Raw genomic sequence first — 57,671 nt, 5'->3', positions numbered from 1 at the left:
GGTTGAAATTCTCCACGAGGGGGAAGATCCGGTATGGCTGTCGGAACAGCATCAGTTTGTTTGGGATAAGGTGATTCCTTTACATTTTGAGGCGGGGAGAGCGGTGTACGAGGTACATCATGCTCCGAAAGTGTTTCGTTTGGCCACGGAGACAGGATATTCGTCATGGTTTTTTGTCGGGGATAAAGATCGTGTTACGGTGACCGTGTTGAATACAGATCCTTTGAATATTAAAGTAGAAGGCGATGTTTCCGGTACATATTTCTACGAGTTGGAGAATGTTAGTCGGGAATACACGAGGGGCAAATTGGAGATGACGGATGATTACATGAAAGCATGGCTGGAAAAAGATGCGACTTTAATGTATCGGGTAAATCAACAGTTGGAGCGATTAAGGAAGCATCGGGATTCCGCGTATATGGACGTGGTGGATCGGGCTATGGAAAAGGGACGTTTGGAGGAAGTACTGGTGAGGGCGAATATGCCGTTGGCTCTGAAAGGAAAGATCGTGCAGGATTTGAAAAAAGAGGGGAAGGTTACAGGCAGGCTGGTGGAAGAGTTGGATTTATACACGAAGGTGTATACTCCGGATTATGTGTATTATTTTTATTATTACCCGTACGTGTGGCGGGAACAGATTAACTCGTTACATTCGGATGAAGCTAAAGGGGAACGGTTGATGAACGAGGTGTATCGGATTATGAAACAGGAGTTTTATAACACGTTATGTAATCGGTTGGGAGAGGGTATGGCTCGGGAGAAGTTGGTCGATTACGCGGGGAGCGTGTCTGATTTTGATTATTGTATTGGGGTTCACATGGAGCTGGACGAGCAAACGAAGCGGGATACGGCGTTGAATAAATTTTCTGGGCGTATGGAAAGAATGTACATGACGAGGTCGGGAAAGGTGATGGGGGATTTTTCTTCGAAAACTCCGGAGGGGAAGAAGGTGAGTTTGGCGGATTACCGGGGAAAGTACGTGTTGCTTGATTTCTGGGCATCATGGTGCGGGCCTTGCAGGGGATTGATACCGAAGATGAAGAAGTTGTACGAGAAGTATCATGCTGCCGGGAAGTTTGATATTTTGGGTGTTTCCAAGGATGAGGATCGGGGAAAGTGGTTGAAGGCTTTGGAAGAGGAAGGTATGGCATGGAATAATATCTTGGCAAAAGAGGCTAGTTTGGAAGACCCGTCTCAATTTGAATCCGTGACAGGATTACCGCAGATGGTGGTGGTTGATCCGGAGGGAAATATCGTGTTGAGTGTTAGTGGTTCGGATAATATGGACCGGGTGATCGAGACGCTGGAAAGTGTGTTAGGGAAGTAGAAAGGGGCTGTCCAAAAAGTCATTTTTCAAACTCCCTCCCCCCTTCGGGGTACTCCCTCTATAAACAGAGGGAGAGTTGAAATACTCCCTGTCTTCGGGAAGAGTCACCAGCTCCTCCTCTGTTTATAGAGGAGGTGGCACGAAGTGACGGAGGAGTTTTTGGAAATAAAATAGACTTTTTGGCCAGCCCCTTCATTTATTCCACGTACAATACTAATCCTTTTAAATATTCCCCTTCCGGGTGATAGATGCTGATCGGGTGGTCGGCAGGCTGCGTGAGTTGGTGCAGGATTTTGACTTTCCTACCCGTGTTGGCTGCCGCGGTGAAGACCGTTTGACGGAAAAGGTCCTTCGTCATAACCTGCGAACAGGAGAAGGTGAAGATTAACCCACCGGGTTTTACAACCTCGATTCCCTTACGGTTCAGTTTTTTGTATCCTTGAATGGCATTGTCCAGCACGTTTTGGTGTTTGGCAAACGCGGGAGGATCAAGGATGATCAAGTCATATTTGTTGTGTGATTTATCAAGGAATTTAAATGCGTCTTCCACGAATGCCTCGTGGCGGGTGTCGCCGGGAAAGTTGAGTTCCACATTTTGGTTGGTTAACTCGATGGCTCTGGCCGAGGCATCCACCGAATGCACGAGTTTGGCCCCACCTCGCATGGCGTAGAATGAAAACCCACCCGTGTAACAGAACATATTGAGAACATTCTTGTCGTGGGCGTATTGTTCGAGCAAACGTCGATTCTCCCGTTGATCGACAAAGAATCCGGTCTTTTGACCTTCCAGCCAGTCCACGTTGAATTTTAACCCGTTTTCGATGGCCGTGAAGTTGTCGGTGTGACCGTACAGGTAGTCATTCTTGGGGTTAAGTCCTGCCTTAAAAGGAAGGGTTCCTTCCGACTTGTCGTATATGGCAATGAGTTTATCTCCCATGACTTCCAACAGGGCTTTCGTGATCTCTTCCCGAGCTTTATACATTCCCACGGAATGGAATTGCACGACGGCAACCCCCGCGTAATAGTCAATAACAAGTCCGGAAAGATCGTCACCTTCCCCGTGAACGAGGCGGTACACGTTGTTGTTCGGGTTGGTCGCCAAACCGATGGCTACACGTGTCAGATAGGCCTGTCGGATGCGCTCCACCCAGAAGTTATAGTCAATTTCTTCTTCCTTGAACGTGAGTACACGCACGGCGATACTCCCGATCTGGTAGTGGCCCGTGGCGAGATATTCGTCGTCACTGTTATACACTTGAACGACGTCACCTTCCTGCACGTCCCCCTTGATTTTGGCTATTGCTCCCGAGAAGACCCACGGGTGCAGTCTGTATAAAGATCTTTCTTTACCGGCTTTTAGAACTATTTTGCTCATAATTATTCGTGTCGCGATGCGACGTTACTGGTTACAGGTTGACAAGTTACAGGTTTGTCTGTGACTTGACGGGGCAAAAGTAGATAAAAAAGCGGTAAAAAAATACCGGGAATGCTATTTTGCTGTTTCCCGGTGTTAAAATCTTTTTGCTACACGTTCAAAAGTTCCTTTGCCTTGTCCAGAATGGCCGTGTCATCCAGAACGACAAGTCCGCCGTCAGGGCCTTGTTCAACATGTATTCCGGCACTCGATCCCCCGTTGTCATAATTATCGGCTCCGAAGTAGTTACGTACGGTGTCTGTACTGATACCCAAGTCTTCTGCAATTCTCTGCATACTTCCGTGAGGTAGCATGTCTTTGATTTTTCTCAGCTCGTTAAAAGTAATAGTATAAGTCATAACGTAGTAATTTTAGAGGTTTTATGTGCAATAAATTTAGAAATATATTTTGACAAAAGCAAATAGAAAGTTTATCATTCTTGTTTTTGTTACAAAAGTATTCTCGGGTATTATATTGTGTGCTAGTGGTTTATTTTGGGTATTTAGATGCAATTTATTTTATAAATAAATTTATTTCGTGCGAGACACTACTTTTTGTACCTTTGTGACCGTATAGTTTTAAAACGTAACATATATGGGATTTCAGGATTTAAATGTAAGTAAGCAAATTTTGATGGCGTTGGAAGAGGCTGGTTTCGAGAACCCGACTCCTATTCAGGAAGAAGTATTTTCGGTCAGTCGCTCCGGGAGGGATTTGATCGGTATCGCCCAGACCGGTACGGGAAAGACGCTGGCTTACCTGATCCCGATGTTGATGAAATTGCATTACGCACAAGGATTGGTTCCGCGGGCGCTGGTGGTTGTTCCCACGCGGGAACTGGTGGTGCAGGTGTGCGAGAGTGTTGAATTGTTGACGGAGTTCATGGACATTCGTTGCGTGGGTGTGTACGGGGGAACAAATATCCGGACACAACAGGATCGGGTGTTTGAAGGGGTGGACTTGCTCGTGGCTACTCCGGGGCGTTTCATGGATATATATTATAATGGTATTATCCGTACGAAGATGATCAAGACGGTTGTGGTCGACGAGGCCGATCGGTTGATGGACTTGGGTTTCCTTCCGCAACTGAAAGGGATTTTCGAGGTGCTGCCGGAGAAACACCAGACAATGTTGTTTTCCGCTACTTTCTCGGAGGCTGTGGAGAGTCTGTCACGTGATTTTTTGAATAATCCGGTGCGGGTGGAAGTGGCTCGTCAGGCAACCCCCGTGGAGAACGTGAAACAATATCGTTATGACGTGCCGAATATTTCGACGAAGATCAATTTGTTGAAGTTGTTGCTTGCCGACAAGGAGAATTTCAAGAAAGTGATGATCTTTACCGAGACGAAGAAGAATGCGGATCGTATTGTGGAGCGTTTGGCCGATCATTGGAAAGGCGAGTTGAGTGTTATTCACTCGAATAAGGCGCAGAATACCCGTTTGAAAGCTTTGAGGTCATTTAAGGAGGGGGAGACCCGTATTATGGTGGCTTCTGACGTGGCTGCCCGCGGTATTGACGTGCAGGATGTTAGCCACGTGATTAATTTTGATATACCCTCTTTGGCGGAAGAGTACGTGCATCGAATCGGGCGTACGGCTCGTGCGGGAAAAGAAGGAGCCGCGATCAGTTTCGTGTCGGAAATCGAGGAGGATCGTTTCATGGATATAGAACGTCTGATCAATCAAGAAGTTGAAATACTTGATTTGCCTGAAAAGTTGGAGATTTCTCAGTTGTTGCTGGAAGAGGAACAGGTGCAGACCAATAATATTGTTTATCAACGGGGGAAACCGCAAGGAGGCGGGGCCTTCCATGCGAAGAAGGCGAAAAATACATATACTGCCGAGGATAACCGAAGAAACGTGATGAAGAAACGAATGGCAAAGAAAAAGAAGAAGTAATAAAAAAAGATCAAGAATTCCTTGGTCTTTTTTTTTATTTTTCCCAAATTTGCTACGATGAAAGATAAAAGCGTCATATTAGTCAGTAAACTTTTCTTGAATATTAAGAAGCGCGACACCTTTGTTTGTTAAAGGTGGTGGTCTTTTGTATCCCAATTTACATGCTTATGTTATTAATGGCCTTCCGGTCATTTCTTGAGAATTATATTACAATTAATTTATATCATTAACTATTTAAAGTTTAAAGATTATGGAATTACCTTTTGCAGAATCGTGGAAGATTAAAATGGTAGAACCCATTCGTAAAAGTACTCGTGAAGAGAGAGAACAATGGATTAAAGAGGCACATTATAATGTGTTTCAATTACGTGCAGAACACGTGTATATTGACTTGTTGACCGATTCAGGAACCGGTTCAATGAGTGATCGCCAATGGGCAGGAATGATGTTGGGTGATGAAAGTTATGCCGGAGCATCTTCTTTCTTTAACTTGAAAAACATGATTAGCCGTTTGACCGGATTCGATTACGTGATCCCGACTCACCAAGGACGTGCTGCCGAGAATGTACTTTTCTCTTATCTTGTAAAAGAGGGTGATATTGTTCCGGGTAACTCTCACTTCGACACGACGAAAGGTCATATCGAAGGTCGTAAGGCCATCGCTTGGGACGTGACTATTGATGAGGCAAAAGATACCCAGTTGGAAGTTCCTTTTAAAGGAAATCTAGACCCGAAGAAATTGGAAAAAGTATTGGCAGAACACGCTGATAAGATTCCGTTTATCATTGTGACTGTAACCAATAACACGGCTGGAGGACAACCTGTTTCTATGAAGAATATCAAGGAAGTTCGTGCTATCGCTGATAAATATGGTAAACGTGTATTGTTCGACTCGGCTCGTTTCGCTGAGAATGCTTACTTCATTAAAACTCGTGAAGAAGGTTATCAGGACAAAACGATTAAAGAGATCGTGAAAGAAATGTTCGATAACGCAGATGGTATGACGATGAGCGCGAAGAAAGACGCTATCGTGAATATGGGTGGATTCATCGCAACTCGTCACCAAGACTGGTTTGAAGGTGCTAAAGGTTTCTGCGTGCAATTCGAAGGTTACTTGACATACGGAGGTATGAATGGTCGTGATATGAACGCTTTGGCTATCGGTTTGGATGAAAATACGGAATTTGATAACTTGGAAACTCGTATCAAACAAGTAGAGTACTTGGCAAAACGTTTGGATGAGTTCGGAATTCCTTACCAACGTCCTGCAGGTGGTCACGCATTGTTTATCGATGCCCCGAAAGTGTTGACTCATGTTCCGAAAGAAGAGTTCCCGGCTCAAACGTTGACCGTTGAATTGTACTTGGAGGCTGGTATTCGCGGTTGCGAGATCGGTTATATCTTGGCTGACCGTGATCCGGTAACTCGTGAAAATCGTTTCGGAGGTTTGGATCTTCTTCGTTTGGCTATCCCGAGAAGAGTGTACACGAACAACCATATGGACGTGATTGCCGTTGCTTTGAAGAATGTATATGATCGTCGTGAGCAAATTACTCGTGGTTTCCAAATTACTTGGGAAGCACCGTTAATGCGTCACTTTACCGTTCAATTGGAGCGTGCTAAATAAAAAGAAAAGGGGCGAAAGCCCCTTTTTGTTTATAAACGTTATGAACTATTTCTTTAAGCTAGCTAAAGCTGCATCATAGTTAGGTTCTTGGGTAATTTCCGGAACGAGTTCTTCGTAGATGATCTTTCCGTTCTCATCAATAACAACAACAGAACGAGCTAATAATCCGGCTAAAGGTCCGTCTACCATTTCTACCCCGTATTTGTCACCGAACGCATGATCTCTGAATGCAGAAAGAGGAATTACTTTGTCAATTCCTTCTGTGGTACAGAAACGAGCGTGTGCGAAAGGAAGGTCTTTAGAGATAGCTAACACGATCGTGTTGTCCATTTCTGCCGCAAGTTTATTGAATGTGCGTACAGATGTTGCGCATACGCTGGTGTCAAGACTGGGGAAAATGTTTAGAACAACACGTTTACCCTTTTCGCTTGCCAAGGTCAATTCAGATAAATCCGTTTTTACTAATGAGAAATCGGGAGCGACTGAACCAACTGAAGGTAGATTACCTTTCGTGTTTATGCTATTTCCTGCAAGTGTTATTTTTGCCATAGTGTTTTAAATTTTAATGTTTGACTTATTATCGTTTTTCAAATATATAATTTTAATCTTGTTTCGCAAAAAGAAAATTCATAGCTTGTTTTACGGGAGTTTTGAAATAAAGTTTTACGAAAGCGAATGAAATTTTGTCTTTGTTAAGTGTATTGTGGAGAATGATGCGGTAGGAGTTCATTTTAATCTAAAAAAATATGCGCAAATGTTTGTATTTATACGAGAAAGCGCTATCTTTGCACCGTCAAAATTAAATGACACTCGGTTCGGTAGCTCAGCTGGATAGAGCAACGGCCTTCTAAGCCGTAGGTCTTGGGTTCGAATCCCAACCGGATCACAATTTGATGTCATAACCCGCTAAAACATAAAAAGTTATAGCGGGTTTATTTTTATTGTGGTCCAATATTTACTCCCAAATGCTTGTATTTTTGTCCAGCATACCTTCTACAACTCCGTCCCCTCCGACTCTGACACCAAGAATATTGGTATCCGTTTTTAACTCGACAATGATTCTGGAAACACAGGAAAGATTATGTCCTTGTTCAAAGATGTACCTTTGTGGTCTTATTCCAAGATCGTGAAGGTAACAGGCTAAGGCGCAATTGGAGGTTCCTGTTGCGGCCTCTTCGTTGATACCATAAAGTGGGGCGAAGTTCCTGCAAATGGCTGTGGGGGTATTGTCTATATCAGATCCTGTGAGGGCGAAACAGTGAATACCGATACATTTCATTTCTTTGCTCAAAATAGATATTGCTTTGAAATCTGGAACCATGATTTCCAATGCATTCGATGTTGAAATCGGCATAATTATATCTCTCAATCCCGTCGAAACTATACGTGCCGGAAAACGTTCATCCAAGGAAAGAGGATGAAAGCACGAGGTTAGTCGTTCGTTGGGGATGATCTCAAAAAAGGAGGGGCTGTTCTGTTCCATGAAGACAAGGCCATCACCATCTATCCATACTTTCAATAGGCCTGCGGCAGTTTCAATAGTGTACTCTGATTTTTTTAGTCTGCCAAGCTCCCGAAGAACGATAAAAGAAGCGATAGTAGCATGACCGCAAAGAGGAACTTCGCCTTTAGGGGTAAAATACTCTAATTTGAAGTCAGCTTTGCCGGAATCGGACAGAAATACCGTTTCAGAATAGCCGAGACGTGCCGCTAATGCGATTTTTACGTTAGAGTTGGGAATGAACTCATCGAGTACGACACCGGCTTTGTTTCCTCCGGAACCATTCATGCAGAAGGCGCTTACTACATATACTTTCATCGTATAAAAATTACTTGGTATCTGTTGCGAAGTTAAGAAACTTTTAGTATCGATGCAATTGGAAAAGTAATCTCATACATATGTTAAATATTCTTTATAATCTTGTATATTCAAATGTATGTTTATATATTTGTGTATTCAAAAAAGGAGAATATGGAAACAGAATGTTTTACACAAGAAGAATTGGAAAAGTTAGCTTACGTGTTGAAAGCGGTAGCACACCCGAATCGGTTGAAAATTATATGCTTGCTCTCGAAAAACGGAGAGATGAGCGTGTCGGATATATGTGACCGGATGGGATGTAGTCAGGCGTTAATTTCGCATCATCTGACAGATATGCAAGCAAAGGGAATCCTGTTGATTCGGCGGGAGGGGCGTAATGCTTTTTATAGTATGGCGAGTGATCATGTCACGGAGGCCATGCGGTGCATGATGAAATGCACGAAGTAAATCCGTGAACTTTACGGGAGAACGGACGTTATAAGTAATATAAATTAAAACGTGATATTATGGATAAATTCAATGAGTTGATTAATGGAGAAAAGCCGGTATTGGTGGACTTTTTTGCCACGTGGTGCGGGCCGTGTAAGATGATGCATCCGATTTTGGAGGATGTGAAAAAGAGGCTGGGTGATAAGGTAATCATCTTGAAGATAGACGTGGATGTGCCAGCTAACCGGCAACCGGTGTATTTGTATCATATCCAGTCGGTGCCCACGTTGATGTTGTTTAAACAAGGAAAGGTGTTGTGGAATAATAGCGGGGTAGTTCAAGCATCACAGTTACAGGAAATAATTGAAAAGTATATATAACCCTAAAATCTAAGCGTGTATGAAATATTTGATTGTTGGTGGTGTGGCGGGTGGTGCCTCGACGGCAGCCCGTTTGCGTAGGCTCGATGAGAGTGCTGAAATTATTATGTTCGAGAGAGGTGATTATATCTCTTATGCCAATTGCGGTTTACCTTATTATATAGGGGAGGTGATTTACGAACGGGAGAAACTTTTCGTGCAAACACCGGACAGTTTTGCTGCACGATTTAATATCGAGGCTCGGGTGCGTTCGGAAGTGGAACGTGTAAACCCGGAAAAGAAAACAATCACGGTGCATAATTTGGATTCGGGCGGACTTTATGAAGAGACGTATGATAAATTGATCTTGTCACCGGGAGCGGCTCCGGTTCGTCCACCGTTAGAGGGGATTGACACGGAAGGAATTTTTACCTTACGTAACGTGAATGATACGGATCGGGTGAAGGAGTATATCGAGGAGCATGACGTGAAACGGGCACTGATCGTGGGGGCCGGATTTATTGGGTTGGAGATGGCGGAGAACCTGCATGAATATGGGATTCAAGTGTCGGTCGTGGAAATGGCTGATCAGGTGATGACTCCGGTGGATTACGAGATTGCTACTGCAGTACACCAGCATTTTAAGTCGAAAGGTGTCGGGCTGCATTTGCAGGAGGCGGTGACAGCGTTCCGCCCCGTGGAGGACGGTATTGACGTGGTGTTGAAAAGCGGGTTGGTGTTGCAGGTTGATATGGTTGTGCTTTCTATCGGGGTGCGCCCGGATGTGAAACTGGCACGTGAGGCTGGGTTAGAGATCGGGGAGATGGGAGGAATTAAGGTGAACGAGTTCTTACAGACTTCCCAGCCGGATATTTATGCCGTGGGTGATGCAATCGAGTTCCCGAATCCGGTGAGTGGTCGTCCAGCTCTGGCGTTTTTAGCGGGACCGGCCAATAAACAGGGACGTATCTGTGCGGACAACGTGGTGAATGGTAATCATCAAAAATATAAAGGCTCTATCAGTACGGCCATTGCCAAGGTCTTTGACTTGACCGTGGGGGCAACCGGGTTGTCTGCAAAGATGTTGGATCGTCTGCAAATTCCTTATAAAGAGGCCATCGTGCATGGAGCATCTCATGCCGGGTATTATCCGGGTGCGATTATGATGGATATAAAGATTAACTTCTCGCCGGAAGATGGAAAGTTGCTGGGCGCCCAAGCCGTGGGTATTGATGGGGTAGATAAACGGTTGGAAATGATGTCAGCCGTAATTCGGAATGGTGGGACTATTTATGATCTGATGGAATTGGAACAAGCATATGCGCCACCTTACTCGTCGGCGAAAGACCCGGTGAATATGGCCGGATTCGTGGCGGATAACATGCTGAGTGGAAAAGTGAAGATGATTAGTTGGCGGGAATTGAAAGATATGGATCGATCCAAAGTGATGTTGGTGGACGTACGTACGGCCGAGGAGTTTGCGATGGGAAGTATCGAGGGGGCCGTGAATATATCCTTGGATGGTTCACGGGGAGAATATCAGAAACTGCCGAAGGATCGGACAATCGTGGTATTCTGTGCCATCGGGTTGCGGGGGTATATTGCAGCCCGGGTATTGATGCAACACGGTTATGATGTGGTGAACTTGAATGGAGGTTACAAGACGTATTCAACGGCGATGGCGGAACAATGTAACCCGATAAAATATTCGAAACCGGAACCGAAAAAGCCGGTGGAAGTGAAAGTTCCGGAAAAAGTGGTGGAGAAGAAATCCCTCACGATAGATGCTTGCGGCTTACAATGTCCGGGACCCGTGATGAAGTTGAAAGATGGGATGGAGCAATTGAAGGTTGGGGAACGTTTGGAGATTAAAGTGACCGATCAAGGGTTTTCCCGGGATGTGGCATCATGGGCGAAGATGACGGGAAACCAGTTGGTGGATGTGAAGGAAGAAAAGGGTATAATTACGGCCGTGTTGGAGAAAGGGGCAGGTGTTTGTCCCGTGGTGAAGGAAGGGGCGGGGAACAACAAGACTCTGATCGTGTTCAGTGATGATCTGGATAAGGCGTTGGCGTCGTTCGTTATCGCGAACGGGGCGGCATCGACGGGGCGGAAGGTAACGATGTTTTTTACCTTCTGGGGGTTGAACGTGATCCGGAAAGAGCGTACCGATGTTGTGAAGAAAGACACGATGAGCAAGATGTTCGGGATGATGATGCCTGCCGGAAGTCGTAAGTTGTCTTTGTCGAAGATGAATATGATGGGGATGGGAACCCGGATGATGCGGAAGGTGATGCGTAATAAGCAAATTGATTCGTTGGAGAGCTTGATTGAACAGGCCCAGAACAATGGGGTTGAGTTCATTGCCTGCCAGATGTCCATGGACGTGATGGGGATCACGAAAGAGGAGTTGATTGACGGGGTGAATGTTGGCGGTGTGGCGACTTATCTGGAGCGGGCGGAGGATGCAAACGTGAATCTGTTTGTTTGATAGTATTGAATATAACGAAATGACAAGATGGAAAGGCCATTAGTAGATAAGTTGTATTTGCTTGAAAAAACTCCCGGTAAGGGAGGTTGGACTTATACGGTAATTCCCGAAATACCACAGGATAAACATTCCCCTTTTGGTTGGGTGAAAGTGAAAGGAAGTATTGATGGGGTTGAGTTTAAAAAGCATCATTTAATGCCAATGGGGAATGGGATGTTGGGGCTTTCTGTCAAATCTGAGATCCGTAAGAAGATTAAAAAGGAAGCGGGGGATTATGTACACGTCATTTTGTATCTTGATGACGAGAGGTTAGAAGTACCTAAGGACTTGTTGGTGTGCTTGCAGGATGAACCGGAAGCGTTGTGTTTCTTTAATTCGCTGAATGAGAACGAGCAATATTGTTATATTAAATGGATTTATGCTGCAAAGACTGATCAGGTAAGAGTGACTAGGATTGCTAAGGCTCTCGATCGACTAGCGAAGAAACAGAAATACTATGACAAAAATAGTGATGATGAATGAGGGTGCAATAAAGGTCATTCCGGCAGATAGTATTACCATACCCTGCCGGATTTACGCCACCCTTTTTTATAGTAGTTTTCGCTTAGGTGGTTGATCATTACACCTTTTGATGTGCTGGCATGAGCGAAGTAACCGTTTTTGAGGTAGATCCCCATGTGGTTGAGGGTTCTTTTCTTTCGCTTGGAGAAGTTGAAAAAGACAAGATCACCCGGTTTCAAACGGCGTTTCCCGATATGCTGGCAGTCTTTATTATAGATATTAACAACCGTGCGTTGTAGGGATTTATGGTAAACGTTTTTATACACGGCTCCCACGAAACCTGAACAATCGGCTCCCGTGCGGGTGGTTCCACCATACCGATAGGGAGTTCCCAGCCATCGACTGACCTCTTCCAGTAGGGGTAGATCGTCTTTCCGATTCACCGTGAAACCCAGCTTGCGGGATAGCTGTGCGGTTTTACTTTTCTGGATGGCGAGTTGTTTGGATGAAGTACAGGACGAGAAGGCGAGGACCAGTAAAAGAATCCCGATGTATAGCGTGTTAAATTTAAATGTTCTATTCATATTCAATTAGTTACCAATAATGTCAACAAAGATAGGGAATTCGGGAGAAGGGTTTGTCTTTTTTTGTTATTTTTGCTTTTGGATTCATGTTAAAAAAAGTCCGAAAAACTTGAAACTTGTTATTAGATAAAAACGTAAACCAAGGAATGAATTATTTAGCACATATATTCCTCTCGGGAGATGATCGGAAAGTTCAGATCGGGAACTTTGTTGGGGATGCTGTTAAGGGGCGGACTTACGAGAATTATCCGTCGGGTTTTCGGGAGGGTATTCTGTTACACCGGGAAATTGATGATTACACGGATCATCATCCCGTGGTTCGGGAGGCAATAGATATGTTGCGAGGTGATTTCGGACGTTATTCCGGCGTTTTGACGGATATTTATTTTGACCATTTGCTGGCAAGGGATTTTCGGCGTTATTCCGGGCGGTCGTTAAGGTGGTTTGCTTGTGGTTTTTATGGGGCGTTAGTCTTGAATTATCGTTATTTACCGGAACGCTTTAAAGGATTCCTTTGGCATTTTATCTTGACAAATCGATTGGTGCGTTACGCATCCCTTTCCGGGATTAAGCGTTCGCTGGAAATCATGGTGGAGTACAAAAATCTGGGAGTTGATCCGGAGGCGGCCATCGTCTGTTTCGAGAGGAATCGAGAGCGGTTACAGGAGTTGTTCGATCGTTTCCTGCCGGATGTTCAAGAAAAGTGTCGTTTGATGTTGGAGGCGGATACAAGTTGTTAATCATTAATATAAATTTAGGTGTATGGAAGAATTATTTGCAAAAACTTCTAATGTGTCATTAGATGTGTTCGTAACTAAGATGATCGATTTGGGAATATCGGTCGGTTCTAAGATTTTGTTGGCTATCGTTGTGTTCATTGTGGGACGCTGGATCGTTCGGCGATTGAACAAGTTGTTGGCAAAGATATTGGAAAAACGTCATGTGGAGGCTTCTCTATCTACGTTCGTGAAGAGTTTGGTGAATATCACGTTAACGTTGTTGTTGATTATCGTGGTGATCGGGGTGTTGGGTATCGAGACCAGCTCGTTTATAGCCTTGTTTGCATCTGCCGGTGTTGCCATTGGTATGGCATTGAGCGGAACGTTACAGAATTTCGCCGGAGGGGTAATGATTTTGTTGTTCAAGCCGTTTAAGGTTGGAGATACGATCGAGGCTCAGGGACAGAGTGGTACGGTGAGAGAGATTCAGATATTTAACACGATTCTGGCGACTCCCGATAATAAGATTATCATTATCCCCAATGGCGGTTTGTCTACGGGATTGATGAAAAACTATTCACGGGAGGCTACTCGCCGTGTGGATTGGGAGTTCGGAATTGCTTACGGGGATGATTACACGAAGGCGAAAGCCGTGATTGCCCGTTTGCTGGATGCGGATGGACGTGTGTTGAAGGACCCGGCTTATTTTATTGCCTTGACTTCTTTGGGAGAGAGTTCGGTGAATATCGTGGTTCGTGCTTGGGTGAACGCCGGGGATTACTGGGGTGTTTATTTTGATATGAACGAGAAGGTGTACAAGACGTTCGCCGAGGAGAATCTGAATATCCCGTTCCCGCAGTTGGATGTGCATTTGCATAAACAGGCAGAATAGGATTCTGCCGTTACAAGTTAACGGGTTACGGTTTACAAGTTATTTAAATAGAAGTGGTAGTGATTGGAAAATAACTACCACTTTTTTTGTGTTGTTCTGGAACTTTTTTTCTTATGGAAAAAGCGTTAGCTTTGCGGGGTAGGGAAGGAGAGGGGGAAAGGTACTTGTAACTCGCCGGAGGCGAACACTAAAATTGAAATTGTTATGTTACTTCTTTGGTTGGATTTGAATTCTTCGTATGCTCATTCTTCATTAGCTCTTCCGGCTATTCATGCTCAAGTGGAAGGAAAAGAGGGGAATGTGGAATGGAGGAAGGTTTCAGCGACGATCAATTCAAACGTGGGGAGTGTGGTGGCCGAGATCGTGGCGGCCCGGCCCAATGTGGTGGCGGCAACAGCGTGGTTGTTCACGCATGAGATGTTGTTGAAGATCACGGCTCGGGTGAAGGCGTTGTTGCCGGAATGTACCATTATATTCGGGGGACCGGAGATGCTGGGGGATAATGAGGGGTATCTGTGTCGGAATCGGCACGTGGCTTGCGTGTTTCGGGGAGAGGGTGAGTTGGGATTTCACGAGTGGCTGGGGGTGTACGATTGTCCTTCACGGTGGAATGAGGTTGTGGGGCTGTGTTGGTTGGATGCGGAGGGTGTGTATCATGATGGGGGATTGGCAAGGGTGATGGAGTTCGATCAGTTGATGATTCCGGAACATAGTCGTTTTTTCGATTGGACAAAGCCATTCGTGCAGTTGGAAACGACGAGGGGATGTTTTAATACCTGTGCTTTTTGCGTGAGTGGGGCGGAGAAACCCGTGCGGGTGTTGTCCGTGGAGCGTATTCGGGAACGCCTGACTGTTATTCGGGATCATGGCATTCGGGATATTCGGTTGTTGGATCGTACTTTTAACGGGTCTTCCCGAAGGGCGATCCGTTTGCTGGAGTTGTTCAGGGAGTTTGCTCCGGGGATGCGTTTTCATTTGGAGATTCATCCGGCGTTGCTTTCCGATGAGGTGAAGGAGTTGTTGCGGGAGTTGCCTGCCGGGTTGTTGCATCTAGAGGCGGGGATTCAGAGTTTACGGGAGAATGTGTTACAGGCTTGTCGGCGAATCGGTGATTTGCAGGCGGCTTTGGACGGGCTGCGTTATTTGGCGTCATTACCTAATTTGGTGGTACACGCTGATTTGATTGCCGGGTTACCATTGTATTCTTTGGAACAGATGATCGAGGATGTGCGGGTGCTGGCCGGTTTCGGAACGGGAGAGATCCAGTTGGAGTTGTTGAAATTATTACCCGGAACGGCGATGTGTGCGGAGGCAGAGGCTTTGGGAATTGTTTATTCCCCGGACGTGCCGTACGAGGTGTTGCAGACGAAAGCGATGTCGGTGGAGGATTTGCGTCAAGCCCGGTTGTTGTCTCGTTTGCTGGATGGTTTTTATAATGCTTTGGCATGGCAGGAGGTGACCCGTAAGTTGATCGGGTATGATGAATGTTTCCTGTCGGATTTTCTACGTTGGATGGAGGAACGGGAGTTGTTGGAGCAACCGCTTAGTTTGGAACGACGGGGGGCGTTGCTGTACGAGTTTTGCGAGGAACGGTACCCGATGTTTCTGACTGATATTTCGGTAGCGTGGATTGTTGCGGGGATTCCTTTTGCTAAGGAACCGAGTAAGCGGCTGAAACCGTGGAGTAAAGATGTTCCGAGGGATGTGGTGAACGTGATGGGGGAATACGAGAGTGTGATGCGGGTGTATTATTTACCGGGGGAAAAGGAGGATTTCTGGTTCGGTTTCGATCGAGGAAAATCGGCGTCAAGGCCATTGTACGTGGGAAAAAAATGAATTACATTTTCAATTCTCCATTTCCCATTTTCAATTATTTATCCAGTTGTTAATCATTTGGCAGCCTTGGCGGGTGATGATGGATTCGGGGTGATATTGGACTCCTCGGATGGGGAGGGTTGTGTGGTAGAAGGACATGATGTGACCTTCTTCGTCGAGGGCACTGATGCGGAGGCATGAGGGGAGCGTGTGAGGGGTCACGATCCATGAGTGGTACCGTCCTACTTGTACGGGATAGGAGAGGCCGTGGTAGAGAATGTCGGTGGGATCGACGATTGTGAGGGGACTTTCGTGGCCGTGTTTGGGGAGAGGTAGTTGTTGCAAGCTGGCACCGAAGGATTCGGCGATGGCTTGGTGGCCGAGGCATACACCGAGGATGTCGTGAGTGGTTTTACAATGCTCGATGAGTGCGAGAAGTTCTCCGGCCTCGGCTGGAATTCCCGGTCCGGGAGATAATAGGATCTTGTCGTAGCAGCCGAGCGAGGAAAAGTCGATTTGGTCGTTATAAACGATGTCGAATTGGCAGTGTTCGTTTTCTCGGAGGATTTGGACGAGGTTATAGACGAACGAGTCATGATTATCAATGACAAGTATATTTTTTATTTTTGAATTCTCCATGCCGTGGCTTTCTTTGTGAGGTTGATGACCTGTTTTCTCTCGCGAAAGTAGGAATTCGGGGGAAAATAAACTACTTTTGGCTGTTGTGTTTTATCATATAAGTTGTGATTATGGCGAAGAGAAAGAATTGGTTTTCCCTGTTTTTCACGAATTATCTGGGAGTTTTGAATGATAATTTTCTGAAGACGCTGGCGTGTTTTATTTGCATAGCTTGGGTGGGGAAGGAGAACGAGTCGATGGTGGTGACGCTGGCGTCGGCGGCATTGGTGATGCCGTATTTGCTGTTTTCCCCGTTGGCGGGACGATTGGCGAAGATATATAAAAAGCGAAAGATTGTGGTTTGGGCGAAGTTTGCCGAGATGCTGATTATGGTCGTGGCTGCGGTCGGGTTCCTGACGCACTCGACGGGACTGGTGTTGTCATCCATTTTGTTGATGGGATTGCAGAGTGCGCTGTTTTCTCCTTCGAAGTACGGGCTGATTCGTGACATCGGGGGTGAAGAGGGGATTTCTTACGGTTCCGGGGCCATGGAGATGTTCGCTTTCGTGGGTATTCTGACCGGGACATTGATGGCGGCCTTTTTGTCGGAGAGTGTGACGATCCCGGTGCTGTGCGTGATCCTGTTTGGGGTGGCCTTGTTCGGTTGGTTGGCGAGTCTGACGATTCGGGCGAACGAGAGCGAACCGCTGAAGGAGAGCCACGAGACGTTGAATCCCGTGAAGTTTGTGAAAGATATGTTCGTGCGGGCGCTGGTGTTCAAGGGGTTGAATCTGGTGGTCGTGGGACTGGCCACGTTCTGGTTTATCGGTTCGATGATCCAAATGGTGCTTATCGTGTACTGCCGTTCGGATTTGGGGATGAACGATTCGGAGACGGGTATCGTGATGTCGTTGGCTGCTGTGGGAATCGGGGCGGGATGTTATCTTGCCGGGGTGTTGTCCCGTCGGGACGTGGAGTTGGGATTGGTGCCGTATGGAGGGAGCACGACGGGATTGACGTTGCTGGCGATATTCGTTTTTGACGCTCACGGGGTGACGTTCGGTGTACTCGTGTTCCTCGCTGCGTTTTTCAGTGGGATGTTCAAGGTGCCGCTGGACGCTTGGATTCAAGCGAATGTGAAGGGGCGGGAACTGGGGGATATGCTGGCTTACTCGAACTTGATCACTTTTTTGTTCATGTTGATGGCATCGGGGTGTTTCGGGGGGATGACGATGTTTTTCGACACGAAGTACGTGTTTATTTTTCTTGCCGTGCTGACGTTCGCAATCACGATTGTTTTGTTCTCGTGCGTGGAGGAGGTGAGGGTAAGGTTTAAGAAGTTTAGACTAAAGAATTAGATATGGGTTATAAGAAGGTATTGGCGGCCTTTTACCGGGGCGTTTTGAGCGCCCGTTACCGGGTGCGCCTTGAGGGGGCGGAGTTGCTGGCCGAGCAGCGGGCAACGTTGTTTTTGCCTAATCATCAGGCGTCGGTCGATCCGCAGATTGTTTGTTCTCAGTTGTTGCGTTACGTGGACGTGTCGCCGTTGGTGACGGAAGGGTATTTTAAAATCCCGGTGGTGGCTCAGGTGTTGCACTTGATGAATGCGGTGCGGGTGCCGGATTTGGAGAAGAGCCGCCGGGGGGTGGAGATCGTGGCGGGGTTGAACCGGGTGGTGGTCGATGCTTTGGCGGCGGGGCATAACGTGTTGCTTTACCCGGCCGGGCAGTTGACGAATAGTGGGTTGGAGCGTGTGGGGAACAAACAGGGGGCTTGGCAGGTGTGTCACCAGTTGCCGGAGGGTACGCGTGTCGTGGGTATGCGTATCCGGGGTTTGTGGGGGAGTATGTGGTCAAGGGCCAAGACGGGGCGCTCGCCGAATTTCGCGTGGACTTATCTGAAAGGGATATTTTATGTGCTGGCGAACTTGCTGTTTTTCGTGCCTCGGCGTGACGTGACGATTACTTTCGAGGATATTACCGATGATGCGGTGCGTTATGCCGCGGAGGGACGGCAGCCGTTCAATCGTTTCTTGGAGAGTTTTTATAATGCTCCGGGTGAGGAGCAACCTTTGTTTTTAAAACATTTCTTTTACGTGAGGGGACGGGGTCACTGACCGTCTTTGGGGTTATGAGTATGATTACTGCAAACGAGGTCCGGGTGTGCATGAACGAGGCGGGAGCCCGGCGGGAACCGTTTTTGTTCGGTGTTGATTTCGAGTTGTCGGAAGGCTTTTTCGTGTCCGACCCGTTGGGACAGCAAGAGATTCTTTTCGAGGCCGGGGGTGTCACTAATTCCCCGGTGAGGGAAGGGGTGCCGGGGGAGGTGTCGGAAAGGGTGTTTTCCCCGAATCCGGTGGCATACGAGGCTTACCGGGAGAAGTTTGCTGCGGTGCGGGAGGGATTGGCTCGTGGCGATTCTTTTTTGTTGAACCTGACGGTGGCAACGGGGTTGGAGACGGACTGGACGTTGGAAGAGATTTTCCACCGGGCCCGGTCGCCTTACCGTTTGTTGGTTCCGGGGCGATTTGTCTGTTTCTCGCCGGAGATTTTCGTGCGGGTGGACGAGGGGGTGATTTCTTCTTACCCGATGAAGGGGACGATTGATGCCTCGGTGCCTGATGCGGGGCGGGTGATTCTGGAGGATTACAAGGAGCGTTCGGAGCATAACACGATCGTGGATTTGATCCGGAATGATCTTAACCGGGTGGCGGAACGGGTGGACGTGCAGCGTTTCCGGTATATCGATCGTTTGCGGGTGAGCTGGGGGGAGATTCTCCAAGTGAGTTCGGAGGTGACGGGACGGTTGACGGGGGATTATTATTCCCGTTTGGGGGAGGTGGTTTTCGGGATGTTGCCTGCCGGGTCTATTTCGGGAGCGCCGAAACTTTCGACGTTGCGTATTATTGCCCGGGCAGAGGGTGAACGGAGAGGGTTTTACACGGGTGTCTTCGGGTATTTTGACGGGAAGAGGCTGGATTCGGCGGTGATGATTCGCTATATAGAGGTGCGTGACGGACGGTATTATTTTCGTAGTGGCGGGGGAATCACGATTAACAGTGAGTGCCGGGCGGAGTACGAGGAGGTGCTGGCAAAGGTGTATCTTCCGTTCGATAAGTAATCATGCTCAAACTCCTCCGTCACTTCGTGCCACCTCCTTCTTCCCCTGCCCGAGGGGAAGTACCCCGAAGGGGGGATGGGGAGGGAGAACAGAGGAGGAGCTGGTTCTTCATCCTAAAGACGGAGAGTTACTTCGCTCTCCCTCTGTTTATAGAGGGAGTACGGCGAAGCCGGGAGGGAGTTAATTTGCTATGAATTTGTATATAAGTTTCTAAATAAATTTGTTATGGAGCGTTTTATCGAGACGATCAAGGTGCAGGACGGGCAGTTTTATAATCTGGAAGCCCACGAGCGAAGGGCAAGGGCGACGGCGGAGGCCTTTTTCGGGAAGCCTCTCGCGTGGGAGGTCGGGCGGATGGTTGTTCCGGCCGCGATGTGTTCCGGGTTGGTGAAGTGTCGGGTGGTGTATGATTCGGAGGTCCGGGAGGTGAGTTTTCAGCCTTACGTGATGAGGCGGATCAGGAGTTTGCGATTGGTGAACGGGGATGGCGTGGACTACCGCTACAAATCGACGGATCGGTCGGTGTTTGCCCGTTTGCTGGAAAAGCGGGGGGAGTGTGATGACGTGTTGATCGTGCGGGATGGATGGGTGACCGATACCTCTTTTACGAACGTGGTGTTCGAGGATGCGGGGGGAGGTCTTTACACGCCGGAGACTTGTTTGCTTGAGGGGACTAGGAGGCAGAGTTTGTTGGATGAGGGGAGGATTCAGGCGTGTCCGATCCGGGTGGAGGATATTCGTCGTTTCCGACGGGCGTTGCTGGTGAACGCGATGATTGGGTTGGAGGATGAGGTGGAGGTTTTGGATTTTAGATTTTAGATTGAACCCCCTCTGGGAGGGTGTGTCAAAAGGTATTTTATCCTCAAAAAACTCCTCCGTCTGCTTCGCAGCCACCTCCTCTATGAACAGAGGAGGAGCTGGTGAAACTTCCTGAAGACAGGTAGTATTTCAGTTCTCCCCCTGTGTAAGGGGGAGTTAGAGGGGGTAGTTTTTAGTTTTTATCTTCTCTTTTCCAGTCGCCGATGTTTCTTTGGGCGGGGTCGAAGTTGACACCGATTTTGACGAGTTTCCGGCCGTCAACGGTGTAGGGAATGAGGTATCCCCGGTCGTTGATCTGGGCGAGGGCTTGGTCGGCGGAGCCGTCGAGCTTGAACTCGAAGACGTAGATGTAGTCGGCGGTTTTCACGACGGCATCGGCCCGTCCCTTGGCGCTTCGGACCTCGGTCTCGGAGAATTGTCCCATGAGTTTGAAGACGAGGTAGAAGATCGTCTGGTAGTGGCGTTCCGTGCGGTTGTTCAGCTCATAGGAGATGCCGGCGAAGAAGGCTCGCAGGCGGGTGAGGAAGGCATCGACATCGCCCGATTCCAGCTCGTGAATAAATTTGCCGATGTAGAAACTCGTCTCCGATTCGGCCACGGGGGTGTAGAAGGGGGTGACGAAGTTTAGAAACCCGTATTTCACCTCGTCGTTGGGGAACCCTAGGGTGTATATCTGGAAACGTTCATCGTATTTCTTGATGGTGAGGTAGCCGCTCTGGTAGATCATGGGGACGGGGTTGTTGATGTCGGCCTTGTCATCGGAGAGGGAGGCGGCAGAGACTTCTATGCCATCAAGTTCCCGCAGATCGAAGTCGGTCTTTTTTAATATCTCGGTGAGGAAGGTGGGAGTACCCGTGGCGAACCAGTAGTTCTTGAAAGCGTGAAAAGTCATCACGCTTAACAGGCTGAACGGGTTGAACACGTTGGGAACGTTCTCCTCGTAGAAACGGTAACCGTCGTAGCGGCGGGTTAACTGTTTTAACAGTTCCTCGCGGGGGAGATCGTGGCTTTCCATCAATTGCTCGATTTCCGGTTCGAAGTTGGCCTCGATCTCTTCGAGTGTTATGCCGCAGAGGGTGGCGTAAGGTCGGGTGAGACTGATGTCAACCAGCTGGTTGAGGTTGCTGAATATTCCCATCTGGGCGAACTTGGTGACACCGGTGATGAAGACGAATCGCAGCCACTGGTCGGCACTTTTCAGCACGGTGTAGAAGGCGGTGAGCGTTTCGCGGAAGGCTTTCTGTAATGCCTCGTCGTGGAAACTGTAGAGTAGTGGTTTGTCGTACTCGTCGATAAGGATGACCACGCCGCGCCCGGTTTTCTCGTACGCTTTTTGAATGACTTCCATGAACCGGGCGGAGTGGGTGATGCCCTTGCCTCCCGTTCCATATGTTTCTTCCCATCCCCGGAGCTGGAATTCGAGCATGTCGTGCAGCCGTTCGGGCGAGTCGTATTTCTCGGCGTTGAGGTCGAGATGTAACACGGCGTGGGTGTTCCATTCCGTTTCGAGTTGCTCGATGGCGAGGCCCTTGAAGAGGTCGCGCTTGCCAAGGAAGTAGGCTTCCATGGTGGAGAGCATGAGGCTCTTGCCGAAACGTCGGGGACGGCTCAGGAAATAAGGGTTCGAGGTGCTGACGAGGCGGTACATGATTTCTGTCTTGTCTATGTACACGTAGTTTTCGCGACGTAGTTTCTCGAAGCTCTGTATGCCGATGGGCATTTTGCGGGGGAAGGATGGTTGTTGATTCATGGGTGCCATGTTTGTTTTCTTTTACGCGAAGTTACGAAAAACTTGGTTATGATGGAGAAAAGAGGAGAAAACTAAAAGATAAAAACTAAAAGATAAAAGTTGAAGAGAGTTTAGATCTTACTAATTTTAGATTTAATGATTTTAGATTTTAGATTCCAGCCGCACGGGGCCGACGCTTCTTGATTTCCTACTTTTATCTTTTAGTTTTTAACTTTCTCGTTCCAGCCGCACGGGGCTGGCGTTTTAACTACCCCCTCCGGCTCCCCCTTACACAGGGGGAGAGCTGATTACCAAGAGGGAGTAGTTGGAAAAGTGAAAAACTGAAAGTGGAATTTTAAATTCTAAATTTTAAATTCTAAATTTTAAATTCCTTTCAGCCTGTCGATGCCGGCACGGAGGCCGGTGAGTTTGGCTTCGAAGGGGGGGAGGCCGGCGCGGAGGGCGTCTTTTTCGGCGCGGGAGGCGACAGTTTTTTCCTCTTTTTTGGCCCGGTCGATGGCTTCGAGTTGCTCGTCGGTGGCGGTGTTGCGGAGGATGGCGAGGTGTAGGCGGGCGTCTTCCCATTCCTGCTCGACTTTGGCGAGGGCGATTTCCCGGGCCGTGGGGGGCGGGTAGGAGCGGACGGTGGGCGAGGAGTAGGTGCCATCGGCGGAGGCGGCGAAGGTGTAGATGAAGAGGTTGACCTTGTTCCAGCCCGCGGGGATGACGGTGGAGGTGATGCCGTTCTCGCCTCTTTGCCGCAAGGTTTCGAGCATACCGCGCATGAGGTACTCGATGGCGGGGACGGGGCCGTCGGCGTTGTTCACGGAGAAGAGGCAGGCGAAGATCTTGTCGTCGTCGCGGGCGAGGCCACCGGGGATGACTTCCGCGGTCTGGGTGAAGGTGACGATGCCCTCTTCGAGGTTGACGGCGACGTCAACGTTCGGGGCGTCGAGGGAGCCGGAGGAGACGGACATGTTGTCGAAGTCGTACTCCAGCACGATTTCCTTGGTGTCCTTGTCGCGGGTGGCGGTGCAGAGCGTTTTCACGTTCTTCTGGACGAAGGCGTTGGCCGGGCTCTGGTTGCGTTTGCGTTCAAGGAATCCCTCGCGGAGGATGACTTTGAGGACGCGGGTGACTTTCCCGCTGCCCCCGTACCCGGCAATGCGCAGGTCCCGTTTCTCGCGTTTCGCGGGGTCCTTGTAGGTGGGGTCTTTCTTGCCTTTCATGCTGCCGATGATCTCGCCATCGGGACGGGTGGAGAATTTGTGCTGTCCGATACTCTTGCGTAATTCCCAGAATATCGCTGATTTTCCTTTACTCATGATTTTTCTTTTTAGAGGTGTGGTGCCGCCCGCCCGGTGTTTTTGTTTTATGCCGGGGGGACGGTTTTGTTTTTTGTCGTGTTACCCGCGGGGGCGTCGTTGCCGGGGTGTTTTTCCCGGCAACGAGGGGCTTTTCCCGTTCGTGACGCGGGGGACATCGTGAGGGGATGTTCCCGCGTTTCCGCGGTGGCGGTCACGGGGTGACGCGCTTGCCGCGATTTTCTTCCGGTGCTTTTCTCCTCACGAAAAGCACTTCGTTGGTGGTTTTGTTTCCATGTTGTAGTGCAAAGTTGAAACTATTATTCGGGGAAAACAAGTAAAATGAGTATTGTTTTTAAAGTATTTTTAATGTAGTTAAATAATTTTAGTGTAAAATTGTATGAAACATAATGGAATTTTATGGTGTTGGTCTTTAGTGTTTTACACGTTTTTATTGTTTTTGCCCTCCGGCAGCCCGCGCCGGCAAAGGGTTGAGAAGGTATATAGCCTGCTTAAAGCCTGCTATTAACCTGCTAGAAGCCTGCCCGGGCAGGGGTGTTATTAGGTGTGTGGCATGTGATATTTAGTTAAGTGATGGGCGTTGGGGATTGTTTCTCGTGAGAATGGGGGTGGTGTAATATTGGGGTATATGGTGTTCTGATGTTGGATGTGTCGGTTCGCGTGGAAAGGGGGTGAAACGGGACGATTGGAATCTGAATAAACGATCGTTTAAAGATTCTGCAATTTAGCTATATTTTCGAAAAATGCAAATTTAAATGCAAACTATTTTCGATTCTGAGCAACAATAAGTTACACGGATGCGGAAAACGAAACGATTTTTCATTTTTAAATCCGCTTTAAACGATCGTTTTTTGATATAACACGATCATAATAATATGTATGCTGATGAAAAGAGTATTTACATTATTAATGAGTATGTTTCTCGTGACACGGGTGTTCGCGGTTTTGCCGTTGCCCGTGTCGGCGGGAGAGGAATTGTTGTTTTCGTGGCGTGATAGTACGCGGGAAAAGGAGAGCTGGACGGGGCGGGCCCGTCGGGCGGAGAACGTGGAGATTCGTCGCGATCGACCGAGGCGGGAGGCGATGGGACGGGAGAGCTGGACGATCGCGGAGTTTTTGTCCCGCGGCGGCGAGGTGTGGGACGGGGGAGAGAGGTTGGGGCCGCGAGGGTTCATGGCGCGGGCGAATCTGGCCCGGTGGGTGACGCTGACGCCGGACGTGGGGGTGGAGTGGCGGTCGAACGGCGGCTGGGGCGTGGTGGTGAACGGGACGTGGACATCGTGGAGCCGCGGCGGGCGGAGGTATGCCTTGTGGTGCGTGTCGCCGGGGGTGCGTTATTACTTGCCGGGCGGGTGGCACGTCGGGGTGTTCGGTCAAGGCGGGGAGTTTAATTACAAGCTGGGAAAGACGGGGCGACAGGGGGATTATCTCGGTGGCGGTGTCGCGGGTGGTCGCCGGTGGTGGCTCGGGCGGCGGTGGTCGCTGGATGTCGAGGTCGGCGCGGGGTACACGCGGGGGAAGTACGAGAAGTACAGGCTGATTCACGATACCCGGGTGCGGGGACGGGAGGTGAAGAAGGGGTACTGGGGCGTGAATCGTTTCGGGATTAATTTGGAATTTAAAATTTAGGATCGGTATGAAAAGAGATAGACGAAGATGGACGCGGTTGGCGTTCGGCGGGTTGTTGTGGGCCTGTTGCTGGGGGTGCGTGAAGGACGAGTTGCATAACACGCCTTACCCGGATCTGGGGACGGTGATGGTGGCGGCGGACTGGTCGGACCGCTCGTCGGACGCGGCGGTGCCGGGGACGTGGGAGTTGTACGTGGACGGCGCGGGGGTCGTGGTGGAGAAGGAGGGGGCGACGTGCGGGTTGCACGATCCGGGGAAGCATGACTTGGTGGCTTTTAACCGGGCGGAAGGGGTCGGTTTTTGCGATTCGGTCGCGGTGGTGGAGGTGCTGGCTGACGGGACGCTGGAGCCATTGCCGGGTTTCCTGTTCACGGGGACGGGAACGGTGGATGCCGTGGCGGACGACACGACGCGGGTGACGCTGCGGATGAGGCAACGGACACGGACGCTGGAGCTGGTGTTGAAGTTGTCGCCCGGCGACGCGGGGCGCGTGGAGGCGGTCGAGGCGGGGTTGACGGGGATCGCGTCGTTGCTGGACGTGAGGACGGGGGAGGTGCCTGCCGGGGCGGTGGGGACGGTGGCTCCCGTGTTCTGGAGCGTGACGGGAGGCGAGGGTTTCGCGGCGCGGGTGCGGTTGCTGGGTGTCGTGGCGGGGGAGAAACAGGTGCTGACGCTGGCGATTCGGATGGCGGGGGGACGCGTGGAGCGGGTGGTGACGGATTTGACGGGGGCGCTGGCGAGGTTCGGTGACGGGGTGGAGCCACTGGTGCTGGACGCGACGCTGGAGTTGCCCGCGGCGGGAGAGGTCGGGGCGGTAATCGAGGGGTGGAAGGTGGTGGAGAATGGAGAAATAGAGGTAATTTAGAATTTAGAGTTTAGAATTTAGAATGGAAAAACAACTACCCCCTTCGGAAGATAAAAGATAAAGACTAAAAGATAAAAGGGGGTTAGAGTGGAAGGTTTCCCGAAGATGGGGGGTATTTCAGCTCCTCCTCTGTTCTCCCTCCCCATCCCCCCTTCGGGGTACTTCCCCTCAGGCAGGGGAAGAAAGAGGTGGACGCAAAGCGGACGGAGGAGTTTGTTGCAGTGGGAACGCTTTATTTACAAGAACTCCCTCCCCCCTTCGGGGTACTCCCTCTATAAACAGAGGGAGAGTTGAGTTACTATATTAAAAGATAAAGACTAAAAGATAAAAGTTGAAAGATAAAAGATAAAGGTTGAAAATCAAGAAGCGTTGGCTTGTGGGTAGGAATTTAAAATTTAAAATTTAGAATTTAGAATTTAAAATTAATAATGGATGGTTATGAAACAGGATGTAAAGAAATTTGGGATTTGTAGGTTGGTGGGCCGGAAGGTGGCGGGGGTGGTTTTGGTAGTTTTGGCGATGGCGGGGTGTAGTGACGCGGGGAGTGAGGGGGAAGGGGACGAGGGGGTGGCGTTGCGCGTGGATGGGGGGATCGTGGGGTTGGCACGGGCAAGCGAGGACACGTGGGAGAAGGGGGACGCGATCGGGGTGTACATGCTGGATGGCGCGACGACGGGGGAAGTGAACCGGAAGTACGTGACGGGGGAGACCGCGAAGGCGGGGAGTTTCGAGGCGGCGGAAGGGGAGACTATTTATTTGCCGTCGGACGGGACGGCGAGGGATTTCACGGCTTATTACCCGTATCAGGGGGATTTGAAGGACGGGGTTTACATTGTAGATGTGAGGGAACAGGACCCGCAGCGGGACATCGACTTGATGGTGGCCGACAAGGTGACGGGGGTGACGAAGAAGGCACCGGGGGTGGGGTTCGTGTTCCGTCACAAGCTGGTGAAGTTGGACCTGACGATACGGCCGGACGGGAAGTCGCTGTCGGCGGCGGATCTGGAGGGGATGGTGGTGTATATCACGAATCAACAGGTCAGAGTGAAGTGTAAGGTGGCGGAAGGCGGGACGATCGAGATAATTAACGTTACCGGAGGTGTTACATTGCTGACGGCGGCTGACGGGACGCGGGCCGAGGGGATCGTGTTGCCGAGGGCATCTACTGACAAGATGTTTTTCTGGTTCAAGTTGAAGAACGGTTCCGAGTACAAGTGGTATCTCAAGGATTCACCGCTGTCAGGGGAGTTCGTGGCGGGGAACAAGTACGTGTACACGATGACGATCGGGAAACGGTCGGTGGAGGTGACGTCCACCGTGGTGGGCTGGACGGCGGGGAACGGGGACGGCGGTGAGACGGGTTTTGCAGAATGAACATGAACGAGAGAAAGGAGGATTATGAAAACGAGGTTAATGATACTGGTGGCGGTGGCGGCGGTGGCTGTCGCGTGTCATGATGGCGGGGAGGGGCCGGGAGGCGGTCCCGAGGAGTTGCGCCTGTCGGGGGTGGTCAAGGGCGAGGTGGTTGCCCGCGGCGCGGCGGCGGGGGAAGTGATCGCGGCGGGGGAGGTGGTCCACGCGTGGGTGGACGAGGCGGTGAACCCGGCGGTGGCTCACGTGAAGGCGTGGCGGCTGGAGGCGGACGGGAACGGGGGGCTGGACGGGACGACGTGCTATTTCCCGGAGAACGGGAATGACGTGAATATTTACGCGATGCACGGGAATTTCGATTACGTGATCGAGGAGGGGGTGACGGGGTTTCCCAGTTGGATGATGACATGCGAGGTGGAGCGTATGCAGGCCGGGGAGGTAGGCGCGGCGAATCGCGCGAAGTCGGACCTGTTGTTCGCCATCGAGCGGGGCGTGAGCCGCGGGAGGGAGAGTGACGGGGTGACGACACGGGAGTTGACGTTCTATCACTTGCTCTCGAAGGTGGAGGTGGCGCTGAAGGCGAGCGATGAGGTGGGGGACTTGACGGGGGCTGTTGTTCATGTTGGAGGTACGCTTAGTAGAGGGTATTTCATGCCGGACAAGGAGGCCGTGATGGAGGATGCCGCGGAGCGGGGGAAGATGATTGCTCCGGATAGGAGTTCTAGTGGGACTATAATGATAGACACGAGGGTTACCGGGAATTTTGACGGGAACACGGAGTACGGGGAGGCGATCGCGGTGCCCGGAACTGGCTTATTTATACGTGTAGATTTAAAGGACGGGAAGGCGTTGTTTTATCATAGTAAAGTGATGTTGGAGAGCGGGAAGAAGTACAGGTATAATATTTACGTGGGGAAGGAGAGGCTGGAGCTGGTTTCGACGAGCATCAGCGCTTGGGAGACCGGGACGAGCGACGGGGGCGAGGCGGGGATGATGCGGCAGGTGGATTTGTCGGGAGGTGAGTACACGATTGCTGATGACGGGGTTTATTGTGTTTCGGGGGAGAGTAAATACCATAGTTTGATCATCAAGGGTAGCCCGACGGTGTATTTGGTGGACGCGACGATAGAGAGTGGGAGTGATTGGTCACCGATTCATGTGGTGAGTGGTAATCCGGTGATCGTGCTGGTGGGGACGAACAGGTTAACAGGTAGGGGGTATTATAGTGGATTGTACTACAAGCCGGGTTGCAAGGTGACGCTGCGCGGGGAAGGAAAGCTGATCGCGGAGGGTGCGTGGGGAGCCGGGATTGGTAGCTATATGGTTAATCCGGCGGGTGATCTGGTGATAGAGAGCGGGACGATCGAGGCGACGGGAGGTGTGGGTAATCAGGGGTATGCTGCGGGTATCGGTGGAAGTGGTGATTATGGGTGCGGGAGTATCACGATTACCGGGGGGAAGGTGACGGCGAGGGGGAGTGACGGTGCCGCGGCGATCGGGGCCGGGAAGAATGGTCCTTGCTCGTCGATCGTGCTGGAGAATTGCGAGATTCATGTTCCCGGTGACGGGAAGGGGGGATTGAGCGGGGAGAACGGGATTGTCGCAGGGAGCGTGGTGCCTGACTTGAGCGATGGGGAGGAGATGAGGGAGAAGGGAGTAAGGGTGGAAGGAATTTAGAATTTAGAATTTAGAATGGAAAATGGGAAGTTTTCCCGAAGACGGTGAGTATTTCAGCTCTCCCTCTGTTTATAGAGGGAGCACCCCGAAGGGGGAGGGAGTTCTTGTAAATAAGGTGTTTACATGGCAATGAACTCCTCCGTCTGCTTCGCAGCCACCTCTTTCTTCCCCTGCCTGAGGGGAAGTACCCCGAAGGGGGGATGGGGAGGGAGAACAGAGGAGGAGTTGGAATACTATTTTGTGATAAAAGTTAAAGAACTAAAAGATAAAGAGATGAAAGGATTTGTAATTTGTGGATTTGTAATTTGTAATTCGTTTTTCCGGCGGGTGATGTTTGGGGTGTTGGCGGGGATGGTGATGGGGGTGGCGGGGTGTTCGGATGGCGGGGAGGAGCGGTTGCCGGAGGGACGGTACGCGTTGGAGGTGACGGCACGGGTGGAGGACGGGTCGAGGGGGCTGGATGTGAGGAAGGCGTGGAAGGCGGGTGACCGGATCGGGGTGAAGGTGACGTCGGCGAACGGGGAGAGTAGCTCGGGGATTTACCGGGTGACGGACGACGCGGGGAATGTCGAGGCGGAGAGTGCCGCTTACTGGCGGAGCGTGGGCGAGGGGACGGTGACGGCGTGGTACCCCGTGGACGCGACGGATATTAGCACGCAGGAGGACGGGAACGAGAATTTTGACGCCACGGGACTGGACGTGCTGACGGCCAGCACGACGTGTAATTTCGGGGAGGTGGCCGACTTGGGGTTCACTCACGCACTGGCGAGGGTGCGGGTGGATGTGATGGATCGCGATGACGAGTTGTTGCCCGTGAAGGGGGTGAAGGTGAGCGTGCTGGGGAAGACGGCGGTGGAGTTCCGGGAGGGGGTGATGACGACGGGGGGAGGCACCGGGTGCATCGCGGCTCATGCGGCGGTGTCGGACGGCGTGTTCGAGGCGCTGGTGGTTCCCGGGGAGATCGAGGTGCGCGTGGAGGTGGGGGGAAAGAGTTTCATTTACACGCCTGCGGCGGGGAAAATGCCGGAGGCGGGAAAGGTGAATGATTACACGGTGAAGTTGAAGGAGGTGGTGATGTCCACAGAAAAGGATAAGAGCATTTCCGGTAGCGGGGAGGTGATTCTCGTGGGAAACTGGGTGACGAGTGGCAGGATCACGTTTGATGGGGATATGACGGTGGCGTTGGTGAATGTGAATATAAGGAGCAAGATTACCCCGATAACGGTTGCCGGGGGAAAGGTGACTTTCGAGCTTTTCGGGGAGAATCGGTTGGTGGCCGAGACAAAGAAATATAGCGCGTTGTATAACGCGGAGGGGACGACGGTGACTTTGCGCGGGGCAGGGACGTTGGTGGCGGAAGGAGGAGAATCCGGGGCGGGAATCGGTAGCGGGTATCAGGGAACTTGCGGGGATATCACGATCTCCGGGGGAGAGATCATGGCAAGGGGTGGTTTGGATGGAGCCGGGATCGGTAGCGGGTATGGAAGTCAAGCTGCTTGTGGCAAAATCACGATCTCCGGAGGCGTTGTGGTGGCGGAAGGTGGGAAGAATGGGGCAGGTATCGGTAGCGGGTATTATTATAGTCGTTGTGGAGAGATTCTGATTTCCGGGGGGAAGGTGACTGCGACGGGGGGTATGGAGGCAGCGGGAATTGGTTGTGGTTCTTTCTTCTCAACTTGCGGGAATATCACGATTTCCGGGGGAGAGGTGAAGGCTGGGACGGTGGACGAGGAGAAAGAGGCCGCGGCTATCGGGAATGGTTATAAGGCTGAGGCTCCGTTGGTCACGCTTTCGAATTGCGTGATTCGCGTTCCGGGGGATAACGGGGCGGTGACGGGTTTTAACGGGATCAAGGCCAAGAAGGTGGAGCCGAATGTCACGAATGCCGGGGAGTTGGAGAAGAAGGGGGTGACGTTGGTAATTGGAAAGCTAGAAGAAATTTAGAATTTAGAGTTTAGAATTTCACTTTGAGAGCAAGATGGTATTTTAGCTCCTCCTCTGTTCTCCCTCCCCATCCCCCCTTCGGGGTGGGGGTTGTCCCAAAAGTCATTTTATTTCCAAAAACTCCTCCGTCACTTCGTGCCACCTCCTCTATAAACAGAGGAGGAGCTGGTGACTCTTCCCGAAGACAGGGAGTATTTCAACTCTCCCTCTGTTTATAGAGGGAAATCGGCGAGTAAGCGAGGACAGACAGAGAGTTTACTCGTTGTCTGTCGAGCGAGAGCCGATTCGAGACCGGCTTCCGGGCTCAATACCCCGAAGGGGGGAGGGAGTTTGAAAAATGACTTTTTAGACAGCCCCAGTTAGAATACACACCGCCTTCGGGAAGCTTTCCATTCTAAATTCTAAACTCTAAATTCTAAATTTTCCCCTGCGCCCGGAATCTAAAATTTAAAATTAGTAAATCTAAAATTGAGATGACTATATTGGATATGACCGGGGTGAGCCGGGTTCGTTTACGGACGGTGACGGGGTTCAAGCGGATGGGGAAGTGGGTGTTCCGGTTGGCGAAGAATCACGTGAAGGTGACCCGGGAGAAACACCCGGAGATGGCGCGCACGAACGAGGATTTCGGTTCGTCGAGGAAGTTTTTCGCGCGGCTGAATAACGCGATGGGGGATTTGCTGGCGTGGAAGATTGCCGCGGCGAAGTACGGGGGTGGCATGACGGGGGATAATTTCATGTTTCACGTGAATTACGACAAGCTGGAAGGTGGTGCGGTGGCTTGTTTCCGGCTTTTCCGTTTCAGTGTCGGCACGTTGTGGTTGCCGTGGAATCTGGCCGTCACGCGCGAGAAGGGGACGGTGACGATCACGTGGCGCGATAATCGCCACTCGGCGCATTGTTCCCCGCGTGACGAGTTGTGCGTGGGGCTGCTGTACGAGAAGTTCCCGAAACGCCCGATGGTTGTCGGGGAGACGGGGGCGGTTCGCTCTACGGGGACGTACACGCTGGAGCTGGATTCTCGTTTCGGGACGGAGGTTCACGTGTATCCTTTTTTCATGAACCCGGGGAGGACGGAGTTTTCGGATAGTGAACACCTTTGGTGATTAAGTGATTAAGTGATTTTAGATTTTAGATTCCGGGCGCACGGGGCCTTGCTGATTTTAGATTTAATGATTTTAGATTTTAGATTTTAGATTGCCCCCCCTCTGGGAGGGTGTGTCAAAAGGTATTTTATCCTCAAAAAACTCCTCCGTCTGCTTCGCAGCCACCTCCTCTATGAACAGAGGAGGAGCTGGTGAAACTTCCTGAAGACAGGTAGTATTTCAGTTCTCCCCCTGTGTAAGGGGGAGTTAGAGGGGGTAGTTTTTAGTTTTTATCTTCTCTTTTCCAGTCGCCGATGTTTCTTTGGGCGGGGTCGAAGTTGACACCGATTTTGACGAGTTTCCGGCCGTCAACGGTGTAGGGAATGAGGTATCCCCGGTCGTTGATCTGGGCGAGGGCTTGGTCGGCGGAGCCGTCGAGCTTGAACTCGAAGACGTAGATGTAGTCGGCGGTTTTCACGACGGCATCGGCCCGTCCCTTGGCGCTTCGGACCTCGGTCTCGGAGAATTGTCCCATGAGTTTGAAGACGAGGTAGAAGATCGTCTGGTAGTGGCGTTCCGTGCGGTTGTTCAGCTCATAGGAGATGCCGGCGAAGAAGGCTCGCAGGCGGGTGAGGAAGGCATCGACATCGCCCGATTCCAGCTCGTGAATAAATTTGCCGATGTAGAAACTCGTCTCCGATTCGGCCACGGGGGTGTAGAAGGGGGTGACGAAGTTTAGAAACCCGTATTTCACCTCGTCGTTGGGGAACCCTAGGGTGTATATCTGGAAACGTTCATCGTATTTCTTGATGGTGAGGTAGCCGCTCTGGTAGATCATGGGGACGGGGTTGTTGATATTGGCCCGGTCGTCGGAGAGGGAGGCGGCGGAGACCTCTATGCCGTCGAGTTCCCGCAGGTCGAAGTCGGTCTTTTTCAGCATCTCGGCGAGGAAGGTAGGGGTGCCGCTGGCGAACCAGTAGTTCTCGAACATGGTTGAATCCAGCACGTTGAGTATGCTGAACGGGTTGTAGATGCCCACCATGTTGCGATAGTTGAAATGGTACCCGTCATACATCCGGGTGAGGCGTTCCATGCACGCCTCGTCGTCGAGGTTATTTTCTTTGGCCAGTAGTTTTAGTTCCGGGACGAAGTCGGCACGAATCTCGTCGCCGGTAAGGCCGCAAAGCGCGGCGTACCTAGGGTCGAGACTGATGTCTTTCAGTTGGTTGAGGTTGCTGAAAATCCCCATTTGGGCGAACTTGGTGACACCGGTGATGAACACGAATCGCAGCCACTGGTCGGCACTTTTCAGCACGGTGTAGAAGGCGGTGAGCGTTTCGCGGAAGGCTTTCTGTAATGCCTCGTCGTGGAAGCTGTTGAGTAGCGGTTTGTCGTACTCGTCGATGAGGATGACCACGCCACGCCCGGTTTTCTCGTACGCCTTTTTAATGACTTCCATGAACCGCCCGGAGTGGGTGATGCCCTCGCCCCCGGTTTCGTAGGTTTTTTCCCATCCCCGGAGCTGGCGTTCGAGCATGTCGTGTAGTCGTTCGGGCGAGTCGTATTTCTCGGCGTTGAGGTCGAGGTGTAGTACGGCGTGGGTGTTCCATTCCGTTTCGAGCCGCTCGATGGCGAGGCCCTTGAATAGGTCGCGCTTGCCAAGGAAGTAAGCTTCCATGGTGGAGAGCATGAGGCTCTTGCCGAAACGTCGGGGACGGCTCAGGAAATAAGGGTTCGAGGTGCTGACGAGGCGGTACATGATTTCTGTCTTGTCTATGTACACGTAGTTTTCGCGACGTAGTTTCTCGAAGCTCTGTATGCCGATGGGCATTTTGCGGGGGAAGGATGGTTGTTGATTCATGGGTGCCATGTTTGTTTTCTTTTACGCGAAGTTACGAAAAACTTGGTTATGATGGAGAAAAGAGGAGAAAACTAAAAGATAAAAACTAAAAGATAAAAGTTGAAGAGAGTTTAGATCTTACTAATTTTAGATTTAGAGATTTTAGATTTTAGATTCCGGGCGCACGGGGTGGCGCCGAACTACCCCCTCTAACTCCCCCTGTGTAAGGCTACTCTTTATACACATCTCCGTAACGGATTGTTTTATTGAAAGTTAAAATATAATATAATAAAAGTCTATTCCCGAAGCCGGAGGGTAACTCAGCTCTCCCTCTGTTTATAGAGGGAGTACCCGAAGGGGGAGGGAGTTCTTGTAAATGAAGTGTTTACATGGCAACAAACTCCTCCGTCTGCTTCGCAGCCACCTCCTCTATGAACAGAGGAGGAGCTAAAATACTATCCCGCTCTAAGAGATGTGTATAAAGAGTAGGTGTAGAGGGGGAGGCGGAGGGGGTAGTCCTCTCATTTTCAATTTTCAATTTTCAATTTTCCATTGCTTTCATAAGGTGTTGATGGTTAGGATTTTGTTGTTTTGTTAGAAAAAAGGTGGGGGAAAGTGGTTTAAAGTGGGAAATAATTTTGTAACTTTACATCACAAATTAGGGAAGTAATATGTTGTCATTTATTGGAGATTATACATGCAAGCTAGATAGCAAGGGACGAGGGGTTGTTCCGGCTGTTTTCCGGAAGGAAATGCAGGCGGCGGGAGAGGTGTCGTTTGTGATGCGGCGGAATATTTTCGATGAATGTATTGACGTTTACCCGAAGGATGAGTGGTTGAAGTTGATCGCGGGGTTGAGGGAGAAGTTGAGCCAGTTTAACCGGGAACAGGTGCGTTTTTTCCGGGAGTTTTTCCGGGGGGCGCAGGAGGTGGAGCTGGACGGGAACGGGCGCGTGTTGATTCCGCGTAGGATGCTGGATAGCATCGGTATCGAGGGGGATGAGATCGTGATGGTGGGGCAGGATTCGAAAATCGAGATTTGGGGTAAAATAAAGTATGAAGAGAGTACGATGAATACGGATGAATTTGTACTTTTGACGTCGCAAATCGGTTTGTAGGGCTGATGGATTAATTGCCTATCGACGAGATGTTTATGTTTTTATTTTTTAACTTTAAATTTGTGTAACCATGTATCACGTGCCGGTATTGTTGGAAGAGTCCGTTTCGGGGTTGAATATTGATCCGGATGGGGTGTATCTTGATTTGACTTTCGGGGGCGGCGGTCATTCGAGAGAGATTTTAAAACGATTGAAAGATGGTTGCCTGATCGGTTTCGATCAGGATTCCGATGCGCTGGCTAACGTGCCGGATGATAGTCGGTTTATTTTCGTGAATCATAATTTCAGGTATCTGCGGAATTTCCTGCGGTACTGCGGGTACGACGAGGCGGACGGGATTCTGGCCGACTTGGGCGTGTCGTCGCACGAGTTCGACGAGGCGGGGCGGGGGTTCTCCTTCCGGTTTGACGCGGAGTTGGATATGCGGATGAACCAGCGGAGCCGGCTGAAGGCCACGGATATTCTGAATACATATAGCGAGGAGGATTTGACCCGGATTTTCAGGAACTACGGGGAGGTGGATAACGTGAGACGGTTGGTTGACCTGATCGTGAAGGCCCGGACGGAGAAGATGATCACTCGCTCGGAGGAGTTTTTGCAGGTGATCGCTCCCTGCGTGCCGAAACAGAAGGAGAAGAAGTACTTGGCGCAGGTGTATCAGGCTTTGCGTATCGAGGTGAACGGGGAGTTGGAGGCGCTGGAGGATATGTTGAAGGAGGCGGAGCGGGCATTGCGTCCCGGCGGTCGGTTGGTGGTGATCACGTATCACTCGTTGGAAGACCGGATCGTGAAGAACTTTTTGAAGAGCGGTAATTTCGAGGGGAAGGTGGAGAAGGATTTTTATGGTCACGTGAAACGGAATTTCGAGTTGGTGAACCGGAAGGTGATCGTGCCGTCGGATGAGGAGATCGAAAGAAACCCGAGAGCGAGAAGCGCGAAGTTGCGGATCGCGGAAAAACGAAAAGATGATTAAGTGATTAGGTGATTGGTGATTAAGTGATTTTAATCACTCAATCATCGAATCGGCAATCACGGAATCTTTTTCATTCTAAACTTTAAATTTTAAATTAATTACTATGTGGTTTAAGAAAAAGAAGGTAAAGGATTTTGTGCCACCGTTGCAGGAACAGAAGGAGGTGCTGGGGGATTCGATGAAGGAGTTGCTGGACGGGCGTTTGCTGGCGGACACGGTGTTGCGTAAAAATATCGGGTTTATTCTTTTTCTGACTTTTTTGGGAATCGTTTATATCGCTAACGGGTATGCAACGGAGAAGTTGTACATGAAGAAGGTGAGTATGGAGAAGGAGTTGAGCGAGTTGCGTTTCGAGTCGATCACGACGGCCTCGGAGTTGATGAGGATCAGCGTTCCCTCGGAGGTGGAGAAACGGATTCAGGAGGCGGGGTTGGATTTGGTGCAGAGTAAGGAACCGCCTACCAAAATCAAAAGATGAAAAGAATTTAGAATTTAGAATTTAGAGTGGAAGGCTTCCCGAAGACGGGGAGAATTTAGGATAAAAGATGAAAATGGAGAAAACTACCCCCTCCGGCTCCCCCTTACACAGGGGGAGAGTTGATTACCAAGCGGTTTCTCCCCGTGTAAGGGGGGGAGGAAGGGGAAAACTAAAAACTAAAAGATAAAAACTAAAAGATGAGAGATAAAAGATATAATAACAGGTTAAGGACTATCAGGTTTTACGATGGGTATGAACTTTTAGTTTTTAACTTTTAATTTTTAACTATAACATGGCAGCATCTATAAAACATGAATTGGCCGGGCGGTTGGGACTTGTGTACCTGATCGTGATGGTGATTGCTGCCCTAATCGTAATAAAGGCACTGCACGTGCAAATATGGGAAGGGGATAAGTGGAGGAAGATGGGACGTTCGGTGTCGTTTAAAGATTTTGAAGTGGCACCGAACCGGGGGAATATATACGCGGATGACGGGCGTATTCTGGCGAGTTCGGTTCCTTATTATTCGCTGAGGCTGGATTGCAAGGCGATTCCGGACACGCTGTTCCGGAAGAAGGTGGATAGTTTGTCGATGATGTTGTCCCGCTTTTTCAAGGATGCCCCGACAGCGGAGTACCGGAAGAAGTTGTGGCAGGGAAAGTACGGGGCAAAGCCGAATCGTTATTTGCTTGTGAACAAGAAGAAAATTTCTTACACCGATTTATTGGAGGTGAAGAAATTTCCTATTTTTCGGGAAAGGGGTACGAAGAGCGGTCTGATTCTGGAGCGTGAAAACGTGCGTTTGCAGCCGCACAGGGATTTGGCCTATCGGACGATCGGTTACTTGAACGAGGCGAAGGATGGTAGTTTCGAGGGACGCGTGGGGATTGAAGGGGCTTTCGAGAAACAGTTGCGGGGGGAACCGGGACGGAGTATTAGGCAGATGATGTCGGGACGGTGGGTTTCGGTGACGGTGGATGATCCGGTGGACGGGAATGACGTGGTGACGACGATTAACGTGGAGTGTCAAGATATTGTGCAGGGAGCTTTGACCCGGCAGTTGGAGCATTACAAGGCTAGCGCGGGGACAGCTATCTTGATGGACGTGAAGACGGGAGATATAAAGGCCATCGCGAACGTGTCGAAGACGGCGACAGGGTACCGGGAGGTGTTGAATAACGCTATCGGGGATGCCGCGGAACCGGGTTCGGTGATCAAGGCGGCAACGATGGTGGCTTTGTTGGAGGACGGGTATGTTCACCCGGAGGACACGGTTGATTTGGGAAAAGGTATTTACACGCATAACGGGGTGACGTTGCGGGAGTCGAAGTCGCCGATCGGTAAGGTGACGGTGCAGGGGATTTTCGAGCGTTCGCTGAACGGAATCACGGAATTAGTATATGAGCATTACAGGCAACAGCCGGAGAAGTTCGTGAACCGGTGGTACGCGATGGGGTTGAATAAAAAGGTGGGGATCGAGTTGGCGGGAGAGGCGGATCCTTATATTAAGTATCCGGGGGATAAGACTTGGAGCGGTACCACGTTGCGCTGGATGAGTTTCGGGTACGAGTTGAAGATCACGCCTTTGCAGGTGTTGGCTTTTTATAATGCACTGGCAAATGACGGGAGACGGATGAAACCGCGTATCGTGAAGGAAATTCGTAACGGGAGCCGGGTGGTGGAGCGGTTCGAACCGGAGGTGGTGAGTAGCCATATTTGCAGTCGGCAGACGGTGGCTTATATGAAACAGATGATGGAAGGGGTGGTAGAGAATGGCTCGGCGAAGAATTTGAAGAACGCGGCCTGCAAGATTGCGGGGAAGACGGGGACGGCAAAGGTGGCCGCGGGGTCGAAAGGGTATAATTCCGAACCGAAGTACCGGGCCAGTTTCGTGGGGTATTTCCCGGCGGACAAGCCGATGTACTCGTGTATCGTGGTGGTGGATAACCCGTCGCGGTCGGTGGGGTATTATGGAAACGTGGTTTCGGGTAGCGTGTTCAAGGAGATTGCCGATAAGATTTACACGATGGCATCGTTGATGGGGGATAATAACGAGGACGAGGAGGAGAAGGACGAAACGTTGCCGATCAGTCAGAACGGGTTGAAGAGTGATTTTCTGGAGATATATGACGAGCTGGGGATTAACGTGACGGAGGATGAGGCGGAGCGTGCCGATTGGGTGATGACTTCGCGGGATAAGGAGGGGACGGAGTTCGTGTTGAAAGCCCGGAGCGTGGATATGACACTGGTGCCGAACGTGAAGGGAATGGGGCTGAGGGATGCGCTGTACTTGTTGGAGAATAGCGGGCTGAAAGTCGGGGTGAGCGGGGTCGGTACGGTGAGCCAGCAATCGTTGACTCCGGGAGGGAAGGTGAGAAGGGGGAGTTATGTACATATAGAGTTGAGATAATTTAGAATTTAGAATTTAGAATTTAGAGTTTAGAATGAAAAAGATTCCGTGATTGCCGATTGAATGATTAAGTGATTAAAAAGAGTGTTGATTGGAGAGAATCGACTAATCGGAAATCATTAAATCACAGAATAGATAGGAGCTAAAATTAATATTTTGAGATGAATTTAAGAGAGCTGTTAGACGGGGTTGCCTGCGAGGTCGTGCAAGGGAGACCGGATGTAGAGGTTAAGATGATACACTTCGATTCGAGAAAGGTCGGAGAGGGGGATTTGTTTGTTGCCCAAAGGGGAGTGAGTGCGGATGGACATGGGTATATCGGGAAGGCCGTGGCGGCAGGAGCCGTGGCGGTTGTCTGTGAGGAGGTACCGGGAGAGTTGAAAGAGGGGGTGGTGTACGTGAAGACGGGTAATTCTTCGGAGGCGCTGGGGGTGATGGCCTCTAATTTTTACGGGAATCCGTCCCGCCGGATGAAGGTGGTCGGGGTGACCGGGACGAACGGGAAGACGACGACGGCGACGCTGTTGTACGAGCTGGTGCGTTTGCTGGGAAGGAAAGCGGGGCTTTTGTCAACGGTGTGTAATTATATCGGGGACGAGAGGGTTCACGCTACTCACACGACTCCGGATGCGATGGAGATTAACGAGCTGATGGGGCGGATGGTGGATGCCGGGTGCGAGTATTGTTTCATGGAGGTGAGTTCGCACGCTATTGACCAAAGACGGATTAGCGGGTTGGATTTTGATGGGGCGATTTTCTCGAATATCACGCACGATCATCTCGATTATCACAAGACTTTTAAAGCGTATATCGAGGCGAAGAAGGCGTTTTTTGACCGCTTGCCGAAGAAGGCTTTCGCGTTGACGAACGGGGATGACAAGAACGGGATGGTGATGTTGCAGAACACGGCAGCTCGTAAATATACTTATTCCTGTAAGCGGATGGCGGATTTTAACTGCAAGACGTTGGAACGGCATCTGGACGGGACGTTATTGTTGCTGGATGGCAGCGAGGTGTGGACGAGGTTCGTGGGGGATTTTAATGCTTATAATTTGCTGGCGGTTTACGCGAGCGCACGGTTGCTGGATTTCGAAAAAGAGGAGTTGTTGCCCGTGATGAGTATGCTGGTGCCGGTGTCGGGGCGTTTCGAGACCATTTTGTCGAACGAGGGGGTGATGGCTATCGTGGATTACGCGCACACGCCGGACGCGTTGGAGAACGTGTTATCGACGATCGAGGGGCTGAAGAAAGAGGGGACGGTGATCACGGTGGTGGGTGCCGGGGGTGACCGGGACCGGACGAAACGGCCGGAGATGGCGGAGGTTGCCTGTCGGTTGAGTGACCGGGTGATCCTGACATCCGATAACCCGCGAAGCGAGGAGCCTGCCGCGATAATCGAGGATATGCGTGCCGGAGTGCCGGACGAGGCGGCGAGCCGGGTGCTGGCGATTACCGATCGGAAGGAGGCGATTCGTGCGGCGTTGATGTTGGCGAAGAAGGGGGATATTGTGCTGGTGGCCGGGAAGGGACACGAGGATTACCAAGAGATAAAGGGTGTGAAACATCATTTTGATGATAAAGAGGTTATTAAGGAAATATTTAAGTTGTAGGTCATGTTTTATCATATCTTTGATTATTTAGAACAGTTTGATTTCCCGGGAGCGGGAATGTTTCAATATATCACGTTCCGGTCGGCTTGTGCGGTGATTTTGTCATTGTTGATTGCCACGGTGGTGGGAAAGCGTATTATCCGTATTTTGCAGAAGCAACAGGTCGGGGAGGAAATCCGGGACTTGGGACTGGAAGGTCAGATGCAGAAGAAGGGAACACCGACGATGGGCGGGGTGATTATCCTACTGGCGATTTTGGTTCCGGTGGTTTTGTTTGCCCGGTTGGATAACGTGTATATCCAGTTGATGATTGTTTCGACGATTTGGTTGGGGTTGATCGGTTTTCTGGATGATTATATCAAAGTGTTCCGGAAGCACAAGGAGGGGTTGAAGGGACGTTTCAAGGTGATCGGACAAGTGGGTCTGGGGCTGATCGTGGGGGTAACTCTTTACGTGAGCGATGACGTGCTGATCCGGGAGAAGGTTTCCATTTCAGAAGTCGGGGTGGTAACCAGCACGGTAGATGAGGGGTTCGTGTCCGAGAATAGCCAGACGGTTCTGACGAAAGATATAAAATCGACCAAGACGACGATTCCTTTTTTCAAGAATAACGAGTTTGATTACGCTTGGTTCGGGGCGCTTTTCGGGGACTATGCCGAGGAGATCGGTTGGATCGTGTTTATTATTATTACGATCGTGATTGTTACGGCGGTGTCGAACGGGGCGAACCTGACGGATGGATTGGACGGATTGGCAACGGGGACTTCGGCTATCGTGGGGGCGACGCTAGGTATTTTGGCGTACGTGTCGGGTAATATGGTGTACGCGGATTACTTGAATATCATGTATATTCCACATTCGGGGGAGTTGGTGGTGTTTATTGCCGCGTTTATCGGGGCGACGATCGGGTTCCTGTGGTATAACTCGTTTCCGGCTCAGGTGTTTATGGGTGACACGGGGAGTTTGTCGCTGGGGGGAATTATTGCCGTGTTCGCAATCATGATTCATAAGGAGTTGCTGATCCCTATTCTGTGTGGTATTTTCCTCGTGGAGAATTTGTCGGTGATGATGCAGGTCAGCTATTTTAAATATACAAAGAAGAAGTTCGGGGAGGGACGACGGATATTCCTGATGTCCCCGTTACATCACCATTTCCAGAAGAAAGGGATTCCGGAACCGAAGATCGTGACCCGGTTCTGGATCGTGGGAATCGCGCTGGCGGTGATAACGATTGTGACGTTGAAAATACGATAGAAGAAATTTAGAGTTTAAAATTTAGAATTTAGAGTTAGGATAATAATATGATTGGGAGTCTGAGGATGTAAGAAGTTACATTTTCAATTTTCAATTTTCAATTTTCAATTGACATGAAACGTTTGGTTATTTTAGGCGGAGGAGAAAGTGGAGCGGGAGCTGCCAAGTTAGGAAAGAAGTTAGGGTATGAGGTTTTTTTGTCGGACAAGGGGAAGTTGGCCGACAAGTATAAGCGTGTGTTGGAGGAATTGGGGGTAGAGTATGAAGAGGGGCAACACACGGAAGAACGCATTTTCGCCGCAGATTTGGTGGTGAAGAGTCCGGGTATTCCGGATAAGCTGCCGATGATCGTGGGACTGAGGGAGAAGGGAATCGAGGTGATTTCCGAGATCGAGTTTGCGGGACGGCACACGGATGCGAAGATGTATTGTATCACGGGGAGTAACGGGAAGACTACTACTACTTTGTTGCTGTATCATATATTGGAGAAGGCCGGGTATGACGTGGGACTGGCCGGGAATGTGGGGAATAGTCTGGCGGCACAGGTGGCTGACGATTTGCACCGGGTGTACGTGGTGGAGTTGTCTAGTTTTCAGTTGGACGGGATGTTCCAATTCCGTTGTGACACGGCGATATTGACGAATATTACACCGGATCATCTGGATCGGTATGATTATAAATTTGAGAATTATGCGAATTCGAAGTTCCGGATATTGAATAATATGCGGAAGGAGGATTTGTTTATATATGGTTATGACTGCGAGGTAGTGCGGGAGAGAGTGAAACGGGGGGATATTGTGCCGGAGGCAGTCGGGTTCACTTACTCGGATTATGCCGGGGTGAACGCTTACATGGATGGGGACACGGTGGTGGCCCGTTGGGGAGATCGGGAGTTCCGGATTGCCAAACAGGAGATCACGATTCAAGGACGGCATAACGTGTATAACGCGATGGCAGCAATATTAGCCGCTTTGAAGGCCGGGGTGAGTGACGAGGATTTGAGGAAAGGGTTGACAACCTTCCCGCAGGTGGAGCATCGTTTGGAGACGGTGGACGTGGTGAATGGAGTTACTTATATCAATGATTCAAAGGCAACAAACGTGGATTCGGCTTGGTATGCTTTGGATAGTATGCACGCTCCGGTGGTGTGGATTGCGGGAGGAACGGATAAAGGAAATGATTATAGCGTGTTGTTTGATTTGGTGAAGGAGAAGGTGAAGTTGTTGATTTGTATGGGCGTGAATAATAAGAAGTTGATCGAGGCGTTTTCGCCGATCTGCGAGGTGGTGGATACTCATAGTCTGGATGAGACGATGGAAGTGGCTTATCGCCGGGCAGAGAAGGGGGATGTGGTACTGCTTTCGCCTTGTTGTGCTAGTTTTGACTTGTTTAAGAATTACGAGAATAGAGGGGAGATGTTTAAGGAGAAGGTGAAAAGCTTAAAGGAGAGTAGAATTTAGAATTTAGAGTTTAGAATGAAAAGAACTCCTCCGGCCTTTGGCCACCTCCTCTATAAACAGAGGAGGAGTTGGAGACTCTTCCTGAAGACGGAGAGTAATTTAACTCTCCCTCTGTTTATAGAGGGAGTACGGCGGAGCCGGGAGGGAGTTTAATTTAAAATAGAGAAATCAGTATGTTGAATCTAAAGAATAAGGTGGTATTTAAGGGGGATCGGACGTTGTGGTACGTGGTCATCGGGTTGATGCTGGCCTCGTTGATCGTGGTGTATTCTTCGACGGGGAGTCTGGCGTTTCGTGTGCGGGGAGGGAATACCAGTTATTATTTGATTAAACAGTTGTTTTTGATGTTCGGGTGTATGGTGGTGATTCTGACATTGCAGTCGTTTCACTACAAGTACTTCCTTTCGTTTGCCAAGATCGTGCTGGGGATGTCGTTGATATTCCTGTTGTGGGCGAAGTTTGCGGGTACGACGTTAAATGATGCGGGGCGTTGGGTGACGATTCCGGGAATCGGGTTCACGTTCCAGCCTTCGGAAATGGCGAAACTGGGGATTATTATGTACTGTGCCCGTGCGATTGCTTTTGAACAGACGGAGGAGTGTTGTAGCAATAATGTGTTATGGCGAATGACGTTAGTGGTGCCGGTGCTGTTCTTGATTTTTATGGAGAATTTTTCGACATCGGCGTTGCTGGGCGGGGTTTGTTTGGTGATGTTGTTTGTCGGTCGTTTATACTGGAAGACGTACGCGAAGTTGATCGGGGTGATCGTGGGGTTGATGATTTTGATGCTGGCGGTTGTCTTTATCGTTCCGGAAAAGCATTTGAAGTCGGCGGGACGTTTGCTGACGGTGAAAAGCCGTATCGAACATTTCGTGAACCCGAGCGAGACGGACAGTGACGATTCGTACCAGTCGGATCAAGCGAAGATTGCCGTGGCAAAAGGAGGATTGATGGGACTGGGACCGGGAAATAGCGTGCAGCGGAATTTCTTGCCTCACCCGTATTCGGATTTTATATTTGCTATTATTGTGGAGGAATACGGGCTGGTTGGGGCCGGGATCGTGATGTTGCTTTACCTGATTATTTTGTACCGGGTAGGGGTGATCGTGCGACGTTGCACGAGGATGTTCCCGGCGATTCTGGTGGCCGGATTGGGGCTGTGTATCGTGTTTCAAGCATTGATTAACATGGGGGTTTGCGTGGGACTTTTCCCCGTGACCGGACAGCCGTTGCCGCTGGTGAGTATGGGGGGTACCTCTCTGTTGTTCACGAGTGCGTCTTTCGGGATGATATTGAGTGTCAGTCATACTTTCTCGGAAGAGGGAGAACGGGAAGAGAAGGAGAAACTAAAGATGGCCGCTCAAGGTATAAACGAGGAAGAAGAGAACGAGGAAAATTGAACATGAAGATATTTGAGATATGAAGAAAGTAATTATTAGTGGAGGCGGAACGGGAGGACATATATTTCCTGCCCTTTCTATCGCGAATGCGCTGAAACGGTTGAATAAGGATATAGAGATTCTGTTCGTGGGGGCAGAGGGGAAGATGGAGATGGAGAAGGTGCCGGAGGCCGGGTATAAGATTGTGGGATTACCGGTGAGAGGGTTACAACGTAAGTTGACGTTGAATAATTTGAAGGTGTTGTGGAATTTGTGGCGGAGTTTGAAGAAGGCGAAACGTGTGGTGCGGGAGTTTAAGCCGGATGTAGTGGTTGGTGTTGGAGGGTATGCCAGTGGGCCGATTGGAAAGGTGGCCACGAACGCGGGTATTCCGTTGGTGTTACAGGAGCAAAATTCTTATGCAGGGGTAACTAATAAGTTGCTGGCAAAGAAGGCGGCCAAGATTTGCGTGGCTTACGAGGGAATGGAACGTTTTTTTCCAAAGGAAAAGATTATATTTACGGGGAATCCGGTACGGAAGGATTTGTTGAATGCCGTGAATGAACGGGTGGAGGGGATTGCTTTCTACGGGCTGGATGCGAATAAGAAAACGGTGCTGGTCACCGGAGGTAGTCTGGGTGCCGGGTCGATTAACAAGGCTATGGTGAGATGGTTGGAGAAGATTGCGAGGTGGAAGGACGTGCAGGTGATTTGGCAGTGCGGGAGTTATTACCACAAGGAGCTGGAAGAACAATTGAAGGGACGTATGCCGGAAAACGTGAAGTTTATGCCGTTTTTGAAACGGATGGATTTGGCGTATGCCTGTGCTGATTTGGTGGTGGCAAGAGCGGGAGCGGGTACGATTTCGGAGTTGTGCTTGTTGGGGAAAGCCGTGGTGTTAGTGCCCTCGCCTAACGTGGCAGAAGATCACCAGACAAAGAATGCTATGGCGCTGGTGAATAAACAAGCTGCCGTGATGGTGAAGGATGCCGAGGTGGTGGAGCGTTTGGGAGAGGTGATGGAACGCTTGTTGCAGGATGATGGGGAACGGAAAAGTTTGTCCGAGCATATCTTGACGCTGGCAATGAAGGATTCGGATGAGGTGATTGCGAGGGAAATATTGAAGATAGTTTAAAGTGTAGAATGTAAAATTTAGAATTGAATGGACTGCCATTTTAAATTTTAAATTTTAAATTTTAAATTCATGGTATGGATATTAAGAATATAAAGGCGGTGTATTTCGTGGGTATCGGGGGGATTGGAATGAGTGCGTTGGCTCGTTATTTTAAGGTGATGGGTTACGAGGTGGCAGGATATGACCGGACATCGTCACCGTTGACACGAAAAATGACGGACGAAGAAGGGTTTGAGATTACTTACGAGGATGACGAGAAGGGAGTTCGGGAGGTTTTCCGGGATAAGGAACATACGTTGGTGGTATATACCCCGGCGGTACCGCAGGAAAATCGTATTCTTAGTTTTTTCCGGGATAACGGGTACGCTTTGCATAAACGGGCGGAGGTGCTGGGATTTTTGTCCCATAGTAAAAAAGCGCTTTGCATTGCCGGAACGCATGGAAAGACGACGACCACGACGATGTTGGCTTTTCTGTTGAATCGTTCGCACGTGGGATGTAGTGCTTTCCTAGGGGGAATTTCCTCTAATTTCGGTACGAATTTATTGATTGATAAGGATTCGGATTACGTGGTGATCGAGGCGGACGAGTATGATCGTTCATTTTTGCATTTACATCCGGAGATTGCGGTAATCACGGCTATGGATGCGGATCATCTGGATATATACGGGACGCACGAGCATTTGATCGAGGCTTTCGAGGAATTTGCCTTGCAGACACGAGGTGAGTTGTTTTTACGTAAGGGGTTGGAATTGAAAAAAAGAACGATTACCGGGCATTATGCTGCCGGGGAGAAAGCGGATTATTATGCCGATCGGTTGCGAGTGGATAACGGGAGTTACTTGTTTGATTATATCGGGAAAGATTTGGAGATAAGGGATTTGAGGATGTGTTTCCCGGGGCGGGTGAACGTGGAGAACGCGACGGCTGCAATCACGGTGGCTTTGTATGCAGGAGTGACACCGGAAGAGATTCGGGTGGCTTTGCCTTTGTTTAAAGGAGTTTCCCGTAGGTTTGACGTACATGCGAAGAGTGACCGATTGATTTATATTGACGATTACGCTCATCATCCGCGGGAGATTGAGGCGTCTCTTTCTTCCATTCGGGAGATGTGGCCGGATAAGAGGTTGACGGTAGCTTTTCAGCCTCATTTGTACTCACGGACAAATGATTTTTACCCGGAGTTCGCGAAGAGTTTGAATCTTGCGGATCAGGTGATCCTGCTGGATATTTACCCGGCACGGGAGCAACCGATTCCGGGGGTGACATCGGGTTTGATTGCTGAGCGACTGACGGTGCCATTCGTACGGGTGACGAAGGAAGAGTTTCCGGAGTATGTGAAGGAGAACGTGAAGGAGGGTGTTTTTATGACCGTGGGAGCCGGGGATATAGATCGTTTTATTCCGATTTTCACGGAGATGTTTGGAGGGACGGATTGCTGATCGGGGTTACAGGTTGGGATGTAATTGATAAGAGACGAGAATTTGAATTAGAAATTTTAAATTTGTAGGCTGGGAATAGAGATGAAACGCATTTTACCTTACATATTATCTTGCATTTTGCTTGTATACCTGATAATTGTGCTTACCTTTGTGGCGACAAAATCGGGGGAGGTAACATGTAGAGGGGTACGGGTGGCTGTCAAAAATACGGATGTTAACGTGTTTGTCGATGAGGAGGATGTTATGAAGGCGATAAAGAAGGGGTACGGAGACATTATGGACAAAAGTATATTGGCGGTGAATAAAGATAGTTTGGAAAGGGTGCTTGTCAAGAATCCGATGATTAAATCGGCTCAGGTTTACTACAGTTTAGACGGTTATATTCATGTAAATATCCAGCAACGTGAACCTGTTTTGAGAGTACTAACGGGTGAAGGGTATTACGTGGATCGTGACGGGAGAGTGATGCCGTTGTCTTCTAAGTTTACTTCCAGGGTTGTTGTAGCAACCGGTGATATAAATAAGAAATTCGCTTGCGAGAAACTGGGTCCTTTCGCGATGAAATTGAAGAATGAACCATTTTGGGACGCGTATATCGAACAACTGGTTGTGAGGTCGAACGAGGATGTTGTGATGATTCCTAAAGTGGGGGATTTCCGGATCGTGTTGGGAAAGGTGGATGATTGCGAGGCGAGGTTGGAGAAGTTGATGTTGTTTCTGAAGGACGGTATCACGAAAAAAGGGTGGAATCGTTACAAGGAGATCAATTTGAAGTTTGACAACCAAGTTGTTTGTGTTAGAAAATAAAATATTAGATATTATGGGGTTTGTAGCTTCTTTGGATATGGGGTCTGGAAAAATGGTGATGGCTCTCGGAGAAAAGTCCGGGAGTGATTGTCGTTTGGTCGGTGTCATAAGTATTGCCTCACAAGGAGTTAAACGGGGCAAAATTGTTGATAAACTTCGGGCAAAAGCGTGTATCCAGCGTTTGTTGGATCGTTTTAAGAGCGAGTATGAGGTTCATATTGATGCTTTGAACGTTGCTTTGAGCGGGGCGTGGGTGAAACAGATTGAAGACCGGGAGAATATCAAGTTTTCTCGTCCGAAGAGTATAGATCAAGGGGATTTGCAGGAGATGGAGAAAAAGTGTCGGAGCGTGGTGGGAGCCGGTGATGAGGAAGTGGTGGATGTCGTTCCGTTCGCTTATTACGTGGATAAGGAGAGTGAGGTGAACCCGGTGGGAGTTACGGCGAAACGGTTGGATGTCCATTATCACGTGTACGTGGCAAGGAGTAGTGAGTTAAGGGATTTGAGGGATATGTTTGCCAACCTAGGGGTTGATAAGATAGATTTTTATTCGATGGCCGGGGCCGCGCAGAAGGCTTTGATCACGGCAGGATCGGATGTATTTAATTTCGCTTTGCTTGATTTGGGGGCGGATAGCATCAAAGTGCAGGTTTTCCAAGACGGGCTTGTTTATTTTGACGAGGAGTTACCATTGGGATGCAGCACGATTGACGGGGATATAAATACCGCATTTTCGATTAATGACATGGAGAAGGCACGCAAGCTGAAAGAAGAGTTCGGTATGGCGTTGCGGGCATCGTGCAAGAACCGGAAGATTATGATTCCCGATACGAAGTATTGTATTGATAGTCATGATTTGGTACACGTGGAGCAATCCCGTTTGGAGGAGTTGTTGGAAGGGGCTATTTTCCAAATGCAGGAAAGTGGTTGCTACGAGGATTTGGATGACGGGATTTTGTTGACCGGAGGCGGTTGTCAGGTGGCGGGGATCGAGGTGTTGTTGTCCAAGTTGTCGGGACATTCGGTCGGATTTGCAAAGGTGGCAAGTGTTAAAGCGGATCGGGAGGCTAGTTTGAAGTCCCCGGCGTATTTTACGGCTTTGGGACTGTTGCAATGTGAACGTCGGGAGGTGAGAAAGCCTAAATCCGGTGGATGGTTTAGTAATTTTTTTAAAGAATAAATGATATAAGACCTTTCAGCTATGCTTAATGAAGATGATTTATTGGTTGTGAATATTCCACCACAGGAAGAATCGATTATCAAGGTGATCGGAGTGGGTGGAGGCGGTAGTAATGCCGTGAACCATATGTGCCGTCAGGGTATTCGGGGCGTAGAGTTCGTGGTGTGTAACACGGATATACAGGCGTTGCGGATTAGTCCCGTGAAGAATCGTATTCAGATCGGTAAGGAGCTTACCGAGGGGCGTGGAGCGGGAAGTTTGCCGGAACGCGGTAAACAGTCGGCTATTGAAAGTCTGGATTATATCAAAACGATATTGGAGCGTAACACGAAAATGGTGTTTATCACGGCAGGTATGGGTGGTGGAACCGGAACGGGAGCCGCACCTATTATTGCCAAACAAGCTCGTGAGTTAGGTATTCTGACTATCGGAATCGTGACGATCCCTTTCAGTTTTGAGGGACGGAAACGGGTGGAGCAAGCTATGGAGGGTGTTGACGAGCTGTCGAATTACGTGGATGCCTTGTTGATTATATGTAACGAGAAGTTGCGGGATATGTACGGGGATTTGAAATTGTCGAAAGCGTTCGAGATGGCGGATAACGTGTTGACGATTGCGGCTAAGAGTATTGCGGAGATCATCACGCTGAAGGGATTCGTGAACGTGGACTTTGCCGATGTGGAGGTGGTGATGCGGAATAGCGGGGTGGCGCTGATGGGTGCCGGAGAGTCGGTTGGAGAGAATCGTGCGCTGGAGGCCGCGAAGATGGCATTGGAATCGCCCTTGTTGAATAGTAATGATATTCGGGGGGCATCTAATATATTGTTGAATATGTTGTACGGTAGTAAGGAGATCACGATGGATGAGATTACCTTGATTACCGATTACGTGAAGGAGTTGGTCGGGAACGATGTGGACGTGATTTGGGGGGCTGGTAAGGATGATGCTCTAGGTGATGAGTTGCACGTGGCTGTGATCGCTACAGGATTTAACGGTTCACCTATCGAAAGGAAAAAGACGAATATTTCTTTCAAGGTGGAGACCGTGGAAGATTTGGAGATGCAGACGGTGGATGCCCGGAAGTTGGAGGAAGAGGAGCGGATGCGCAAGCAAAAACTGGAGGAAAGTCGTCGGTTACGCCAACAGCGAGGTGAACAGAGGCGGGATGTCGGGAAACGTCAACGGGCTATCGTGTTTGACGACGATGATGACGATGAACCGGTTCGGGAAGAGGAGACTCACCGGAAACGAATCGAAGAGTACGATCGGGAGTTTGAACTGGAGAACGGGCGCAAACGGGGAAAGAATGAGGTGCCGGATGTAGATAGTTGGTTCAAGCGTAAGCTGGGGAATATGTTCAACGAGGATATGAATAGGGATTCACAAATGTAATAATGGACGATCATGGTAGATGGATTGATAAATTTTAACCAGTTTGAGATTACTACCCCGATTATTAAGGTGATCGGAGTCGGAGGTGGTGGCGGTAATGCTGTGGAATACATGTACAGGCAAGGGATCTGTGACGTGGATTTCGTGTTGTGTAATACCGATTCGCAAATATTGGAACATAGTCCTATTCCGACCATTATTCAATTGGGGAAGACCCTGACTGAAGGACGGGGAGCGGGGAACCGACCGGAAATCGGAGAGGCTGCCGCTAACGAGAGTATTGATGATATAAAAGCGTTGTTGAGTACCAATACGAAGATGGTGTTTATCACGGCAGCAATGGGAGGTGGTACCGGGACCGGTGCGGCACCCGTGATTGCCAAGGTTGCCAAGGATATGGGTATTCTGACGGTGGGTATTGTTACGATACCTTCCCGTTTCGAGGGGCCGAAACGTTTGGATCAGGCTCGTGAAGGGGTAAAAAGATTAAAAGAACACGTGGATTCTTTGATTATCATAGATAATGAGAAGATACAACGGATATTCGGATCGCAGACATTGTCGAGTGCATTTGCCAAGGCTAACGACGTGTTGAATATTGCTGCCAAGGGTATCGCAGAGATTATCACGTTACCGGGATATATAAACGTCGACTTTGCCGACGTGAGAACGGTGATGACGGATAGTGGAATTGCTATTATGGGTGCGGCGAAAGCCTCCGGTGAAGACCGGGCGAAGCGGGTGATTGCCGAGGCTTTGAATAGCCCTCTGCTGAATAAGAGCGATATACTGGGAGCTAGTGACATCTTGTTGAATATTACATCCGGGACGGATGAAATTACGATGGATGAGATGAGTGAAATCACGAATTACGTGATTAAGGAAGTAGGTGATAATGCAGCTATAATCTGGGGTGTGGGAACCGATGAGGCGCTGGAAGATGCAATTTCCGTGACGGTGATTGCTACCGGCTTTCCCATGGAGGACGTGGAAAACACGTTCACGAAACCCTTGAAGGGAGTTGCGTCCGTGAATGATGTTTCGGAGGAGGCGGTGGATGCCGCCCGTACGAAGAAGATCAAGGACGGGGTAAAGGATTACGTACAGGTCATTTTAAAGGAATCGGAGGTTGTGCTTCAACCGGATCTGTCACCCGAAAAAGTAGAAGAATTGGCAACGACTCCGGCGTATACACGGAGACATTTAAAAATAGACAGACCCTAGCGATTTAGTGATTTAATGATAATGATTTAGCGATTACGTGATTTCTGGTTATAAGTAGAGGTGTTAGCCTCGTGGGGAGGAATCTAAAATCAAAAATCACTAAATCCGAAATTGTAAGGGGGTAATTTAAAACAGTTTAATGGAAAAATTTAGAGAATTAGGATTAGACGGGGAAATTCTTAAAGGAATTGCAGATTTAGGGTTTGAAACACCGAGTCCGGTACAAGAGAAGGCCATCCCTGTTATTTTGGGCGAAGAAAATGATCTGGTTGTGTTAGCCCAGACCGGGACGGGAAAAACAGCGGCTTTCGGATTGCCGTTATTACAGAAAATTAATCCGGAATGGAATAGTGTACAGATATTGGTTCTGAGTCCCACGCGTGAGTTGTGTATGCAGATCGGGAGTGATTTGAAAAAGTATTCAAAGTATCTTCCGGATATTCGTGTGACCTGTGTGTACGGGGGTACGGATATTAGAAGGCAAATGAAAGAGTTACAGAAGGGGGTACACGTGGTTGTGGCTACTCCGGGACGTTTGGTTGACTTGTTGAACCGGAAGGCATTGAATATCGAGACCGTGTTTGCTGTCGTGCTGGATGAGGCCGACGAGATGTTGAACATGGGATTCCAAGAAGATCTGGACTTTATCTTGAGTAACACGCCTAAGGATAAAAATACATATTTGTTTTCGGCAACAATGCCGAAAGAGGTAGAGCGGATAGCCCGGAATTATCTGGTGAACCAGAAGGAGATTTCCGTGGGGAAAAAGAATCAGGGTGCAGACACTGTGTCTCACCAATATTATATGGTTCGTGCGAAAGATTGTTACGAGACGTTACGTCGAATTGTGGATTGCTCTCCCAGTATGTACGCTATTATTTTTACCCGAACGAAGAATGATGCGCAGGATATAGCGAAACATTTGCAGCGTGATGGGATTGATTGCGATGCATTACATGGGGATCTGAGCCAAGCGCAGCGGGATAACGTGATGAACGCTTTCCGGGCGAAACGGCTGAAAGTGTTGGTGGCAACCGATGTGGCAGCTCGTGGGTTGGATGTGGATTGCCTGACACACGTGATCAATTACAATTTGCCGGAAGACGTGGAGAGTTACACGCATCGTAGCGGTAGAACGGGACGTGCCGGAAAGGAAGGAATCTCTATTGCGATTATTCACTCGAAAGAGAAAGGGAAATTGCGTCGGATTGAAGGTATCTTGAAAAAGAAGTTCGAGTACAAGCAAGTTCCGGTAGGGGAAGAGATTTGTCGGGCTCAGTTGGCATTCTATGCAGATAAGATTTTAGCATCGGAGGATCAAGAGGATATGGATCTGTATGCTCCGGATGTGTATGAAAAGTTCGCAGAGCTGACGAAAGAAGAGTTGATCCAACATTTGGTTTCCTATGAGTTCGGTAAGTTACTGAAGAAGTATAAGAATACGGCTGATTTGAATATTAGCGAGGATGACCGTGGAGGTCGTTCAGAGCGAGGTGAACGTGGAGATCGGGGAGATCGACGTGACCGTCGGGGACGTGGAGAAGAGACTGTGTACAGCACGTTTATGCTGAATGTCGGTCGGGAAGACGGGTTGACACCTCGTGATTTGATGGGCTTGATTAATAAATATTCTCGTCGTCGGGGGATTGGTGTCGGAGGTATTCGTATTTTTGATACAGATACTAAATTCGAGATTGACGAGGAGAGTGCATCTGATTTCGCCGTAGATTTCAGCAAGGTTCTCTTTAATGGTATTCCATTGGAGATAAAGGCTATCCCGACTCGGGACAATGGACGTCGTCGGGACGACCGGGGTCGAGGCGAGTTTTCCGGAAGACGGGAACGTCGAGATCGGGACAAGCGAGATAGCCGAGGTGGCGGACGTCGGGAAGAAAAGAGTGGTGGAAAGAGAAGAGGAAGACCGGGAAGTGATCCGAAAAAGCCGAGAAATTTCAATAGATCGTCTTCTCGCGGCTAGAAAATAATTTGTACATTTGAACATGGGAAATGTAAAGTTTCTTTTACATTTTCACATGTTCAATGTTTATATATTCAAATTGAAAAATGATGGAAATTAAGAGTGCCAATTTTGTGATAAGTAACACGGATGTGAAGAAGTGTCCGGATCCGGATAGACACGAATATGCATTTATCGGGAGATCGAACGTGGGGAAATCTTCGTTAATTAACATGTTAACGAACCACAGTAAACTGGCCAAGACATCCGGCAGTCCGGGAAAGACACAATTAATCAATCATTTTTTGATTAATGATGAATGGTATCTGGTGGATTTACCCGGATACGGGTATGCCAGAACATCTAAATCTCAGCGAGGACAATTCAGTTCTATGATAAAGAATTATATTTTAAAACGGGAGAATATGGTATGTCTTTTCGTGTTGATTGACAGCCGGCACGATCCGTTGAAGATTGATCTCGATTTCATGGAGTGGCTGGGAGAGAATGGGGTGCCTTTTGTTATGGTCTTCACGAAGGCTGATAAGTTGACGACCACGGAACGAATGAATTGTATTGCCAAATATCAGGAAAAGATGAAAGATACATGGGAAAGTATGCCCATGGCGTTTATTACTTCTGCTGAAACAAAATTGGGACGGGTGGAGTTGTTGTCTTATATTTCTGAGTTGAATAGATTGGAACTAGAATAAGATGGTGTGATGAAATGATTTTATAATCATGAAATCATAGAATCGGCAATCACAGAATCTTTAAATCATAAATTAACATGGAGGCTATTGGATTATACCAATTGAATAGTTTGGTGAAACGGGAGTTGAAGAGTCGTTTCCCGGATAGTTTTTTGGTGATAGCCGAGATTGCCGATGTGAAAGAAAATCGGTCCGGGCATTGTTATTTGGAATTGGTAGAGAAGAGGGAGGAAGATGATGCGGTGATAGCCACGGCTCGGGCTACGATATGGGCTTTTACCTATCGGATGCTAAGACCTTATTTTGAAACAACCACGGGAAAATCTTTACAGAAAGGGATCAAGGTGCTGGTTCGTGCGGAGATCGTTTTTCATGAGTTGTACGGGTATTCTTTAAATATAAAAGATATTGATCCGACTTTCACGGTTGGAGATCTGGAGCGGAAACGTAAAGAGATTATTGATCGATTGACGCAAGAGGGGGTAATTGATATGAATCGGGAATTGGAGTTTCCGGTGTTGCCGAAGACGGTGGCTATTATATCTTCCCCTACGGCTGCCGGGTATGGTGATTTCGTGGATCAGTTACATCGTAATGTTTACGGGTATGCTTTTCATACCAAGTTGTTTCCTGCCGTTATGCAGGGGGAGAAAACAACAGAATCTATTATTGCTGCCTTGGAAAGAATTTACGAGTATGAATCACTTTTTGATGTGGTGGTGATTATTCGAGGGGGTGGTTCACAAACGGATTTGGGTAGTTTTGATTCCTACGAGCTGGCTGCTAACGTGGCGCAGTTTCCTATTCCTATTCTTGCAGGTATCGGACATGAACGGGATGAAACGATCGTGGACCGGGTGGCTTATCGGAGTGTGAAGACCCCAACGGCAGCGGCGGCTTTTCTGATTGAGTGCTTTAACGAGGTGGATAGTGTTTTGGAGGACGCTAAGGAAACCTTGGTGAGAGAAACCAGAAGAATTTTGCAAGAAGAAAAAACTCGTCAGGTAGTACGAATTACGGAGTTCAAGCAATTTACCCGTCTTTTTTTAGAGGGACAGGCAAATAATTTGACCTTGTCGTCCCGGAGAGTAGAACACGCCTCAAGGCTTTTTGTACAGGAGCGAATCAATGGATTGAATCAATTGAAGATGAAGGTAGAAGGGAAGGTCGGAGCCTTGTTTGAGCGTCAGAGGAATCGTTTGGACGATATGCAAAAGACGATGGTACGTAAAACAACAGAATTGTTTACGGCTAATCGTTATTTTCTGGAGTTGGCAGAAACGAAAATGAAGTATGTTGATCCGAAAAATATACTGGAAAAGGGGTTCTCGATTACTCGCATCAATGGAAAGGCGGTTCGGGAGACGGATCGTGTGAAGAAAGGGGATGTGCTTGAAACAGAATTGTTCAAGGGAGTTATTCGAAGTGAAATAAAAGATATTGAAACAAACATCTAATATATAATCGGTTATGGAAGAAAAATTGACATATAAATCCGCTATGGAGGAGATAGAAAGCTTGGTGAAGTTGTTGGAAGAAAATAAGTTGGATGTGGATGAGCTGAGCGAGAAGGTAAAGCGTATGGCGGTGCTTGTTGAGTTTTGTAAGGGTAAATTACACCGGACGGAAGAGGATGTAAATAACGTGTTGAAATCAATTACCGAATGATGAAATCCGGTTGGCTGTTTCTTTGCATGCTGATTTCAGTGACCTCTGCGTTAGGGCAGACTCGAACAGGAGAACGAAATTTGTGGGGAAGGGATGAAGTGAAACATGCAGCGATAGGGGTTTGCGTGAAGAACGTGGAAACGGGACAGGTTGTGTACGAGCATAATCCGGGAATGGCATTACGTCCGGCTTCCGTGGTTAAATTGCTTTCTTCTGCATTAGCATTAAAACGGGAAGGGGATTCTTTAACTTACTCAACAAAGGTTTTTTATACAGGGGAGATTGATGAAGGGAAACTCTCTGGAAATATTGTTATACAGGCGGGAGGTGATCCGACATTAGATTCAAAATATTTTCCAAAAACGTGCTTTATGGATAGTCTTGTTTCTAAAGTTGTGAACTTGGGGATTAAACGAATTCATGGAAATATTATTATAGAGACAGAAGGTGAACCAGCCCGTATTCCGGGGTCTTGGCCGTGGGAAGACGTGGCAAATTATTATGGGGCTCTTTATCATTCATTTAATTATCGGGATAATACGTACACGATAAACTTGAAATCCGGACAACCGGGTACACAAACCAAGGTCGTGTCTGTCGTGCCTTCTGTTCCGGGAGTAAAATTGCGGAACGAAGTGATGGCTTCCGCTAAAAATGGAAATGATGCGTGGATATACGGGGGACCGGAGGCTGCGACATTATTAATTCAGGGGACAATCCCGGCTAATCGTTCTTCTTTTGCGGTGAAGGGGGCTATACATCACCCGGATGCTTGTTTTAGGGCAGAACTGGAAAAGCGATTGAAGGGGAAAGGTATCACGTTGGATAAACAAAAGATAGAAGACGGAGAGCGTCACGCTTTGTTTACGTTAGTCTCTCCTTTTTTAAAAGATATTGTTTATTATACCAATAAGAATAGTATCAATCTTTTTGCCGAGGCTTTGGGCGAATTAATCAGTCCGACAGATTACGCGAGAACAGTGAAGGCAGAATTAAGTGGTATGGGAATAGATTCATGTGGAATTACGTTGAAAGATGCCAGTGGTTTATCGCCAGCGAATGCCGTTCCGGCGGAAGTATTCACGGATTTATTGATTTGGGCAAAGGGACATTTAAGTGATGTTTTTGTTGCCTCCTTACCACAAGGAAATGTGGATTGGGGATTACGAATTTATTCCGATCATCCAATTTTACGGGGGAATATTCTTGCCAAAACGGGGTCTATGTCCGGGGTTCGGGCGCTTGCCGGGTATTTGAAAACTCAACGAGGAGAAACGTTAGCTTTTACGATTCTTGTGAATAATTACGTGGGTGATCCCGTGAAGGTGCAGGAGATCATTAGGGATTTATTGAAAGAGTTTGCAGATAAATGAAAAAAACCGGCAAAACGCCGGTTTTTATTCTAAATATATAGAACGAATTATTCATTCTTGAATTGGTCATCTCCGAATGCTAACATCGGGAAGGTGATAAAGGGGAAGAAAATAGTTGCAATGGTGAATCCGATGCCTTTTCCAAATTTCTCTAAAAACTCTTTTAAAGCAATGATCGAGAAGATGATGTTCGCAAT

49 protein-coding genes and 1 tRNA gene (2 of these 50 running past the window's edge) are annotated in these 57,671 nt (G+C 49.1%); 40 read left to right on the top strand and 10 right to left on the bottom strand.

Going from position 1 to position 57,671, the window contains the following annotated elements:
* Window positions 1–1,327: the 3' portion of a TlpA family protein disulfide reductase gene (locus tag QVC79_RS14950; RefSeq protein ID WP_124317520.1), read on the top strand. 80 nt of this gene lie to the left of the window's left edge; the window shows 1,327 of its 1,407 coding nt (coding positions 81–1,407); its start codon lies off the left edge, out of view; it ends in the stop codon at window positions 1,325–1,327.
* 196 nt (window positions 1,328–1,523) lie between these two features.
* Here QVC79_RS14950 and QVC79_RS14945 read toward each other — a convergent pair whose 3' ends face one another.
* Both QVC79_RS14945 and QVC79_RS14940 read right to left on the bottom strand, forming a co-directional pair.
* The gene (locus QVC79_RS14945) at window positions 1,524–2,702 is read right to left on the bottom strand and encodes a class I SAM-dependent rRNA methyltransferase (RefSeq protein WP_087422693.1); all 1,179 of its coding nucleotides are present in this window, start codon (window positions 2,700–2,702) and stop codon (window positions 1,524–1,526) included.
* A gap of 149 nt (window positions 2,703–2,851) precedes the next feature.
* Window positions 2,852–3,100, bottom strand: a complete 249-nt coding sequence (locus tag QVC79_RS14940; protein ID WP_087422692.1) for a DNA-binding protein — start codon at window positions 3,098–3,100, stop codon at window positions 2,852–2,854.
* 235 nt (window positions 3,101–3,335) lie between these two features.
* Here QVC79_RS14940 and QVC79_RS14935 point away from each other — a divergent pair, with 235 nt between their 5' ends.
* Together QVC79_RS14935 and tnaA are read left to right on the top strand one after the other, a co-directional pair.
* Complete coding sequence (locus QVC79_RS14935) at window positions 3,336–4,640, top strand: DEAD/DEAH box helicase (RefSeq protein ID WP_124318403.1); 1,305 nt, start codon at window positions 3,336–3,338, stop codon at window positions 4,638–4,640.
* A 250-nt stretch (window positions 4,641–4,890) separates the two neighbouring features.
* Window positions 4,891–6,267 carry a tryptophanase TnaA gene (gene tnaA / locus QVC79_RS14930; protein ID WP_124318358.1) on the top strand — a complete coding sequence of 459 codons (1,377 nt, stop codon included), beginning with the start codon at window positions 4,891–4,893 and terminating at the stop codon, window positions 6,265–6,267.
* A gap of 45 nt (window positions 6,268–6,312) precedes the next feature.
* Here the strand turns inward: tnaA and tpx are convergent, their stop codons facing one another.
* Window positions 6,313–6,816 (bottom strand): thiol peroxidase, encoded by a 504-nt coding sequence (tpx, locus tag QVC79_RS14925; RefSeq protein ID WP_270593165.1) that lies wholly within the window; start codon window positions 6,814–6,816, stop codon window positions 6,313–6,315.
* Window positions 6,817–7,079: 263 nt separating this feature from the next.
* Here tpx and QVC79_RS14920 point away from each other — a divergent pair.
* Window positions 7,080–7,153, top strand: a tRNA-Arg gene (locus QVC79_RS14920).
* A gap of 69 nt (window positions 7,154–7,222) precedes the next feature.
* Here QVC79_RS14920 and QVC79_RS14915 read toward each other — a convergent pair.
* Window positions 7,223–8,086 (bottom strand): PhzF family phenazine biosynthesis protein, encoded by an 864-nt coding sequence (locus QVC79_RS14915; protein ID WP_124318398.1) that lies wholly within the window; start codon window positions 8,084–8,086, stop codon window positions 7,223–7,225.
* A 153-nt stretch (window positions 8,087–8,239) separates the two neighbouring features.
* On the opposite strand from QVC79_RS14915, the gene QVC79_RS14910 reads away from it, so the two are divergent.
* The 4 genes from QVC79_RS14910 to QVC79_RS14895 are packed head-to-tail and all read left to right on the top strand — an operon-like array spanning window position 8,240 to window position 11,890.
* Window positions 8,240–8,536, top strand: coding sequence for an ArsR/SmtB family transcription factor (locus tag QVC79_RS14910; RefSeq protein WP_087422711.1), 297 nt, complete (start codon window positions 8,240–8,242; stop codon window positions 8,534–8,536).
* A 59-nt stretch (window positions 8,537–8,595) separates the two neighbouring features.
* Window positions 8,596–8,898, top strand: coding sequence for a thioredoxin (gene trxA, locus QVC79_RS14905; protein WP_087422683.1), 303 nt, complete (start codon window positions 8,596–8,598; stop codon window positions 8,896–8,898).
* 19 nt (window positions 8,899–8,917) lie between these two features.
* The gene (locus tag QVC79_RS14900; protein WP_270593166.1) at window positions 8,918–11,368 is read left to right on the top strand and encodes a DsrE/DsrF/DrsH-like family protein; all 2,451 of its coding nucleotides are present in this window, start codon (window positions 8,918–8,920) and stop codon (window positions 11,366–11,368) included.
* 27 nt (window positions 11,369–11,395) lie between these two features.
* Window positions 11,396–11,890 carry a YdeI/OmpD-associated family protein gene (locus QVC79_RS14895; RefSeq protein WP_270593167.1) on the top strand — a complete coding sequence of 165 codons (495 nt, stop codon included), beginning with the start codon at window positions 11,396–11,398 and terminating at the stop codon, window positions 11,888–11,890.
* A 32-nt stretch (window positions 11,891–11,922) separates the two neighbouring features.
* Here QVC79_RS14895 and QVC79_RS14890 read toward each other — a convergent pair whose 3' ends face one another.
* Window positions 11,923–12,453 (bottom strand): C40 family peptidase, encoded by a 531-nt coding sequence (locus QVC79_RS14890; protein WP_270593168.1) that lies wholly within the window; start codon window positions 12,451–12,453, stop codon window positions 11,923–11,925.
* A 146-nt stretch (window positions 12,454–12,599) separates the two neighbouring features.
* On the opposite strand from QVC79_RS14890, the gene QVC79_RS14885 reads away from it, so the two are divergent.
* From QVC79_RS14885 to QVC79_RS14875, 3 genes are all read left to right on the top strand, one after another.
* Window positions 12,600–13,193 carry an acyl carrier protein phosphodiesterase gene (locus QVC79_RS14885; RefSeq protein WP_270593169.1) on the top strand — a complete coding sequence of 198 codons (594 nt, stop codon included), beginning with the start codon at window positions 12,600–12,602 and terminating at the stop codon, window positions 13,191–13,193.
* 22 nt (window positions 13,194–13,215) lie between these two features.
* Window positions 13,216–14,064 carry a mechanosensitive ion channel family protein gene (locus QVC79_RS14880; RefSeq protein WP_270593170.1) on the top strand — a complete coding sequence of 283 codons (849 nt, stop codon included), beginning with the start codon at window positions 13,216–13,218 and terminating at the stop codon, window positions 14,062–14,064.
* A gap of 204 nt (window positions 14,065–14,268) precedes the next feature.
* Window positions 14,269–15,900: a B12-binding domain-containing radical SAM protein gene (locus tag QVC79_RS14875; protein ID WP_270593171.1), complete on the top strand. Its 1,632-nt coding sequence runs from the start codon at window positions 14,269–14,271 to the stop codon at window positions 15,898–15,900.
* A gap of 30 nt (window positions 15,901–15,930) precedes the next feature.
* On the opposite strand, the gene QVC79_RS14870 is transcribed toward QVC79_RS14875, so the two are convergent.
* Window positions 15,931–16,518 (bottom strand): anthranilate synthase component II, encoded by a 588-nt coding sequence (locus QVC79_RS14870; RefSeq protein WP_270593172.1) that lies wholly within the window; start codon window positions 16,516–16,518, stop codon window positions 15,931–15,933.
* A 110-nt stretch (window positions 16,519–16,628) separates the two neighbouring features.
* Here QVC79_RS14870 and QVC79_RS14865 point away from each other — a divergent pair, with 110 nt between their 5' ends.
* From QVC79_RS14865 to QVC79_RS14850, 4 genes are all read left to right on the top strand, one after another.
* A complete protein-coding gene (locus QVC79_RS14865; RefSeq protein WP_270593173.1) occupies window positions 16,629–17,855 on the top strand; it encodes an MFS transporter in 1,227 nt (408 codons plus the stop codon).
* 2 nt (window positions 17,856–17,857) lie between these two features.
* Window positions 17,858–18,613 (top strand): lysophospholipid acyltransferase family protein, encoded by a 756-nt coding sequence (locus QVC79_RS14860; RefSeq protein ID WP_270593174.1) that lies wholly within the window; start codon window positions 17,858–17,860, stop codon window positions 18,611–18,613.
* A gap of 14 nt (window positions 18,614–18,627) precedes the next feature.
* Window positions 18,628–19,617, top strand: a complete 990-nt coding sequence (locus tag QVC79_RS14855) for an aminodeoxychorismate synthase component I (RefSeq protein ID WP_270593175.1) — start codon at window positions 18,628–18,630, stop codon at window positions 19,615–19,617.
* A gap of 225 nt (window positions 19,618–19,842) precedes the next feature.
* Window positions 19,843–20,436 carry an aminotransferase class IV gene (locus QVC79_RS14850; protein WP_270593176.1) on the top strand — a complete coding sequence of 198 codons (594 nt, stop codon included), beginning with the start codon at window positions 19,843–19,845 and terminating at the stop codon, window positions 20,434–20,436.
* Window positions 20,437–20,608: 172 nt separating this feature from the next.
* Here the strand turns inward: QVC79_RS14850 and QVC79_RS14845 are convergent, their stop codons facing one another.
* Together QVC79_RS14845 and QVC79_RS14840 are read right to left on the bottom strand one after the other, a co-directional pair.
* Window positions 20,609–22,186, bottom strand: coding sequence for a PD-(D/E)XK nuclease domain-containing ATP-binding protein (locus QVC79_RS14845; RefSeq protein ID WP_287642508.1), 1,578 nt, complete (start codon window positions 22,184–22,186; stop codon window positions 20,609–20,611).
* Window positions 22,187–22,548: 362 nt separating this feature from the next.
* Entirely contained in the window at window positions 22,549–23,490 is a 942-nt protein-coding gene (locus QVC79_RS14840; RefSeq protein ID WP_270593177.1) for a hypothetical protein, read from the bottom strand.
* Between the two features lie 885 nt (window positions 23,491–24,375).
* Here QVC79_RS14840 and QVC79_RS14835 point away from each other — a divergent pair.
* From QVC79_RS14835 to QVC79_RS14810, 6 genes are all read left to right on the top strand, one after another.
* Window positions 24,376–25,119 carry a DUF3575 domain-containing protein gene (locus tag QVC79_RS14835; protein ID WP_270593178.1) on the top strand — a complete coding sequence of 248 codons (744 nt, stop codon included), beginning with the start codon at window positions 24,376–24,378 and terminating at the stop codon, window positions 25,117–25,119.
* 7 nt (window positions 25,120–25,126) lie between these two features.
* Window positions 25,127–25,984, top strand: coding sequence for a FimB/Mfa2 family fimbrial subunit (locus tag QVC79_RS14830; protein ID WP_270593179.1), 858 nt, complete (start codon window positions 25,127–25,129; stop codon window positions 25,982–25,984).
* Window positions 25,985–26,416: 432 nt separating this feature from the next.
* The gene (locus QVC79_RS14825) at window positions 26,417–27,358 is read left to right on the top strand and encodes a fimbrillin family protein (RefSeq protein WP_270593180.1); all 942 of its coding nucleotides are present in this window, start codon (window positions 26,417–26,419) and stop codon (window positions 27,356–27,358) included.
* Window positions 27,359–27,382: 24 nt separating this feature from the next.
* Complete coding sequence (locus QVC79_RS14820; protein WP_270593181.1) at window positions 27,383–29,032, top strand: fimbrillin family protein; 1,650 nt, start codon at window positions 27,383–27,385, stop codon at window positions 29,030–29,032.
* 123 nt (window positions 29,033–29,155) lie between these two features.
* Complete coding sequence (locus QVC79_RS14815) at window positions 29,156–30,976, top strand: fimbrillin family protein (RefSeq protein ID WP_287642504.1); 1,821 nt, start codon at window positions 29,156–29,158, stop codon at window positions 30,974–30,976.
* A gap of 473 nt (window positions 30,977–31,449) precedes the next feature.
* Window positions 31,450–32,082 (top strand): DUF6266 family protein, encoded by a 633-nt coding sequence (locus tag QVC79_RS14810; protein WP_270593183.1) that lies wholly within the window; start codon window positions 31,450–31,452, stop codon window positions 32,080–32,082.
* Between the two features lie 262 nt (window positions 32,083–32,344).
* Here QVC79_RS14810 and QVC79_RS14805 read toward each other — a convergent pair whose 3' ends face one another.
* Window positions 32,345–33,922: a PD-(D/E)XK nuclease domain-containing ATP-binding protein gene (locus QVC79_RS14805; RefSeq protein WP_287642506.1), complete on the bottom strand. Its 1,578-nt coding sequence runs from the start codon at window positions 33,920–33,922 to the stop codon at window positions 32,345–32,347.
* Window positions 33,923–34,572: 650 nt separating this feature from the next.
* On the opposite strand from QVC79_RS14805, the gene QVC79_RS14800 reads away from it, so the two are divergent.
* The 19 genes from QVC79_RS14800 (at window position 34,573) to dacB (ending at window position 57,474) form a co-directional block, all read left to right on the top strand.
* Window positions 34,573–35,019 (top strand): division/cell wall cluster transcriptional repressor MraZ, encoded by a 447-nt coding sequence (locus tag QVC79_RS14800; protein WP_124318463.1) that lies wholly within the window; start codon window positions 34,573–34,575, stop codon window positions 35,017–35,019.
* Window positions 35,020–35,089: 70 nt separating this feature from the next.
* The gene (rsmH, locus tag QVC79_RS14795; RefSeq protein WP_270593184.1) at window positions 35,090–35,992 is read left to right on the top strand and encodes a 16S rRNA (cytosine(1402)-N(4))-methyltransferase RsmH; all 903 of its coding nucleotides are present in this window, start codon (window positions 35,090–35,092) and stop codon (window positions 35,990–35,992) included.
* 103 nt (window positions 35,993–36,095) lie between these two features.
* Complete coding sequence (locus QVC79_RS14790; RefSeq protein WP_151411785.1) at window positions 36,096–36,470, top strand: FtsL-like putative cell division protein; 375 nt, start codon at window positions 36,096–36,098, stop codon at window positions 36,468–36,470.
* 292 nt (window positions 36,471–36,762) lie between these two features.
* Entirely contained in the window at window positions 36,763–38,880 is a 2,118-nt protein-coding gene (locus tag QVC79_RS14785) for a PASTA domain-containing penicillin-binding protein (RefSeq protein WP_270593185.1), read from the top strand.
* Between the two features lie 161 nt (window positions 38,881–39,041).
* A complete protein-coding gene (locus QVC79_RS14780; RefSeq protein WP_270593186.1) occupies window positions 39,042–40,490 on the top strand; it encodes a UDP-N-acetylmuramoyl-L-alanyl-D-glutamate--2,6-diaminopimelate ligase in 1,449 nt (482 codons plus the stop codon).
* Window positions 40,491–40,493: 3 nt separating this feature from the next.
* The gene (gene mraY, locus QVC79_RS14775; RefSeq protein WP_124317363.1) at window positions 40,494–41,744 is read left to right on the top strand and encodes a phospho-N-acetylmuramoyl-pentapeptide-transferase; all 1,251 of its coding nucleotides are present in this window, start codon (window positions 40,494–40,496) and stop codon (window positions 41,742–41,744) included.
* 113 nt (window positions 41,745–41,857) lie between these two features.
* Window positions 41,858–43,204, top strand: a complete 1,347-nt coding sequence (gene murD, locus QVC79_RS14770; RefSeq protein ID WP_270593187.1) for a UDP-N-acetylmuramoyl-L-alanine--D-glutamate ligase — start codon at window positions 41,858–41,860, stop codon at window positions 43,202–43,204.
* A 173-nt stretch (window positions 43,205–43,377) separates the two neighbouring features.
* Complete coding sequence (locus QVC79_RS14765; protein WP_087420586.1) at window positions 43,378–44,604, top strand: FtsW/RodA/SpoVE family cell cycle protein; 1,227 nt, start codon at window positions 43,378–43,380, stop codon at window positions 44,602–44,604.
* 19 nt (window positions 44,605–44,623) lie between these two features.
* Window positions 44,624–45,718: an undecaprenyldiphospho-muramoylpentapeptide beta-N-acetylglucosaminyltransferase gene (gene murG, locus QVC79_RS14760; protein WP_270593188.1), complete on the top strand. Its 1,095-nt coding sequence runs from the start codon at window positions 44,624–44,626 to the stop codon at window positions 45,716–45,718.
* Window positions 45,719–45,792: 74 nt separating this feature from the next.
* Window positions 45,793–47,160, top strand: a complete 1,368-nt coding sequence (gene murC, locus QVC79_RS14755) for a UDP-N-acetylmuramate--L-alanine ligase (protein WP_270593189.1) — start codon at window positions 45,793–45,795, stop codon at window positions 47,158–47,160.
* Window positions 47,161–47,310: 150 nt separating this feature from the next.
* Window positions 47,311–47,967 carry a cell division protein FtsQ/DivIB gene (locus tag QVC79_RS14750; RefSeq protein ID WP_229782483.1) on the top strand — a complete coding sequence of 219 codons (657 nt, stop codon included), beginning with the start codon at window positions 47,311–47,313 and terminating at the stop codon, window positions 47,965–47,967.
* A 13-nt stretch (window positions 47,968–47,980) separates the two neighbouring features.
* Window positions 47,981–49,147, top strand: coding sequence for a cell division FtsA domain-containing protein (locus QVC79_RS14745; RefSeq protein WP_270593190.1), 1,167 nt, complete (start codon window positions 47,981–47,983; stop codon window positions 49,145–49,147).
* A gap of 21 nt (window positions 49,148–49,168) precedes the next feature.
* Window positions 49,169–50,539: a cell division protein FtsZ gene (ftsZ, locus tag QVC79_RS14740; protein WP_087420582.1), complete on the top strand. Its 1,371-nt coding sequence runs from the start codon at window positions 49,169–49,171 to the stop codon at window positions 50,537–50,539.
* Between the two features lie 12 nt (window positions 50,540–50,551).
* On the top strand, window positions 50,552–51,763 hold the full coding sequence (ftsZ, locus tag QVC79_RS14735; protein WP_270544882.1) for a cell division protein FtsZ: 1,212 nt from the start codon (window positions 50,552–50,554) through the stop codon (window positions 51,761–51,763).
* 139 nt (window positions 51,764–51,902) lie between these two features.
* The gene (locus QVC79_RS14730) at window positions 51,903–53,741 is read left to right on the top strand and encodes a DEAD/DEAH box helicase (protein WP_270593191.1); all 1,839 of its coding nucleotides are present in this window, start codon (window positions 51,903–51,905) and stop codon (window positions 53,739–53,741) included.
* 89 nt (window positions 53,742–53,830) lie between these two features.
* Entirely contained in the window at window positions 53,831–54,433 is a 603-nt protein-coding gene (gene yihA, locus QVC79_RS14725) for a ribosome biogenesis GTP-binding protein YihA/YsxC (RefSeq protein WP_118302812.1), read from the top strand.
* A 77-nt stretch (window positions 54,434–54,510) separates the two neighbouring features.
* Window positions 54,511–55,890: an exodeoxyribonuclease VII large subunit gene (xseA, locus tag QVC79_RS14720; RefSeq protein WP_270593192.1), complete on the top strand. Its 1,380-nt coding sequence runs from the start codon at window positions 54,511–54,513 to the stop codon at window positions 55,888–55,890.
* 13 nt (window positions 55,891–55,903) lie between these two features.
* Window positions 55,904–56,101: an exodeoxyribonuclease VII small subunit gene (xseB, locus tag QVC79_RS14715; RefSeq protein ID WP_034502262.1), complete on the top strand. Its 198-nt coding sequence runs from the start codon at window positions 55,904–55,906 to the stop codon at window positions 56,099–56,101.
* On the top strand, window positions 56,098–57,474 hold the full coding sequence (gene dacB / locus QVC79_RS14710) for a D-alanyl-D-alanine carboxypeptidase/D-alanyl-D-alanine endopeptidase (protein ID WP_270593193.1): 1,377 nt from the start codon (window positions 56,098–56,100) through the stop codon (window positions 57,472–57,474). The genes xseB and dacB overlap by 4 nt, the downstream gene beginning before the upstream one ends.
* A 47-nt stretch (window positions 57,475–57,521) precedes the next feature.
* On the opposite strand, the gene QVC79_RS14705 is transcribed toward dacB, so the two are convergent.
* A protein-coding gene (locus tag QVC79_RS14705) for a DUF5684 domain-containing protein (RefSeq protein ID WP_027201036.1) crosses the window boundary here: on the bottom strand, window positions 57,522–57,671 show its 3' portion. Its footprint extends 180 nt past the window's final position; 150 of the gene's 330 nt are visible here — the last part of the coding sequence; the start codon falls outside the window, past its right edge — the gene reads right to left on this strand; it ends in the stop codon at window positions 57,522–57,524.

The organism is Butyricimonas sp., from assembly GCF_019423355.1.
Taxonomy (GTDB): Bacteria; Bacteroidota; Bacteroidia; order Bacteroidales; family Marinifilaceae; genus Butyricimonas; species Butyricimonas faecihominis.
Note: the sequence above shows the minus strand (reverse complement) of the source record. Positions and strands in the feature narration are given on the sequence as shown.

Bases quoted from the DNA above. Each gene is read 5' to 3' on its own strand.
- QVC79_RS14945 (WP_087422693.1), bottom strand. From the start codon at position 2,702: ATGAGCAAAATAGTTCTAAAAGCCGGTAAAGAAAGATCTTTATACAGA.
- QVC79_RS14940 (WP_087422692.1), bottom strand. From the start codon at position 3,100: ATGACTTATACTATTACTTTTAACGAGCTGAGAAAAATCAAAGACATG.
- QVC79_RS14935 (WP_124318403.1), top strand. From the start codon at position 3,336: ATGGGATTTCAGGATTTAAATGTAAGTAAGCAAATTTTGATGGCGTTG.
- tnaA (WP_124318358.1), top strand. From the start codon at position 4,891: ATGGAATTACCTTTTGCAGAATCGTGGAAGATTAAAATGGTAGAACCC.
- tpx (WP_270593165.1), bottom strand. From the start codon at position 6,816: ATGGCAAAAATAACACTTGCAGGAAATAGCATAAACACGAAAGGTAAT.
- QVC79_RS14915 (WP_124318398.1), bottom strand. From the start codon at position 8,086: ATGAAAGTATATGTAGTAAGCGCCTTCTGCATGAATGGTTCCGGAGGA.
- QVC79_RS14910 (WP_087422711.1), top strand. From the start codon at position 8,240: ATGGAAACAGAATGTTTTACACAAGAAGAATTGGAAAAGTTAGCTTAC.
- trxA (WP_087422683.1), top strand. From the start codon at position 8,596: ATGGATAAATTCAATGAGTTGATTAATGGAGAAAAGCCGGTATTGGTG.
- QVC79_RS14900 (WP_270593166.1), top strand. From the start codon at position 8,918: ATGAAATATTTGATTGTTGGTGGTGTGGCGGGTGGTGCCTCGACGGCA.
- QVC79_RS14895 (WP_270593167.1), top strand. From the start codon at position 11,396: ATGGAAAGGCCATTAGTAGATAAGTTGTATTTGCTTGAAAAAACTCCC.
- QVC79_RS14890 (WP_270593168.1), bottom strand. From the start codon at position 12,453: ATGAATAGAACATTTAAATTTAACACGCTATACATCGGGATTCTTTTA.
- QVC79_RS14885 (WP_270593169.1), top strand. From the start codon at position 12,600: ATGAATTATTTAGCACATATATTCCTCTCGGGAGATGATCGGAAAGTT.
- QVC79_RS14880 (WP_270593170.1), top strand. From the start codon at position 13,216: ATGGAAGAATTATTTGCAAAAACTTCTAATGTGTCATTAGATGTGTTC.
- QVC79_RS14875 (WP_270593171.1), top strand. From the start codon at position 14,269: ATGTTACTTCTTTGGTTGGATTTGAATTCTTCGTATGCTCATTCTTCA.
- QVC79_RS14870 (WP_270593172.1), bottom strand. From the start codon at position 16,518: ATGGAGAATTCAAAAATAAAAAATATACTTGTCATTGATAATCATGAC.
- QVC79_RS14865 (WP_270593173.1), top strand. From the start codon at position 16,629: ATGGCGAAGAGAAAGAATTGGTTTTCCCTGTTTTTCACGAATTATCTG.
- QVC79_RS14860 (WP_270593174.1), top strand. From the start codon at position 17,858: ATGGGTTATAAGAAGGTATTGGCGGCCTTTTACCGGGGCGTTTTGAGC.
- QVC79_RS14855 (WP_270593175.1), top strand. From the start codon at position 18,628: ATGAGTATGATTACTGCAAACGAGGTCCGGGTGTGCATGAACGAGGCG.
- QVC79_RS14850 (WP_270593176.1), top strand. From the start codon at position 19,843: ATGGAGCGTTTTATCGAGACGATCAAGGTGCAGGACGGGCAGTTTTAT.
- QVC79_RS14845 (WP_287642508.1), bottom strand. From the start codon at position 22,186: ATGAATCAACAACCATCCTTCCCCCGCAAAATGCCCATCGGCATACAG.
- QVC79_RS14840 (WP_270593177.1), bottom strand. From the start codon at position 23,490: ATGAGTAAAGGAAAATCAGCGATATTCTGGGAATTACGCAAGAGTATC.
- QVC79_RS14835 (WP_270593178.1), top strand. From the start codon at position 24,376: ATGAAAAGAGTATTTACATTATTAATGAGTATGTTTCTCGTGACACGG.
- QVC79_RS14830 (WP_270593179.1), top strand. From the start codon at position 25,127: ATGAAAAGAGATAGACGAAGATGGACGCGGTTGGCGTTCGGCGGGTTG.
- QVC79_RS14825 (WP_270593180.1), top strand. From the start codon at position 26,417: ATGGTTATGAAACAGGATGTAAAGAAATTTGGGATTTGTAGGTTGGTG.
- QVC79_RS14820 (WP_270593181.1), top strand. From the start codon at position 27,383: ATGAAAACGAGGTTAATGATACTGGTGGCGGTGGCGGCGGTGGCTGTC.
- QVC79_RS14815 (WP_287642504.1), top strand. From the start codon at position 29,156: ATGGCAATGAACTCCTCCGTCTGCTTCGCAGCCACCTCTTTCTTCCCC.
- QVC79_RS14810 (WP_270593183.1), top strand. From the start codon at position 31,450: ATGACTATATTGGATATGACCGGGGTGAGCCGGGTTCGTTTACGGACG.
- QVC79_RS14805 (WP_287642506.1), bottom strand. From the start codon at position 33,922: ATGAATCAACAACCATCCTTCCCCCGCAAAATGCCCATCGGCATACAG.
- QVC79_RS14800 (WP_124318463.1), top strand. From the start codon at position 34,573: ATGTTGTCATTTATTGGAGATTATACATGCAAGCTAGATAGCAAGGGA.
- rsmH (WP_270593184.1), top strand. From the start codon at position 35,090: ATGTATCACGTGCCGGTATTGTTGGAAGAGTCCGTTTCGGGGTTGAAT.
- QVC79_RS14790 (WP_151411785.1), top strand. From the start codon at position 36,096: ATGTGGTTTAAGAAAAAGAAGGTAAAGGATTTTGTGCCACCGTTGCAG.
- QVC79_RS14785 (WP_270593185.1), top strand. From the start codon at position 36,763: ATGGCAGCATCTATAAAACATGAATTGGCCGGGCGGTTGGGACTTGTG.
- QVC79_RS14780 (WP_270593186.1), top strand. From the start codon at position 39,042: ATGAATTTAAGAGAGCTGTTAGACGGGGTTGCCTGCGAGGTCGTGCAA.
- mraY (WP_124317363.1), top strand. From the start codon at position 40,494: ATGTTTTATCATATCTTTGATTATTTAGAACAGTTTGATTTCCCGGGA.
- murD (WP_270593187.1), top strand. From the start codon at position 41,858: ATGAAACGTTTGGTTATTTTAGGCGGAGGAGAAAGTGGAGCGGGAGCT.
- QVC79_RS14765 (WP_087420586.1), top strand. From the start codon at position 43,378: ATGTTGAATCTAAAGAATAAGGTGGTATTTAAGGGGGATCGGACGTTG.
- murG (WP_270593188.1), top strand. From the start codon at position 44,624: ATGAAGAAAGTAATTATTAGTGGAGGCGGAACGGGAGGACATATATTT.
- murC (WP_270593189.1), top strand. From the start codon at position 45,793: ATGGATATTAAGAATATAAAGGCGGTGTATTTCGTGGGTATCGGGGGG.
- QVC79_RS14745 (WP_270593190.1), top strand. From the start codon at position 47,981: ATGGGGTTTGTAGCTTCTTTGGATATGGGGTCTGGAAAAATGGTGATG.
- ftsZ (WP_087420582.1), top strand. From the start codon at position 49,169: ATGCTTAATGAAGATGATTTATTGGTTGTGAATATTCCACCACAGGAA.
- ftsZ (WP_270544882.1), top strand. From the start codon at position 50,552: ATGGTAGATGGATTGATAAATTTTAACCAGTTTGAGATTACTACCCCG.
- QVC79_RS14730 (WP_270593191.1), top strand. From the start codon at position 51,903: ATGGAAAAATTTAGAGAATTAGGATTAGACGGGGAAATTCTTAAAGGA.
- yihA (WP_118302812.1), top strand. From the start codon at position 53,831: ATGGAAATTAAGAGTGCCAATTTTGTGATAAGTAACACGGATGTGAAG.
- xseA (WP_270593192.1), top strand. From the start codon at position 54,511: ATGGAGGCTATTGGATTATACCAATTGAATAGTTTGGTGAAACGGGAG.
- xseB (WP_034502262.1), top strand. From the start codon at position 55,904: ATGGAAGAAAAATTGACATATAAATCCGCTATGGAGGAGATAGAAAGC.
- dacB (WP_270593193.1), top strand. From the start codon at position 56,098: ATGATGAAATCCGGTTGGCTGTTTCTTTGCATGCTGATTTCAGTGACC.